Raw genomic sequence first — 57671 nt, 5'->3', positions numbered from 1 at the left:
TAGTATGTGAACTGTTTTACCCAACCATATTTAATAAAAATTTAGGTGGTGTTAAAATAACCAAGTTTACCTTAAAAGTGCCCGCCTAGTCATCTCAAGTTGGATATTATATGAACAAACAATCACGATTCCGGATTTTTGCTGCTGTTAGCGTTTTTTTTGCACTTATATTTGGCCGCTTAAACTGGACAAGTCCACCTTGGGTGTCCTCATTACGTTATCAAGCAACTTCCCGACCCAAAACTTTCTGGGGTGGAATGGTAGGCATTATAGTATTACTCGCAGCGGCTGGATATGGCTACTATTGGTATAAAAATTTACCAAAGCCTCAGTTAGTAACTGCATCAATTACTTCTCCCAAAATTACGCCGATCGAAGATGATAAACTCGTACCCGACAATCTGGTTATTGATTTTGGTATTGATACCTCATCGACTGATGCAGACTCTAATGCCAATGCAAATACAGATTCAAATAGAAACTCTGATGATTCAAACGAAAGTGAAGAAGAAAATAGCTTCACAGCTAAATCGGTAGCCCCTTTAAAACAAATTGGGAAAGACGTTACTGAAGGCATCGAGGTGCAACCTGCTGTAAAAGGGACATGGGTTTGGGAAAGTGATAGCCGATTAGTATTTACCCCCGATGAAGATTGGCCGGCTGGGCAAACCTACCGAATACATTTTGCTAAAGATTTTTTTGCCCCTGAAGCAAGTATGGAAGGTTATGACTATTCTTTTGCAACACAACCTTTCGAAGCTAAAATTTCAGAGTTTTCTTTTTATCAAGATCCTGTTAATCCCAAAATAAGACAAGCGATTGCAACAATTAATTTCAATTTTCCAGTCGATCCTACCAGTTTCGAAAATAAAACTTCCTTAATTCTTGAAGCGATGAAGAAAGGGAGTCTAGATCTTAATGCGCAACATTTTAAATTTAATGTTACCTATGATACGCACAAACGGGTAGCCTATTTGCGTTCTGAACCACTCTCACTACCTGAAATATCTCGCTATTTAGTATTGAACATCAATGAAGGGTTAAAATCATTAAAGGGTCCTGGTGAGACCACTGCAACTGTTGACAAAAATCTGTTGCTTCCTGATGTAAGTAATTATTTTAAAGTGAGTGAAACAGCAGCTTCTATTATTCGCAATGAGCAAGATAGACCTGAACAAATCTTAACGGTAGAAACTTCCTTGGGTGTTACGGAGGCTGAGCTTAAGAAATCTCTCCACGTCTATTTATTGCCAGAAAACTACCCGGCAACGGTTTCAGAAGAAGAAAAAAAGAATTATGCATGGCAAAACCCTGGTGAAGTTTCCGCAAGCATTTTAAAACTATCATCCCCCCTATCATTACAAGCAATTCCTGCCGATCGTAACTTTGCAACTTTACACAGTTACAAATTTACAGCACAAACACCTAGATATATTTATCTTAAAATCGATAAAGGGACGCGTGGATTTGGTGACTTTGTTTTAAACAATGATTATGCAACTATTATTAAAGTGCCTGAGTATCCAAAAGAAATTAGTTTCTTGCATAAAGGAGCATTGCTTGCGCTCAATAGTGAAAAAAAACTCTCGGTTTTAATTCGCGGCCTTCCGGCAGTTAAATTTAATTTTGCCCGAGTGTTGCCCTCGGATATCAATCAGTTGGTTACCCAAACTCAGGGCGACTTCAATAATCCCTATTTTATCAACCAAAATTTTAACCAGCAAAATATAAGCCAGATATTTTCAGAAATTCAGCAATTTGATGCATCAGATCTTACCAAACAACAATATACCGCTTTAGATTTTGCTAAATACTTGTCAACAACTACTAACATCAGTGGACCTCAAGGCTTGTTTTTGTTGCAGGCAACGGGTTGGGATACACAAAATAATTCACCTCTGGATGCTAAAGCAAGTCGTCTGGTTTTAATTACTGATTTAGGGCTAGTGGTTAAGGACAATCGTGATGGTAGTCATGATGTTTTCGTGCAGTCTATTACTGGAGGAGTGCCTCTAGCCAATGTTAACGTCAGCGTCTTAGGCAAAAATGGTCTTCCCCTATTAACTTATACAACAGATGCGCAAGGTAGAGCTACCTTCCCTACATTAACTGATTTTATTGACGATAGAGAGCCTGTTGTTTATCTTGCAAGTTTAGGGAATGATGTCTCTTTTATCCCATACAATAACTCTAATCGCCAGTTAAATTTTTCTCGTTTTGATATCGGTGGCATTTATACTAATTATCAAGATCAGCATAGCTTAAGCGCCTATCTATTTTCTGACCGAGGTATCTATCGTCCTGGTGATGTTGCTCATATTGGATTGATCGTCAGACAAGCTTATGCTCAGCCACAACCTGCAGGATTAATGGTTGAAGCAACAGTAACAGATCCAAGAGGTGCTACTATTCGCGATGAAAAGTTCACCCTTGATGCGAGTGGTTATGCAGCTTTCGATCTTGAAACTAATGCTGCTTCTCCTACTGGGCAGTATTCAATTAATCTTTATATTGTAAAAGATCAGCATCCCGATAGTTTATTGGGCTCTACTTCCATTCGAGTAGCAGAGTTTCAACCCGACAGGATGCGAATTAAATCTAATTTTTCCGCAAATCCAACGGAAGGCTGGATTTCTCCTGCAGGGTTGACGGCAGAAGTACAATTGTGGAATTTGTATGGCGCACCCGCTGTAGATCGTCGAGTCGGTGGCAAAATTTTATTGTCACCCAAAAGAGTAGAGTTTAAAAAATACCCTGATTATGTATTTTCAGATCCACTCGTTGATCCCAACAAGCTCACCAAAGTATTTACGGATACTCTTGCGGATGTCAAAACAGATGATAAAGGTGAGGCGCGATTTAATTTAAACCTTGAGCGGTTTGATAAAGCTACTTACCAACTTACTTTTTTTGGTGAGGGATTTGAAGCTGAAGGTGGGAGAAGCGTAACTACACAGTCAACTGCTCTAGTGAGCCCACTGCCCTATTTTATAGGTTATAAACCTGATGGTGATTTAGGGTATATCAAACAAAATAGTCAGCGTAGCGTGCATTTTATAGCTGTGAATCCACAATTAAATCAGCAAGCAATCTCTGATCTAAAATTACAACTGGTTTCTTTACATCCAGTCACCACGCTGGTTAAAAAGCCAAATGGAACATATCAATACCAATCTATTATTCAAACCACTGTGATTAGTACCAATCCTTTCACAATAAATGGTCAAGGCACTGATTTTCCTTTACCAACTCAGCAGATTGGTGATTTTGCTGTGAATATTCTTGATAAGAATAATGTGGAGTTAAGTCATCTTAAATTTAGCATTGTGGGCGCAAGCCAATTGCCACTTGCTAAAAATGCTGAGCTTAGTATTAAGCTCAACAAGGAGGAGTTTAAAGCGGGCGAAGATATTGAGCTGCAAATAACAGCCCCCTATACTGGAGCTGGGTTAATTACGATTGAACGTGACAAAGTTTATTCCACTCAATGGTTTAAAACGAGCACGACCAGTTCTGTACAAAAAATTTATATACCTGAGGATTTCCAAGGTAATGGCTATGTGAATGTAGCATTTGTTCGCGATTGGAACTCTCCTGATATTTTCATTAGCCCATTAAGCTATAGCGTAACACCATTCAGTGTCGATCATGATAGCCACAATGTTCATATCACGCTTAATACCCCCGAGCTTGGGCGCCCAGGAGAACCATTTACCATTAATTACAGTAGTGATAAACCCGGCAAAATAATTGTCTTTGCAGTTGATGAAGGAATTTTGCAAGTGGCTAATTATACCACGCCAGACCCTCTTTCCTTCTTTTTCCAAAAAAGAGCACTAGAAGTCTTAACTCAGCAAACTGTAGATCAAATTTTGCCGCAATATATCCAAGAACGAGAGCTTTCCGCTGTTGGTGGTGATGGTGGAGAAGAGTTATTGGCCAAACATCTTAACCCCTTCAAACGTAAAACTGATTTGCCAGTCGCTTATTGGTCAGGAATTATCGACACTGACAGTACACCACGTCAATTAACTTATAATGTTCCTGATTATTTCAATGGTACTTTGAAAGTGATGGCGGTTGCTGTTGCCACTGACTCTGTTGGGGCAACAGCAACCGAGTCGCAAATACGTGGCAACTTTGTCATTAATCCCAATGCCCCTACCTTTGTAGCTCCTGGCGACACTTTTGAAATTACAGCAAGTATAGCTAACAATGTTAAAGATTCAGGTCAAGATGCTAAAGTGAACATACAATTGAGCACTACTCCGTCCCTTGAGATTATTGGGCCTGCAAACAGTACTTTAACTATTGGCGAAGGGCGCGAGCAGACCGTTCGATTCAAAATAAAAGCAACACCCTCTCTAGGCTCAGCCAAAATTACACTAGTAGCAAGCGCCGGTGGCAAGTCAAGCTCTATGGATACTACCCTTAGTATACGTCCTGCTACAGCGTTTATGACATCAATAACTAGCGGTGGTAGTAAAGACAACAAAAAATCACTCACTATTGAGCGTCAGTTGTATTCTGAATATCGTAATGTTAATGCGGCTCTTTCCACCAGTCCAATGATCTTGGTTACTGGTTTACAGCAATATCTTGATAGCTATCCTTACGGCTGTACGGAGCAATTGACAAGTAAATCATTCCCCTTGTTGGCAATGGCTAATCAACCCTGGTTTACAAAAAATTTAGCAGACATCAATGATAAAGTGATGAACACCATTCAGCTATTAGGACTACGACAAATGTCTAATGGAAGCTTCAGTTATTGGCCTGGTGCTGGTGATAATTACAGCAATAATTTCTCATCCGTATATGCAATGCATTTTTTAACAGAAGCACGCGCACAAGGTTATAACGTTCCTAATGAAATGTTTAGCGCAGGACTTGGCTATTTAAGAGATTTAGCGGCGCAGAATGCTTCAAATCTGGATATGGCTCGTATCCAGGCTTATGCGACTTATATTTTGACACGAAATGAGATTGTCACGACTAATTATTTAACTAATTTGCAGCTTTATTTAGAAAAAGAACAAGCACAAAGCTGGCAGCAAGATATTACAGGTGCGTATATTGCCGCAACCTATCAATTATTGAAGAGTTTCTCTGAAGCGAATCAACTAATTGATAAGTATAAAATACAAACTCAATCTGCCGTAAGCACGGATTTTTATGATAGCAACATAGCGAATGCTCAGTATCTCTATTTAATCGCCCGCCATTTCCCCGAACGTTTGCCAAAGGTTAGTAATAAATTGGTTATGCAACTTGTCTCAGCGATTAACAGTGATGAGATTAATACCATTCTTTCAGGATATACAAGCCTGGCCTTAAGTGCATATGGCCAATCATCACCTGTCGAAGCCGGTACTTTTACTATCAGCGAAGCACTTGCCGATAAAACACAAAAAATACTCAACACGGCTGATAGTAATTATGCTCAAGCAAATATTGATGAGGACGCTAAGCAAGTTGATTTTAATAACCCCAATAAACAAATGTTTTTCTATCAACTTATCCAAGCAGGTTTTGACAAAAAATCCCCCGATAAAGCAACCGGAAAGGGATTGGAGGTTTATCGTGAGTACCGAGATAACAAAGGTAATGTCATTACGAGTGTCAGTTTAGGTAGTGAAATTGAAGTGCATATTCAAATACGTACTTTAGAAGACCGCTATTTATATAATGTTGCCATAGAAGATCTCTTGCCTGGTGGATTTGAAGTAATACGTGATTCAGTAAGTAATGGAAATATCAATTATGCAGATATAAGAGAAGATCGTGTTATTTTCTTTACAGGTGTAGATTCTACAGCAAAAGAAATTGTTTATCGCATAAAGGCGACAAATACCGGGAACTATCAAGTGCCTGCGGTTTTTGCAGAATCCATGTATGATCCAAGTATAAAAGCCAACAGTGCAGCAGGAACAATTGAAGTGACAAAATAGAATGTAGCCCGGGAATACAAAAGTATTCCCGGATATTCTAAATTAGCTAAAACTTAATCAACAATATCGCACTCACCCTTTCCAGTCGAACTCCAACTTGCGACAATCGTATGAACACTCATACACCCATTATCTTTACAAATCTTATTAGCAGGTATAATTTGACAAGCATTCGCCCAGCCGCCATTAAAAAAACTAATCATAATTCCTTCTGCACCTTTAGGTAACGAGGCAATACCACGACTTTGTGAAGTGCTAGCAGCAACAATCCAATTGGTTTGTGACCCATCAAGATTGTAACTGATAACTAATTTTTTAACCGGGCCTAAATTTCCACGGGTGTAGGCTACTCTGACAGTTTTAGGTAATGCACCACCTTCTGGTTCATTATCATGATCGAGGATGTCCACTTTTAGAGGGATAGGATAATCCTCACCCTCTAGTTTTCCAGTGTATTGAAATGGATTAAAGTTAAATTTATTGATCAATACCCAGGAGGTAGCTGTTGTACTGGGCAAGGTATTTGCATTCCAAATGAAAGGGAGGACAAAACGCCTACTAGCGTAAAGATAAGCTCGGCCTAATTCAATCGATAAAACAGTATAAAATTCTTTTGGGGTTGCACCAACGAAATTAGCGCTTAAATATTCATCGTTGCGTAGATGGAAAAAGTTATCCTGTATACTTTGCAAATCACGCTCTAGTTCTACTGTATTTATTCCCAATTGGGAATAGTAATCGATTAATGCCTGCAATGTATTAATAGCGCTGGCGGTATTTTCCGCTGACATAATGTCTTCAGGTTCAATATCTGTATGGTTATTTAGGGTAAAACCAACCCCCCACAGTTGTCCATTTCCGTAATAGCCGCCTTGATTACGAACGATTCGCCAGATATTCAAGGCAGTTCCCGGGCCAAACCATTTATCCACCGTTTCAATTCCTAATGCGGACATTCCCCATAGATTTACATCGACAGCCATGGCTGCCAGTACTTCAGAGGTGTCTGGAGTCCAATCATTTTGGGAGGAAGGAATATTGACCGAGCCGCGGGTAAAAAAGACTCCCTGTTTGGCATCGAAAGCTCCATTATATAGAAAACTTAACAACCCAAGTGTTTTATAGCCGTTTACTGTAGTACCACCATTGAGCATAATATCAATGGATTCCAAAGCACTTGTTACTTCTGCAGTTTTCTCCGTTTTTTCCAGTATCCTCTTTAAAATTTGTAATCCAGCTAACATCGAGAAATTATCTTCTATAGAGATTTCTCCAACCGGGAGAGTTCCTTGACCATCCCTTGTTCCCCCGGGGGCATAATAGAACGCGCCTATACCTGTTTGCATTGCAGAGAACGCATATAAGGTATTTATTGCGTTACTGAGCGTTTTAGAGCTCGCAGGAATTTTTCCTTCGGTAAATATATATTCAGCTTGTAGTGGCCCAATTAATTGAGCCCATGCATTTTCACCTGTGAGTGGCTTCCAATCGGACCAGGTGGTTACAAAAGTAAAAAAGTCTGGGGAGTGTTTTTCAGGATCATTTTTAGCCAAATCGAAGATATTATAATCCCAACTGAGAAAGTCTTGGTATCGCCCCCCAAAAAAAGGATCCTTGTTATAATAGTTAGTCGCAATTAAACGAAAAGTGAATGCCTTGAGAGGATCGAAAATTAAAAGTTGATAGCCATATAGAAAGAAAGTACCGAATGCGCGATTTGCTGAGTGGGTAATGGAGTCTAATTCATTCGCTACTAATTCTTTTGCTTTTGCCTCACTCAGGTAATCATTCTCAGCGGCTAGTGCCAAGGCAATTTGCCAGGTTGCGGCATGATAAATATCTGTTCCGTATTTTGTATTTGTTCGTTCAATTTGCGCTTGTGCTTGGAGCCACTGTTGTACTGTACTATCCTGTGGGGGCAACCCACGACCTAAAATAACATACGGGCTCGTCAAAAATGGATAAGGGTTGCTGTACAGCGTATCCACAACGGTACAAGTATCGTCAGCAGAGCAAATATAATCACCAAAATATCTGGCGACATCTTCAATACTGCCTACGTAAAAGCTTAAAGGAATTAATAGCGAAGTCTTACTAGGTACAAGAATTGCGTCAGAGGTAAGAAAATGCACCAGGTCTTTAATCTCTTTATCCCGAGTGTTTGCGGCAAAGGTAATATTGCTGCTTAACCATAATCCGATAAATGCTATTAAGATAAGGTATTTTCTCATTAAATTGTCCCTGGTGAAGCAATTAAGAGAATCATGCTTATTTTAAACGCTGTCCTCTATCCATCATGCATATGTCAAATAATAAAAACTCTGTATTCTTGATGGACTTAACCTCAATATTGTTTGTGATAATGGCAGCTCCATCACCTGTCGTAAGCATTTGACCATTTAAATTCAGCTCACCTTTAATTACTTGTAACCACCCTCCACGTTTTTGTTCAAATTCATGCTTGAGCAAATGCTCTGGAGTGAGAAATGCCCTGTACAATTTCACATCTTGGTTAATTTTAATAACTTCTCTTCCTTCTTTTGAAGCAATTAATGTTAATTTATTATTCAATTGGGGAATCGATTGTTGCTGGTATGTGGGAGTAAGGCCTTTTGTTTCAGGAATGATCCAAATTTGTAGGAAATGAACGATTTCTGTTGCGGATGGATTAAATTCACTGTGTTCGACGCCTGTCCCTGCTGACATACATTGAATTTCACCGGGTGTAATAATGGTACCAGTTCCCATGCTATCTTTATGTTGTAAACTACCCTCAATCACGTAGGAAATAATTTCCATATCTTTATGAGGATGGCGTCCAAATCCTTGTCCAGGTTGAACTGTATCTTCATTAATGACTCTCAGACTTCCAAATCCCATAAAATCAGGGTCAAAATAATCACCAAAAGAAAATGTGTGGAAACTATTGAGCCAATAGAACTCAGATTTTCCTCGAGAACTTCCCTGTCTGACTAAAATCATAACAATTATCCAATGAAGAGATATTAATAGAATAGTACAAGATTAAAAATTATAGAGGTTTCATTGAGGTTTCTGTGATTTCAATATGAAACTCCTGTAAAACTTCAGTTTTCCTTGCTCTCAATTCTTCGGTGAGTTGGGCTAACACGACAGCAGTTTTCTCCCTCATAACTTATACCAATTATCTTGAAACCATTGAAGGCATTGATTTCAATATTTCTTCCTGTTGTTCTTCTATTTTTTTGACCGCCGAGGTTCTTCCCCAGGCTCCTGTGAAAACTGAGTTATTGCGATGTTCCTTAAATAAAGGGAGTTGTTTAGCTGATTCTAAACGTTGAAATTTCTCATTTGGATCATCTATAGCCTCTACTTCTTCTAACAAAGTGCTAAGCGCTCTTGCTCTGAATTCCTGTAAGGTATTTCGCCAGGAAGTGGTGTTTTTGATACCGAAAAAACGGTCCAAGTTAGGATTTCGGTGTTCATTTAAAGGTTCTATATTCTTCACAGCATTATACAGCAGACTAAACTCTGCAACTGACAATTGATTCTTTTTAATCTCTCGGAGTAATATTTCTTGTTTTTTTAATTTTGTCTCGCCCTCATCAAGGGCTTGAATAATTGCTTTTATTTTGGAGTTTTTGAGATCACTATCCTCTATCTTAGGATCTTTCATCTCAGGATCTTTTAAATTACTATCCTCTATCTTGGGATCTTTCATCTCAGGATCTTCTAAATTACCATCCTCTATTAAAAGATCTTCGATGCCACTATTATGAATAACATCCTCCTCCAAGTTTTCAAGAAGAATCTTTTTAGACTCAAGATTCCCTTGAAATGCATTCACACTTAACTGATGATTTACTCGGTAGACAGCACTAATATTCCCTAGTGAAAATAAATCAGAATCTAGAGGCGACTCTTTGAAAATAAAACAATTTCTATTGGCATGATGATCATGTAATAGCTCTAGATTAATTTCGCGGCCATCACTAGTCGCGAAACGGGTTGTTTTTTGTAAAAGTTCAGGGCTTAGTAAACATTCAATAATAATATCATCTCTATCATCATCCCATTTTAGAGTATCCAGACCATGGGCTAGACCACTAGCTCTTAGAGCCTCTTCTTTCGATTCAAATACCCAAACAATCTCATTACTGTGCAACTCTTCGGCAATTTTTGAACGAAACTCTTCATTCTCAATATCAAAAAAATCTTTGCTGGAGTCAAAATTTATGCTCGGATCAAAACTACGAATATAAATATAATAAATTTTGCTTCCAGGAGAGTTTTTCACTTGCTTATCGCTGATATGAGGTTTTACTTCCTCGTCAAAAAGCTTCTGTGCTTCGTCTTGCGCTTTCCTGAGCCGCTCTCTTATATCATCAGGATCAACGAAAGAGGTGAAATTCTTCTCATCAAAAAACGTCTGTGCTTCTCGTTCTTCCTCAGCACTCTCTGCTTTTGGGTTGCCATTCTCATCTATTAGACCCTCATCATATAGAGGACGAAGTGTTGTATCTGACAAAATTGCGTAGGCATTGTTAAGGGCTTTGAAATTTTCTTCAGCCTGAGGATTGTCCCTGTTTTTATCGGGGTGATTTTTTAAAGCCTCTTTTTTATAAGCCTTTTTAACTTCTTCAGCAGTAGCAGTTTCATCAATCTTAAGTATCTCATATAGTCTTTTTGACATGATTTTCCCCTCAAAGCCATATGTTCAAATTTTACACGCTTTAGATTAAGAAACCATTATGCTAAGCTCAGCATAATGTCGTTTACATGTAATCTTTTGACTAGATCCAGTCAGACTGCATTTCTTGGAATTTTGATGAATTAATTTCTGCAAGACGTACTTTAACTTCCTCTTGTGAAAGTTGTTCACAATTATCAAGTACAAAGCGACTAATTAAGATTTTGGATTTAAGTGGTTGACTCACCAACCCGATATGCAACAGATAGTTGCCTTTTGAGTATGCCAAAATAATTTCAGCAAATCCCATCAGGTTTGGCTTATTAATGTATTTGCGATACCTTCGATATAAAGGGCTGAATGGATCAATTTCCCATAGAAAATGACACACTGTATAGTTCTTGTATCGATTTTTACCCTTAAAAATATCATTTATAAAATTTTTAAGTCCTTTTGTACCTAAATATCGAGTTCCTTGATCCCCATAATGCATAAAAAAAGTTTCAGAAAATCGTTCCAGCGGGTTCTTTTTAGCGAAAAAATAAGGCCAAAAAAAGATCTTGAAGACAAAATCACGAGTTAAATTGGGCTGTATCTTAAACATGTCAATGGATAAATTACGCTTGATTTTTTTGATACCCCATAAAGTAACTAAATTTTGCCAAAGAGAAATCAGTAAACCTACCCCATAGATAACTAAAAGTAACCCCATCTTGATTATCGTACCTTATTAAAAGTTGCATACTATCTCATGAGAGCATTCATTAAGATAGAAATTTTGTCGCTCTTTTAAGAAATGAAAAAATAAAAACTATTCTTAAAATTTCTTGATTTTAATTGACGAACCTTTATGTGGCATGACAGTATAAAATTCTGGTCTAAATTTATTCAAGGAAAGAATATGCCATTCGCTGAGGGATCTAAAGCGGTTTTTTTAAAAGATTTAACCGATAAGGGAATTTCGCATAAAGTAAAAACTTGGACTAATTATATGGAGAATGTAAGGAAAAACGCGGTTATAGTTCAAGTTGACAATGAGAAACAAGTTCAAGAAGTAGCGCGTGCGGTTAAAAAACAAAATGAGCAACATACTGATAATAAAATTACAGTTCGAGCAACAGCAGGTTGGGCAGATAAAAAAAATGATTGTTGCTTTTTCCCTTGGGCAAAAGATCAAGAGCAACGCTATAATGAATCATTTTCGTTTTCAGAAGGTTCTGCGGCAGACGTAATTATTCGTTTTAGCCCTAAATATCAAGCAGTCAAAAAGTTGCATGAAATAAAACGAGATGTTCCGGTTGATTCCAATAATCCTCTAGATCACCTTAAAATGTATGAGGTATTCGTTACATCTGGCGTGCAAATCGCAACTCTTGCACAAAAGCTTAGGGATCTAAAGCTATCACTAAGAACCGCAAGTATGCTTTCATGGGCAAGTGCTGTTGGCTTGGCAGGTACAGGAGGGCATGGAACTGGTCGTGATGAGCCGGCATTTAGCGGGCAGATTACTAGTTTAAGGGTTTGTGATAGGGATGGAAATATTCGCGAAATAACTTCTGATCATGAAGATTTTGCCACGTTGTGTTCTGCTCATTCAGGTGCATTAGGTATAGTTCTTAGCATGAATCTTAAAACAGTTGAGGCTTTTAATCTTAAAGAAACTGTTCATAATTTCCCCGATGTAAAGACAATGGCTCCGCATTTAAATGACCTATTAAATAACAATCAATATTTTAGCTTAATTGGAATTCCTAGCCATGGCTATCCTCACGAAGATCTGGTGCAGCTTAATAAATGGCAGATCCGTTTATGGAATTATACCAAGGAAGCACGTACCCAAATTCAGGATCCTCCTTACACTGCTGATGCTCGATCCTGGGCACAGGAATTAAGCGTTAGAGCAGGTGATTCAGTCCAAGAGTTTTTATTAGATAGTAAGCTTCTAAAGCTTTTGCCTTCTTATTTACTACTAGCAGCAGCTGCTATTACAGGGACACGAGGTACTCAATCAATTATTGATCATGAAAATAGCATTACTCATTATCAAGTCGCTTTCCCTAAAGCAATGCGCGATGTTAGTTATCTTCTCCCTGTTAAGGATAAGCAAGCTGGCGATTTATTGGCAGAGGTTCTACAAAAAATTGATGGGTTGCTGAAAGAGGCTTCTGAACATGACGAATATCCAGTTACCTATGCTGTTTATGCGCGCTACATCAAAGGTACAACTGGCGGGTTATCTACCACGGCAACCAGTTCTGAGGATGAGCATATTCTAGCGCTTGACATCGTAACTCATCCTGATGCGCCAGGTATTGCTAATTTTGAGAAAAAATTGTTGGAATATTTCTCCGAAATTAATATTCAACCTCGTTTTCATTTAGGGAAAAACTTCCCGTCAGGAATTCAAAGTTACACAGATTTTCTACAGCCAGAAGCTATTTCAGAGTATAAAAAAGCGTTAACTAAATGGTATGGTAGCAAAAAAGAATTCGATGCAAGCCCTTTTATTACTCCATATTTCAAACGCATGTTAGAACCCTCTTCAATGGAAAATCTATTGAATTTTGAGCAACCGCATCATGCTCCCAAGCACTCTGACGAAGAATGTATACACTTCTTAGAACAATTGATTACAACCGTGGAGATTCTGCCGTTAGCAAATAAAGAATCAAAACCATTTAAAGATACCTTTATTGGTCATTGTCGGGAAACGCTGAGTTTAATCAAAGAACAACAGAAAGAAAAAGTTAGTGTACTGTCTTAAAAATATCTCCGTTGAGACATAAGGTTCTTTAGCACCTCATGTCTCTCTATCAAGTGAAAAGATTGTTTGGATTAGACTTGTCTTCTTGCCTCCAAGACATTAGGTATTTGCTCTAATTTATTTAATAAACGTGACAAGCTGCTCAATCCATCGATTTCTACAGTTAACTTAATATGGGCTGTATTGTCTTGTTTATGACTTTGAGTCTGCAATGCATACACATGGGCTTTTTCGTTAGCAAGCAAGGATGTTACATCTCTTAACAAGCCAGCGCGGTCGAAAGCCTTGATCAATACATCTACTACATAGTGATCTCTTGTAGAGCTCCCCCAATTAACCTGTAAAAAGCGTTGTCGTTGTTTTTCGCTTGCATGAATAATATTAGGGCAATCTTGTTTATGAACAGATACTCCGCGCCCTACTGTAATATAGCCAACGACATCGTCCCCAGGTACAGGCTGACAACAGCGAGCCATATGTGTGAGTAAGTTACCAACTCCCTCAATGCGCAAATCACTACCTGTTACCTCTGGTTTGGCATGTGGTTTGACAATTTGTTGAATAGATGGAGATACAGCTTCGGCAGGTGATAATTTATTGAGAATTTGTCCTAGCTTAATATCGCCACGTCCGAGGGCTGCCAATAAATCATCAGAACGCTTAAAGTTAAATGAAGCAAGAACGTCATTTAGTCGATCTGTTTTAATACCAAGCGTTTTTAATTCTTTATCGAGAATTTCATGACCCTCATCCTTATTTTTGTCATAGTCTTGCATTTTAAACCAATGCAACACTTTCGCCTTGGCTCGCGATGTTTTTAAATAATTTAAATGTGGATTAATCCAGTCTCTCGAAGGACGCTCATCTTTTCCGGTGAGCACTTCAACTTTATCACCTGTTTTTAGTTCATAAGTTAAAGGAACAATCGTGCCATTAACCTTGGCGCCTCGGCATCGATGACCAATTTGACTATGAACATGATAGGCAAAATCAAGAGGAGTGACACCTTGAGGGAGATCAAGAACATCACCGTCTGGGGTAAAAACATATACTCGATCTTCAAGAAATTCAGCTTCAATTGACTCAGAGACGCCTTTTGTGGCAGCCATCTCTCTATGCCAAGCTAATACATCACGCAACCATTCAATCTTACGTTCATGACTTTCTTTTTGGCTGACACCACCCTCCTTGTATTTCCAGTGGGCAGCAACACCCATCTCGGCAAGATCATGCATTTGAAAAGTACGAATTTGTACTTCAAAAACTCGCCCTTCGGGGCCTTCAACAGCGGTATGTAAGGATTGGTAACCATTGGGTTTCGGATTCGCAATGTAATCATCAAACTCAATGGGAACTTGTTTCCATAAAGAGTGAACCATACTTAAAACTTCATAGCATTGTTCTTTTGTTTCTACTAACACTCTTACTGCTGTGGCGTCGTAAATTTCTTCTAATGAAACATTCTTACGTTTCATTTTGCGATAAATACTGTGAATATGTTTTGAGCGACCATAAACAGCAAAATGATGGGCGCCTGTGGTGCGAATTTGTCGATTTAATTCTTCGACAATGAAATCAACATAACGATCCCTATCTAGGCGTTTAGCTTTTAATCCTTTGGCAATCGCTTTGTAGTCCTCTGGATGCAAATAACGGAACGCAAGATCTTCCATTTCCCATTTGATAGCCCCAATTCCTAGACGATTAGCGAGAGGTGCATAGATCTCCATGGCTTCAGTTGCTATTTGTTGCCGCATCCCTTCAGGAAGTTGTGCTGAGGTGCGTAAAATGCAAAGACGCTCTGCTAATTTAATGAGTACAACACGAACATCATCAACCATTGCTAGTAGCATTTTGCGAATATTATCAATTTGATGCTTGTTTTGAGGGTATTTACTGAGCGCTTGCAAGTTATGCATCGCGCTCATTTTTTCAATCCCTTTCACAAGCTTGGCGATATGAGGACCTAGTTGTTCTTCCACATCCTCTAATGACAACTCAGCATAATGTACGTTTTCAAATATAATTGCCGCAGTTAAAGTCTCTTGATCTACTTCCAAATCAGCCAACACATCAGCCATTGACAGACCCAATTGCAAACATGATACGCCGGTTTCAGTGGCATGGTCTTGTCCAGCCAGTTGACTTAATGTACAGGCGTTACGAATCAAATCTAAGTCTTGAAAATACCCTTTACTGCCTAATTGTTGCAGCCACTGTTCAACATCAATATTGCCATCTACTGACCAAGGAGTATCTTCTTTAACTTTAACCATAACTATTTATCCTTCACAAATAAGGCTATTGACTCTACATGGGCTGTATGGGGAAACATATCCATAACGCCAGCGGCGTCTAACTGATAACCTTTATGATTAACCAAAATATTAGCGTCCCTTGCCAATGTTGCAGGATTACAAGAAACATACACGATGCGCTCAGGATTTAGACTATCGATCTGTTTTACAATTTCCAAAGCACCTAATCGAGGAGGGTCTAACAAAATTTTCGTGATTCGATGAGAACCTAATTTTGCAGCAACATCAATTTTTTCTAAGTCAGCACAGAAAAATGAGGTGTTTGTCAAATGATTGAGCTGGGCATTCATTTGGGCTCTGGTGACCATTGCATCGCTACCCTCAACACCTATTACTTTTGCACAATGTTTTGCCAAAGGAAGTGAAAAGTTACCTAATCCACAAAACAAATCTAAGACAGTGTCATCTGAAGTTAGCTCCATCAACTCAAGAGCCAATGAGACCATTAATTGATTTAATCCGGAATTCACTTGTGTAAAATCAGTGGGATGAAATTGAAATTTAATATTTTCCTGAGGTAAGGTATAGATTAAATAATCCGAACTATCTTCAGGATAAAAAAGCTTTACAGTATCACTTCCGCCAGGTTGTAAGAAAAGACGAAAATTAGTTCTTCGCCCAAACTCGCGAAGTTTTTCTTCATCGGCGGTGGTTAACGGATCTAGGTTGCGGAATATTAAAGCGATATCGTGATCCCCCGCCGCCACTTCAATTTGAGCAATAACGCGTGGATCTGTAAATGAATCGATCAATAAGCGTAAGTTAGTAATTTCTTTATCAATTCTAACATTCAATACGGAGCACTCATTGATTTCAGTAATAAATCGTGGATTATTTTTTTCCCTAAATCCGACAAGACTCCCCTGTTTTTTTTCTACATAACGAACACTAAGGCGAGCTTTATTGCGATAATGCCAACTTCCACTTGTCAGAGGGGATAAAATTCTCTGTGGTTCACAATGTCCTACACGTTGTAGTAAATCAAGCAATAAAGCTTGCTTTTCGTGAATTTGCGTCTTCTCATCTAAATGTTGCAATGAGCAACCACCACAAAGAGTATAGTGAGGGCAACGCGGTTCTACGCGTGAAGAAGAGGAAGAAAGAATAGAGACTACTTTGCCTTCATCAAAATCACTTTTAACTCGGGTATATTGAAAGGATACCCTTTCGCTAGGGAGAGCTCCTTGAATGAAAGTAGTTTTTCCATTTAAACGAGCAATGCCGCGACCATCGTGACTAAATTTTTCTACTTCTGCAATCTTTGTTTCAGTGGGTAACTTTTGTCGTCTTCTACTCATTAGTACTTCTCTTTGAAAACCTTCATTATTACTTCTGCCACCATAATTCCCCTAACATGATAATTCTAGGTGCTTGATGGCTTTTTTATAAGCAAATCCGGTAAAAAAATAAGATGAAAGAATAACACAGAGCTTTGATGTGTGTCATGAATGTTGGAAATACCGGGGCATTAAAATCAGTACTCTGAAATTTTGAATCATCTCGTGAGTCGTGAACTTTAGAACAGAAATAATATAATTTTCAAAATACGGTGATTAGATGTATTAGAAATCTTCCTGACAATTGTCGGGAAGATTTTAAGTTAGCGTAGTAATGAAAAGGAACCTTTCACGCCATTGGCTGCCAATTTATTTTTCAATGAATCAGACATTTGTTTAGTGGCAAATGGTCCAACTCTGACAATATAGCGTTGTTGATATTTCTCAATAATGACAGGAGATGGGGTTAATTTGGCCAATTTACTCTGTAGTATATTAGCTAGATTTTGCGAGCTGAATGCGCCTGCCTGTACATAATAATGAGCTACTCGTCTTCCAATGTTAAGTGCTTCAATCTCAACAGGAGCTGTGCCTTTTGGAAGCAAGCCAAGCTTGGTGGCAGCCGCGTAAGATAAATCAATCACTCGATCATTACGAAAAGGGCCTCTGTCATTTACTTTTACAATAGCAACTCGACCGTTGCTTAAATTTTTTACTCTTACATAGCTTGGTAAAGGCAGAGTTTTATGTGCAGCAGTCATAGCATACATGTCATAATCATCGCCACTGGATGTTCTTTGCTTATGAAATTTTGTGCCATACCATGAAGCTACACCGCGTGTCTTATAACCACTGGCATTTTTTAATACTTCATAGGTCCGCCCTTCTACCGCATAGGTATCAGGATTGCCATAGCGACTAAAAGGTTCTAGCTTAGGTTTAACCTCCTTAAAAGATGTAGGCGGAGGTCCTTTGGGAGCACCATCATTTTTTAAGGCATATCTTGATTTGATAGATGAGGTTGCTTGCGTTGAAGTTTTAGTCGTTTTGGAATAAGAATTTTTTTGATTTTGGATTGTTGATATAGGAGAGGTTGCGCAGCCACTTAATAGACAAATTGCAAATAAATAGATCAATTTCATGCTTTAAAACTCAAATCAATTATTTTTTTGTAATATATACAAAGAGAAATTACATTAAAATACCTTTAATGTAATTTGGTTGCTGAATTGAGGCTGTGATAAGATGGCGGCATTTTTTGTAACTATGAGTATAGAAACATGAAGTCATCACTCTCAACCTGCAAATTATTATTGGCAGCTACCCTCCTACTAAAAACAGGCGTTTTTTATGCAGCAGATGTTTTGCCAACGGCAAACTTATCAAGCGTGCCTCCATCGGCACCAATTAATAATAAACCGCTAATTACCCCTTCTGCCCCAACCCTTAATGCCAAGGCTTATATCCTTATTGATGTAAATAGCGGAAAAATCATCGCTGAAAAAAATAGTGAGCAAAAGCTACCACCAGCTAGCTTAACTAAAATGATGACTCTTTATGTTATCTCCAACGCTCTGAATAGCGAACAGATTCATTTAACAGATAATGTTCGCATTAGTCGTGAAGCTTGGAAAACCGGTGGTTCACGAATGTTTGTCAAAGAAGGACAACAAGTTGCCATCGAAGATTTGCTGAAAGGAATTATTGTTGACTCGGGGAATGATGCTTGCGTAGCGATGGCCGAACATCTAGGCGGTAGTGAGCAAGGTTTTGCTGAAATCATGAATCAACAAGCTCAAAATTTAGGGATGAAAGACAGCCATTTTACCGATAGCACTGGTTTGCCAGATGAAAATTTATACACAACTGCCAAAGATTTGGCGATTTTAGGCCGTGCTTTAATTGTCAATTTCCCGCAGTATTATCACTGGTACAAACAAAAATGGTTTACCTACAATGCTATACGTCAACCTAATCGTAATCGCTTACTTTGGAGAGATAGCCAAGTAGACGGTATAAAAACTGGCCACACTAACGACGCAGGTTTCTGTCTCGTTTCGTCAGCAAAGCACGATAATATGCGTCTTTTGGCTGTTGTTATGGGCTCTCCTACAGAAACTGCACGAGCTGATGACAGTGAGCGTTTGTTAAATTATGGCTTCCGCTTTTTCGAAACGCATGAACTTTATAAAGGTAATAAAACTATCACTGAAATTCCCGTGTTTAAAGGTGCTACAAATAAATTGACTATTGGATTACATGAAGATCAGTTTGTAACCATTCCTAATGGACAATACCAGCGATTAAGTGTTAATACCAAGGTTTCTCAAAATTTGGAGGCGCCAATTAAAAAAGGTGATAAAGTGGGTGAGTTGGTAGTACAATTTGATAATAATGTTATTAGTACACAAAACCTCTATGCGCTTCAGGATGTACCACAGGGAGGTATCTTTACACGCATGAAGGACTCTATTCGCTTAACGTTCAGGAGCTGGTTTGGTTAAGGATACGCAATAATGTCAGGCATTGTTTTTATCAACGGTGACTACCTCCCTGCTTCTGAAGCAAAAATCTCGGTATTTGACCGAGGTTTTTTGTTTGCTGATGCTGTTTATGAAGTTATCCCTGTTTATAAAGGTCGCTCTTTTTTTGTTGAAAGGCATTTAAAAAGACTAGAAACAAGCCTGATGCATGCCAGAATAGCTAACCCGAAGCTTAATTGGAGGACTATCTTCAATACGTTGATCGAACAAAATGGAGCTCGAGATCTGCAACTTTATGTCCATATCACACGGGGCAATCAAGGTGTTCGTAAACACGACATCCCAGGCGAATTAAAGCCTTCGGTCATTGTTTTTACTATCCATACGCCTTATGCTTCTTTTGAGACAAAAAAACTCGGTTTACGTGCGAATATTGTTGAAGATATTCGCTGGCTACGTTGTGATATCAAAACGACATCCCTGCTTGCCAATATTTTGCTTAATGATGAAGCCGTATCACAAGGTGCCAATACAGCTATTCTATCGCGCGATGGTATCCTTACTGAAGGAAGTGCAAGCAACGTATTTCTAGTGGACCCTGACGGTATTATCTATACCCCTCCCCTTGATAATATGTGTCTACCTGGTATAACACGTCAAATTACTATTGAACTTATAAAATCCTTATCATGGCCCCTTCGAGAGGAAAAAATTCCCACAAAAGCACTTTTGCAAGCACAAGAGGTATGGGTAACAAGTACTACCAAAGAAATTTATCCCATAACTACCATTGATAATTTACCAATAGGTAATGGCTATGGCGGTGTATTTTGGGAACAAATTAATGCGAAATATCAACAACTAATCCATAACCAATATGACCGATAAAAAATCGCTAATAGAGTTTCCCTGCAACTTTCCACTAAAAATTATTGGAACCAATACGGATAATTTTTTTGTAGAAGTTACTGAAATTACGCGCAAGCATTTTCCAGCAACACCTGACGACGCAATAATTTGTCAAGAAAGTCAGCAAGGTAATTATCTAGCTATCACTGTAACAATTTATGTTTGTGATCAAATTACTCTGGATGCTCTATATCTTGAATTGACACAACACCCTGATATTAAAATGGTACTATGATGTGGAATATTAGAAATTTAGGACTGCAACCTTATTTCTCTGTTTGGAATGATATGAAGGAATTTACCTCAGTAAGAGATGAAAATACTGTTGACGAATTGTGGTTACTTCAACACCCAGCGGTCTATACGCAGGGACAAGCAGGTAAAGCTGAGCATATCCTAAATCCCAATGCTATTCCCATTGTACAAAGTGATCGAGGCGGCCAAGTCACTTATCACGGTCCAGGCCAACTTGTAGCTTATGTCCTGATGGATATTCGACGGCAACATCTTGGAATAAGAACTCTGGTCTGCCAGTTGGAGCGAGTTTTGATAACCTTGCTGGCTCGATTTCATATCGATGCATCAACACAGCAAGGAGCGCCTGGAGTCTATGTGGATGATAAAAAAATAGCATCAATAGGATTACGTGTGAAAAATGGCTGCACCTATCATGGCATTGCTCTTAACGTTGCTATGGATTTAACACCGTTTGAAGGAATTAATCCCTGTGGATTTGCCAAACTTAAAATGACTCAAATTAGTGATTATATTCCCAATGTAAGTGTTGCTGGCGTCAGTAAACAATTTACTGAGGTATTTTTAACTCAATTTGAACATTAAGCCATGCATTTTTTTGCCGATTATATTCAACCGCTAACTATCTGGCTCCATGCTCATCCTCATTGGGCATTGCTAATTACTTTCCTAATTTCATTTACTGAATCACTAGCAATTATTGGCAGCATTATTCCTGGGTCTGTTACTATGACTGCCGTTGGTATTCTTGCAGGCTCTGGCGTTATGCGAATTGACTTAACCCTCTTGGCTGCTACTTTAGGGGCAATTGCTGGTGATAGTGCAAGTTATATGCTCGGCTATACATTCAGTGAAAAATTGGTCAACATTTGGCCGTTTAGCAGATATCCAAACTGGCTACTGTATGGCAAAGAATATTTTTCTCGACATGGAGGCAAGAGTGTTTTAGTTGGACGCTTTGTTGGTCCCTTGCGCTCAATCATTCCAGTTATTGCGGGAATGATGAGAATGAGCCAGTGGCGTTTTTTTATTGCTAACACACTCTCTGCAATAGGCTGGGCAATTTTATATGTATTTCCTGGTGTGCTACTTGGTGCAGCAAGCAGTGAATTATCTCGTGAAAGCGCTACGAGGCTTTTTATCGCAGTCTTGTTATTACTTGCTGGTATTTGGTTGTTAAGCGTAGGACTTAAGTGGTTATTTATCCGATTAAATCGTTTGCTCCGCTCTGGATTGCACAGTTTTTGGTCCTGGTCCCGTGATTACCCAAAATTAGCTAAAATATATAAACTTCTTACGCCAGCCGAAGAGCTAAATTATTATCCAACTGCAGCTCTGGTTATTTTATTTATACTGAGCACGTTACTATTTTGGATATTAGCAGGCTTAGTTTTTCAAGAAATATGGATTGATGATGTTAATCAGCCGGCTCATCTTTTTTTACAGAGCTTACGCACGCACTCATTCGATACTTTTTTTATTATTGCTTCGCAAATTATAAGTCCGTTTACTCTTTTTTCGGTAATAATAATCATAGCTCTTATAGCCCTTTACTATCGTGATTGGCGCTCTTTAGCCTATTGGCTTAGTCTTTGTTTATCCTGTACCCTGATTTTACTTTTTGTACATTGGGCTATCGACAGTCCAAGACCACAAGGATTATTAGAAAATAAAACTAATAACTCGTTTCCAATAATAGGATTAACCTATGCGACGGCTCTTTTCGGAGCCCTTATGTTTTTTATTAATGCTTACGAAGCAACTCTCATAAATCGCTTCGTAAAAATTATTTTTTCTTGTGCTTTGTTTCTTGCAGGGTTAGCCCCTCTATATCTTGGAGATAATTGGTTAACGGATAGTTTAGGAGCCTACTTATGCGGGTTTAGCCTATGTTCGTTTCATTGGCTTTTCTATCGTCGGTATAAAGCAAATATTGAATGTACTACTTATGGCCCTTTGGCTATCTTGGTGATAATCATCCTGATCTCAGGAATGGTAGGAAGTTTGACCTATCGCCAGGCACTGCGAAATCATCAACCCTATTTGGCTCAATATGTTTTTACCGAGGAACTTTGGTGGAATCAACAAAAGCCCCTTCTACCTGTATATAGAACCAACCGAATCGGAAGCTATATCAGTGCTTTTAATATTCAATATGTTGGTTCCATTTCCAGCTTGGAGAAGGCATTAACCGCTTTCGGTTGGAAAAAATTTAACGACTCCTTGTTTAACTCACTGTTAACAAGAATGAGTGGACAACCCTCGGCGCAAGATTTACCACTAATGTCTCAACTTTATTTAAATCGAAAACCAGTTTTGATGATGACTTATCAACCTAAAGATGGTAATCCTGTACAAATTCTACGAATTTGGCGTTCTAACTACCATCTTCAACATTATCGCCAGCCAATATGGCTTGGTAGTGTACACCCTCGCAAACTCCCAAGACCACATGAGTTACAGAATGCTGTTATCAACAATGCTAATCTACCAATCTCACTTTTTTATATAAGCTCGGCTTTATCTCAATTTCCACAACGACAAACTCCTTTGCTGATTAGTTTAAAGTTACCAATTCAAGTCGAGCCTGTTTTGCTTTTAGTGAGAGAGCCCAGTGTATATATTGAGCCATTAAATGCCCTTTAAATTGGGAAGACATCTTCATGAGTCTGAGTTAAACTAGAAAAATTCAATTTAATCATTATTGGTGTGCAAGAAATGCCCTAATAATTTAGAAGGATTAACTTAATGATTAATATTGCGGACGTAATTCACTCATTGCTTCCTATCTTGGGACTGTTAGTGTTAGTTTGGGGTATTAAGTCCAAGCGGAACAATTATATTCTGGTTGCACTATGGGTAAGTTTAATCACCTTATTATTACAGTATCGAGCTTCGGGTGGAGAAATTCTCGGTAGTTATTTTGATTATCTTCATGCCGCAACTTATTCTTTAAATTTAATAGTACTGATTATTTCTATATTATATCTGCTGTTTTCTTTTTTATACGCAACCAAAAATACTTTCTTACGCTATGGAGCTGGTTTTGTCTCAGCAACATTGGTCACGGGAGTAGTATTATTATTAATTAATGTATGGGTAAATGCATATTTTATTGAAAATCGGTTACCAGGCACTCCAATCCTTCAAGTAGCTACCTTTAATAAACAAACCTACTGCGACTATAGATATGTCTTCTATAAAATAAGTCCGGACAGTAAAGTGAAATTTATGTGCCCGAATCATTATGGTTTTTTGCCATCAGTTGGTGAGCTAACAACAGCGCCTAGCTTTGTTACTAAGCAATTACCCAAGCATTTGCAAAATAAATTTCAGCAACCAACTTAGAGGTATATCCTGCTACTGAGTAATAAAAGCAAGTAAATTTGAATTGACGATAGACCTTGCTTTTTTTACCATGTAAGAAAACGGTTTATGGGACTGTTGACACTTTGTTCTTTTTGTTAACATATCGGAAATTTTTATATAGTCAATACTATGCGAAGTCTGTTTTTATCCTTTTTAGTTTTATTTTCTTCAATGTCATTGAGCATGGCTCCTAAGTTAAATTGGGATAAAGCAATTGATAAAGCAGTATCGCGTTATGGATTGAGAACTGAACCTGAATTAAAACGATTTTTTGCGCACTCAAATGTGGCTTATCCACCAAAAGATGTTGCTCTTTTGGCCTTTAAAAAAGAAAGACAACTGGAATTGTGGGCTAAGAATGACAATGAGTCTTGGCATTATATACACACTTATCCATTAACAGCTTTTAGCGGTCGCCTTGGTCCTAAACTCAAAGAAAGAGACGGGCAAATTCCTGAGGGGATCTATCGATTAATTACCTTCAATCCTTTTAGCGCCATGCACTTATCAATGATGATTGATTACCCCAATCATTTTGACCGGTTACAGGCCATTAAAGATGGACGAAAAAATTTAGGAAACAATATTTTTCTTCATGGTAAATCCCTCTCGGTTGGTTGTTTAGCTGTAGGAGACTGGGCTATAGATCAACTCTTTTTACTGACTCGTCGAGTAGGACTGAGTCATGTGAAAGTAATCATTGCTCCGAATGATTTACGCATAGGAAAGGCCGCTACTTCTAACTTCGCACAGCCTCGATGGTTACCTGAGTTATATAAACAAATAGGTACAGCACTAAACCAATTTCCTGCTACCCATAAAAAGATGCTTATGGCTAAAAAATAATACAATTGCTATGCCTTGACTTCACCAAAGCTATTTTTTGTCACAGAAAAAGCATGCCACAATGAGGCAATGTGTGTTTTATGCAACAGAATATTATTTAACATGACGAGGAATAACATGATCTTTCTTGTATTCTTCATCATGGATAGTAATTTTTCCATTCTGTTGTTCTACTTGCATCAGTGTGTTAACAAGCTCGTGAACGGAGAAAGTATCATTTGAGTGTGTCTGGCTACGAAAGAAATGTCTTTCTTTTTTTAAGAAATGATCGGGACTATTTAAAATGTAGAGTGCTAATCCTTTTCTTTCCTCTGCTTCCAGATTATTAGCTAACTTTTTCAGACACTCAATATAGGACTTTTTGCACTCTTTAAGACTAAGATCCGGAGATAATTTGTTCTGCAGCCATTGATCCACTTCTTTACCACTTCTTGTACTGGAAGGGATATCTACAAGGCTAAACGGAACGTAGGTAGTATCTTTAATTGCCTGATTAGTAGTCGCCAAATTGCTGATGGTATTTTGCAATAAAGACTCCATATCATCAACAATCGATTTTAAGGAGAGCTTGTTGGCTTGATGTCGAGTTCGTGAAACGACCAACCGCGATGGCGAAGAGCTTTCTGGTTTTCCCCTTGAGCGCGAAGACATGTTGGGCATGGGCGGGTGACTTGAAACGAATAAGACATTTTTATTTTCTGCGTTTAGGTTGATGGGCATTCCCGGCTCGGTTATTGAGTCTTTTGTGTGAACGATGATCTATAGCTTCGCTCATCTGTTGAATGGGTTTCGTGTAGCCTCTCAGTTTGTCCGGCACAATAACCCGTGGTTTAGGATAGGCGTTCAGGAGTCGCGTCAGAAGGCGAATGGCTGCTTTTTTTGTTACGGCGCTTCTACAACAACACATCCAGCTCGAAAACATCGTCATCTACCGCCCGCCATAAATAATAAATCTCGCTTTTAATGCGCAGTTGCTGCTCATCCAAATGCCACTTATCCGATGGCCTTGGCTCTCGTTTCTTAATCACGTGCCCAAAATGAGGGCCAAATTTGATACACCCTTGGCGTACGGCTCATAGCTCACTTCAATCCCTCGGTACAGCAACAGCTCTGAAACATCTCGGTAACTGTCATTAAATCGGGGATAACGATATCTTTTTCAGCTTTTTATCCAACATCTTTCTGCCACCTAAATAGACCTTAGTTTAACGCAAAAGTTAACTTGAATATGCAATTTATTTGATCACTTAATAACTTACTAATACTACACCTCTGGCGGCTTATGCCGCCGAGCTCGTCGACCGGCATGATGTCAATTCGGTAAAATCTGAGACATTTGGTGATGATTATCTAGCGTCATCTGATCTTCAAGCTGTGATTTAAGATCGAGAAAATCGTTTGTTCTTACTTTACATAATGCCGTCATGGCATCCAAATCGTCTGCGCCGGCTGGGGGGAGGCGCGCCGCGCGCGAGGCCCGCAAGCCGAGCGGGGCCTTGTATATTGCAAAATCAACCGACAACTTAGAATCAACACTAAACCAATTTTCATGTTTTTCAGTTATGCAATTATAAAACTGCTTTGATGATTTAGGCTGCGAGGTAAAGTTCAGCACAGGATAAAAAGGTTGATCAGAGCAGTACTCATAAACAACATGCATAGGAAAAAGATTTTGGGCACTACCTACACCTTCTCTCCATTGTTTATCAATGGCATCCCAATTTTTAACCCCTGGTGCGTTTATTGAGTCCACTTGTGTTTGCAGCTCTTTGATGATGGTATTATTGAAATCAAAATGCTGTTCAGTGATTGTTTTCCCATTAAGCTTATAAGTGACTCCGTCTGTGTTCACTTTGTTGTATTGAGCAATCAATCTTGCGAATACCTTTCTGCCTTCTTCATTACTTGGAATGCACTCAATCATTGCTGCCCACATATGTTTATCCAGGGCCCACAGCGCATATTCAAAAGCGCTGATGCTCTCAAATTCTCGCCCAGAACAATCCGTAACGATGCCCCTTTTAAAAATTAAACTCATGTCCTTCTTTAACATCGCTTTAACCGCATCATGTTCCCCGCGTGTCACATGATGTAATAACTTACGAACAGCAATCAGAGGTTCAAACAAATTAAAATGATATTTTGATGTTATAGACAGATTTGCTAACTCACGGTTTGATAAGTTTGGAGCGGTTTCAATTTTAAGTTCTTTTGGTAAGTCATTAAAATTCTCGAATTTGGATTGCATATTTTCGCCTTTATTTCTATTCATTCACATTAATTTAGGAAAAATTATACGCGAATTAATTGGAAAATAAAATAGCAATATGATATTAAAATAAACAGTCAATCCCCTGTTCTAATACAATCTCATATTAATGCGAGGTCACACCCTAAAGATTCCCTACTTTTTTATAATTAGAAAAAATCTCATCATTGTAGGTCTCAAGATCCCGACGCTTTGTCATTTGCAAGCTCACAGTTGTTTTTTTAAAATTATAACGTTTGAATATGAACGAATTATTAAAATTAATTGTCAACTTAAATTATTTCTTTGTACGGGACAAAAATTTCTGAAAAGATAGACAGGAAGCAAAGATAAGAAATAACTCGCTGATTTTAAATGTATTTCATATAATCATTTCGTCTAAAAAAGGATATAATATGAAATATATCAGAGAGTTGCTTGAGATTTTAGGTCAACAACTGGATTGGCACAAGTCACAACTAGATTGTTTTGGTCAAATGTTGTTAGTGTTGTTTATAGTGCGCAGTGTAAATTTGAGTCAAATTACTGCTGCAATGCACAAAGAAGTATTAATTGAGTCACGCTGTAAACGTGTGAAACGATTTTTTTCTGGTTTTGAAGTTGACTTTACCCCTATTTCTCTATGGATTTATTCATTATTTTTTTCAAAAAACCAGAAAATTTATTTGGCCATTGACAGAACTAATTGGTATTGGGGAAAGTCAAAGGTCAACATCTTCATGCTATCAGTTTGTTATGAAGGTCTAGCTATCCCCTTATTTTGGACCTTATTAAATAAAGCAGGAAATACTATTGCCAAAGAACAAATTGCGCTCATATCAAGATTCACCAACACCTTTGGTAAGGAGCAAATTCAAGGGATTCTGGCTGATGAGAATTTCCTAACAAGTTACTCATATCATGGCTTGTAGAACAAAATATCCCCTTTTATTTACGCATTAAAGGCAATGTGGATGTCTTTATAGGAAGAAAAAAATTTAATACATCAGCTCAACTATTTTCACATTTAGCACCTTATCAACAGAGTCTATTTGGTATGCGCGTCCATATTTTTGGTCAACTTCTCTATTTGGCGGGAAGTAAAAATTCTCGTGACAAACTCATGATTGTTGTCACTAATAAAAATCCAAAAAATGCCATTGCCTGCTATTTGCGCCGCTGGGAAATTGAAACGCTATTTTGTGCCTTGAAAACTCGCGGATGGCGATTTGAAGAAACTCATATCGTTTGACCCAAAGCGAATTGAAAAACTTATCGCTCTTCTTGCCATTGGGTTTGCTTGGGCACATAAAATCGGGGAATGGAAAGCATCTATTAAACCTATTCCTCTTAAAAAATTGCGAAATCAAAAAAGGCCGCAAAATAGCTTCTTTAGGCTTGGCTTGGACTCTCTGCGCGACTTCTTAACCAACTTTAAAATCAATACCACATTGTTCCTAAAATATTTAAATTGTATCTCTATTAGAACCATGGAGAACGATTTTTAAAAAATTGTCCCGTACAAAGAAATTATTTTCAATTGGCTATAAGAGAAATAAAAATCAGTCCAGATTTTACTAATAGGTAAGATCATTTCGCGGTTTTATCGAAAATTTTAATATTAAAGCGATTATGAATCGCCAAGCCATAAATTTAAAGCCGGAGATTCACAAAAGAAAAATTGATCACTCGTGCTCTGGGGCGACAACAAAAATACCGGGAGCGTTGCGCAGATATTCATTATAATCCATCCCGTAGCCGAAAATATAATGATCATCGACTTGCAAACCTACAAAATCAGCTTGCTTTAAACCATTAGGGACCCGCTTGTGATGTTTATCGACTAAAACTGCGCTATAAACCTCACTAGCTCCCATTGTCTCAATTTCCCTGATAATTGCAGCTAAAGTCACACCACCATCCAGAATATCGTCAACCACTAAAACAGTCCTGTTAGCTAAATCAAGGCTTGGTTTTACCTTCCATTGCAACTCCCCTCCTTTTATGCCACCACAGTAACGGGTCGCATGAACGTAATCAACCTCCAGGGGAAAATCGAGACGGGGTAATAAATTTCCCATAGGCACTAAGCCGCCAATCATCACACAGAGGATAATTGGGTTTTTATCGTGCAAACGCTCATGAATATTAATTGCCATACGATCTAACGCTGCTTCAACTTCTTTAGTGGTAAAAAGACAACTTGCTTTTTCGGATACTTCTTTAATTTTACTTGGAATAGACATCAGGAATCCTAAGATTTTAAGGGGTTAATCTTTACGTTTGCTTGGTACTGGAAACATGCTTACTTTACTGTCTTCCGTTACTTTATCACGAACCTTGGCCACACCTTGTTTATTAACCTCGTCAATGCGAAAAACAGCATGCATAGGAATATAAGTGCGTTTAACACTATTAAACTCTATTTTTAAACGCTCTTCAGAGGGGTCAACAACAAGTGAAGTGTTTTCACCAAAAACAAATTCTTCAACCTCAAGAAAACCAAAAATTTCACTTTCACTTATTTTTCGCGCATAGATTTCATAGATTGCTTCTTGATTGGCAAAGGTTATACGGTATAACGATTTTTTTGACATGCAGGTTACCTAAAATTGAATCCAGTATTATTATAACGAATCTTATTAATCCTATCCAATCTTCCTATTTAAGTTACTAATTATCCTAAAACATAGATGCTCATTTATCACCAGAGCAGAGTGTCTGGAGCGGCATCCTTTCTCTATTTAATAGCTCCTCTTCAAGTTTTTCCGGAAGTAAATCTGTATGCCCAACTTCGCATTTTTGCACCACCAAACAATAAAAACCAGCAGGACAAGGCCACATCATTTTTCCAACTTCATTTAAAAACTCTAATCGATGAATTAGGCCTTCTTTATGAACAGGCGGAATAAAATAGAAGCTGGATAAATTGCATTGAACATAACCACGATGAAGCATAGCGCGTTTTATAAAAAAAACTGACATCGAATGAGTAGGTAAAGTACCAAAACAAGTGTGCCAACCAAAACGCATCAGTAGTCCCCAAAGGCTCATTGGATTTATACCAAAAAAAATGGCGTATCCCATAGGCTTTAAGATTCTATCAATTTCATCAATGGGATTTTTCTTATGAGTAAAAGCCTCCATGGTCAAAGGAGCAATAACACATTCGACACTATTTCTATCAAAGGGAATAGAATTAAATGCCGCAACTATCCCACTTGAGGGGTTGGAATAAGGAGTTACCAGCCATTTATGGCTGTAATGAAGAGCCTGCAACCAAGGATTAGTACCACAATCGCCCAGTTGCAATAACGTTTCTCCGTATAGAAATTCAGTCAGAGGTTCTAGTTCCGCCGTGAAAGCATCACCCACATGGCGACCCTGATCGGATAAAAACCATTTTTGAAGGGCTTGAAATCTATTTTTTTGTTCCTCAAAAGACAAAGTTTTGCCTCGTGGTTAAAGCAAATTATCTTTTTGTACCATACAGTTATACTCAGCAGCAAGAGCATTACACAAATGTTCTAAGACGTATGGCTGAATCGTTAATGGCGTTCTAAAAAACTTAGTAAATTATTAATCTCAGCTATTAATGTTACATCCGCAGTACTATTGCCCATATTTTCATCAATGGCCAATAATCTTAAATTAATATCATCACGCCAATTTTTCAGAGCAACTATCCGCTCATCTATAGTCAGCTCCTCGTCGACTAATATTGAGGAGGGATGACTATAATGACGCGGCGGATTAGCAATTCGTTCAATATTCTCCATCATCTCTCCTAGTCACCGCTTTATTAATTATAAGTTTAGCATATTGCCTTTTTATTTAGGTTTGACTGAGCTATATTAGCAAGGCAAACATAAACGCAAAGTCTACTCATGGAAAGAATAAAACAAGAACAGCAGTTGCAGACTGTTGCTCAATTGCTGATACAAAGTAATTTGATTAGTAAGATAGAAATAATTGAATATCAGCATGCAGCACAATCATCAAAGCAAACGCTACTGCGATATCTAATCTCCAAGAATCTCTTTTCGGCACAACAATTAGCTCTCCTGCTATCAGAGCATTTTGGTATTTCTTATTTTGATTTAGATTCAATTGATTTTGATTTAATTCCTTGGCAATTGATAGATGAAAAATTGATGCGTCGGCTTCATGTAGTACCCGTGTTTATCCGTGGAAATCACTTATTTTTAGCGCTTGATGATCCAAGCTCTCAAGCATCAATAAAAGAGGCTCAATTTCACACCGGACTGTATTCAATACCGATTGTTGTAGAAGCTCCAAAGCTTACTCATCTTATTGAACGAATTTGTCAGCGCAAGCTAAGCCAAGGCCCAACTAATTATCTGGAGACAACTAGAACAATAGAGCATATTGAAATAACAACAAGCTCTGATGAGATGGATACCAGTGTAAATTTTAAAGAAGATGCACCAATTGTTAAATTTGTTAACAAAATTCTTCTAGATGCAATTAAGAGAAAGGTTTCCGATATTCATTTTGAACCCTACGAAGACAGTTATCGTATTCGTTACCGTCTAGATGGTGTTTTAGTAGAGGCAGCAGTACCTGCGAATAATTTGGCAAACAGAATTACTGCTCGTATTAAAATTATATCTAACCTCGATATTGCTGAGCGCCGTATCCCACAAGATGGCCGATTTAAAATGAGACTATCAGATACCCTTTCCATAGATTTCAGGGTTAATGTTTGTCCTACCGTTAATGGGGAAAAAGTCGTCGTTCGTATTCTCAACCCAGACACTCCTAAAATTGATATCGAAGAGTTAGGATTTAATGCTTTTCAAAAAAAAACTTTCTTAGCGGCTATTGAGAAACCACAAGGCATGATTCTAGTAACTGGGCCAACAGGTAGCGGTAAAACCGTCTCGTTATATACTGCACTGGCTTTATTAAATACTGATGAAAAAAATATTTCTACTGCCGAGGATCCCGTTGAAATAAAAATAACCGGCATTAATCAAGTCAATATTAAACCCAAAGTAGGATTAACATTTGCAAATACGTTGCGCTCTTTTTTGCGGCAAGATCCAGATATTATTATGGTAGGTGAAATTCGTGACTTAGAGACAGCAGAAATTGCCATTAAAGCAGCACACACTGGGCATCTTGTTTTGTCTACTGTGCATACTAATAGTGCAGCTGAGACATTAACGCGTCTAAATAACATGGGAATTGCTCCCTTTCACATTGCAAGCTCAATAAGCCTTATCATTGCTCAACGTTTAGTAAGGCGTTTATGTGAGCAGTGTAAACTATTACGAGACGATCTCTCCACTAAAGAACTAACTCACCTTGGACTTAGTGTGAATACAAAACTCTATAAAGCTTGCGGTTGTAAACAATGTATTAGCGGATATAGCGGGCGTATTGGCTTATTTGAAATGATGCCAATTTCATCATCAATTGCCAACCTAATTATTGCCGGGAATAATTCGTTTGATATTTTTCAACAAGCTCAAGCTGAGGGTATGTTAACACTTTATGACTCGGGTATTGAGAAAGTTCGGCAAGGAATTACTACCATTGAAGAATTAAATCGAGTGATTGTAAATTAAAAAATGAAGCAACATAAAAACTTTAGCTATCATTGGCAAGGCATGGATAAGAGAGGACAAAAGGTCAATGGTACATTTCAAGCGCCAAACCTTGTGCATGCTAAATTTGAGATCGAGAAGCAAGGTATCTCTATAAAAAAAATCACAAGAGAACAAGCATTGATTGCTTTTTTCTCAAAGAAAATCAATATTAGCGACATTGCAGTTTTCAGTCGACAAATGGCTACTATGATGGAGGCAGGCATCCCATTAATTCAATCATTTGATATTCTGCAGAAAGGTCAATCCAAACTAGCTATGAAGCAATTAATAGCCGAGATCAAAAGAGACATTGAAATGGGAACCACCTTTGCTGAGGCCTTAAATAAACACCCTGCTTTATTTAATAATTTGTTTTGTAATCTTGTTGATGCGGGTGAAAAATCCGGCTCCCTTATAATCATGCTTGATAAAATAGCTGATCATCAAGAAAGGTTGGAAGGCATTCGCAGAAAAATTAAAAAAATTTTAACTTACCCTATTGTCGTTTTATTTATAGCACTACTTATCACAGCTGGACTTTTGATTTTTGTAATTCCTCAATTTACTGCCATATTTAACTCTTTTGGAGCAGAGCTACCATTTTTAACACGATGCATTATCGGTCTATCGAACTTTTTTCAAGAAAGTTGGTATTTCCTATTCAGTGTTTTTGTTTTGGTCATTTTTATCCTCCTGCATGCTAGGAAACATTCTTTATACCTTTCTAGATACATGGATCTCTTACTCTTAAAACTCCCCTTTTTCGGATCGATTATTCAGAAAACAATTATTGCACGCTTTGCACGAACTATAGCAATCACTCTTTCAGCTGGACTTCCCCTAATACAATCATTGCAATCCGCAACTGCGGTCATGGGTAATCATATTTATTGTCTGGCCAGCGATCATATTAAAGATGCTGTATCCTGTGGCCAGTCAATCCAAGTAGCTTTAGAGAATACTGCTTTATTTCCTCCAATAGTTGTACAGATGGTAGCCATTGGTGAAGAGTCAGGCATGCTTGATCAAATGCTAAGTAAGATTGCTGATTATTATGAAGAGGAGGTTGATGATACGATTGGAAATTTAAATATTTTGTTAGAACCGCTTATCATGTCAATATTAGGAGTTGTAGTTGGTGTTCTGCTATTAGCTTTGTACGTTCCTATTTTTAAACTTAGTTCAATCATGTGAGTATTATGTTTGGTCATTTTGAAATTATTCAATCACCCCTAAGTTATATCTTCTTAGCTCTTTTTTCACTAGCAATCGGCAGCCTTCTGAATGTTATTATTCACCGACTGCCAATTATGTTACGTGCTGAAATGGACAAGGAGTGCCGCGCCTATCTGGAGCTACCACCAGGTTCCGATGTGAAAATCAATTTATTTTTTCCCAGATCGTTTTGCCCTACTTGCAAAACAACAATATCGGCTTTTAATAATATTCCCATTTTAAGTTATTGCCTACAGCGTGGTCGTTGCAAACATTGCGGACACGCTATTTCCATCCGCTATCCTATTGTGGAATTATTATCTTGCTTGCTTGCTTTATTTTCGGCCTGGATATTTGGTTTTGGCCTACCGCTTTTTTTTGCCTTGTTATTTAATTGGCTCCTCATCTGTTTATTTTTTATTGATTTAAAACATCACTTGCTACCGGATGCTTTGACTTTAAGTTTACTTTGGCTTGGTCTAATTGCTAATACCCAATCACTATTTACTACCCTTCCTGATGCTGTTTTAAGTTGTGCTATCGCTTATCTCAGCTTGTGGCTTTTTATAAAATTGTTCTATTTATTAAGAGGCAAAATAGGCATGGGAAATGGAGATTTTAAATTGTTTGCAGCTTTTGGTGCTTGGTTTGGTTGGACTCAGTTGCCTTTAATCTTACTTTTGGCCTCTTTGCTAGGAGCAATTGTTGGCATTATTTATCTTAGACTGCAGAAAAAAGAGAAGGATACCCCTATTCCTTTTGGTCCTTTTCTTTGCTTAGCAGGATTTTTCTCTTTATTTTGGGGCAAAGCAATTATGAGTTGGTATTTGAAACTATATGCGTAGTACTAGAAACTTAAGCTGCATTAATGATTTAGTTATTTAATGCAGCTTAGACATCATTGTTTCAGTATTTGTAAAGATAAACTTTGACTCTAAATTATGTCGATTTTAAATTATTTTTTAGCTCCTGTTCTACTTGCTCCGTTTCCGCGACCATTGGTCCTTTGGCATATGTAAACAAGGTAAATCTACTACCGGTAGTATAATTGATTGCCTTAATCACTAAGTTAGCAATTGATTTTAGGAGATTAGTTAAATATGCGCCCCCAACCCAATTCTTTTTCCAGAATAGATTTACTCTCATGATGATAAAAACTGGCTTATGTTATGTTCTCTTCAATGCGTTTAATCATGTATGGAAAGAAAGGATTTGAAGCAATGCGAAGAATAGCATCCAAACTTACAATAAGTACATTACGTTCTCCTCGTGTAGCTGTTGCACCTAATTGAATACCATAGTCTTCAGTGGGATCAGGCTGTAAGCCGTATAAACCATCATTGATTGGAAAAGGGAGCGCTACATGCGATAGCGAGTAGACGTCACTTGGATAAGACAACGCTAGGGGGCGAAGATTTTCGTTAACTGCGTTAGCCTCAGTTACTCGTTCAGCAACCTCATTACTGTTGTCGCTAATGTTTGTAATAATAGTGGTACGAAATAACCTGGGAGGTTTATTCAGAAGTTGGGTTACAGCTGTATTTGCCGCTGGCCGTAGTAAAAGGCCGAATTTAGCTGCTCTATTAATATCAAATAATACCAGCTCGCTTCCATTAGCGGGAAGTTGAGCATAAAACGCAGAAATGATAGCTCGGGTACTCACGGTGAAGTCCACAACAGATTGAAAAGTAAGTACGGGAGGCAGCGAAGCTAAACGGTTTTCCGTAGCCAAGTATGTAATCTGTTGTTGGAGAGCCGTCGTTAAACGATATGATTGCCGTGCCCCATTGACTGGAAATGAGTTGTACTTAAAAGGATTAAATTCAGGCAATATACTAAGCCAAGCTGCCTTGGCAAATGGGGGTAGTATTGCAGGTAAACCAGCAAATCCTGCGAAACGAGCAAAGCGGGTAATACCCACCATTGGAGAAATTAAAACAATTTTGTCGACTCGGGTTAATTGATTATTTTCAATTGCATCAAGAGCATATTTTAGGGCAAGGGCACCACCATTGGAAAACCCTATAAGATGGAGTGGCCGTGACAAACCGATGCGTTTTCGTGCCTCTTTTATGGCTAATCTCGTTGCAGCCAGCCAATCCTCCCACTCAACATTCGTTAGAGCAGCTGGCACTGTGCCATGAGCCGGGAGGCGAATGGCTATTGCAACATAGCCATGGTCAACATATCGTCGGGCAATGTGGCGAAGACTATAAGGGGAATCAGTTAGCCCATGCAACAATACAACAGCCCCCAGAGGCTCACCACGTGGTTCTAATATGTATGAACGATTCCAATTATGAGAAAGTTTATCAGGATAGATAGAGCTTCCAGCGAAATATCGGTTAAATAGTACCTGCTCTTTCACATCTAACTTTTGCGTAACCTCAGTTCGTACGGCAGTAAAAATTGCATTTTCGGCCTTTATATATTGCTCCCAACTGAGTTGATCAATTTCTTTGGCATGCATTTCTTTGGGAACATAGGTATGCCATAACTCCAGAGAAGGTCCGCGTTGTGAATCGTATATTCGTATCCCAAGTAAAACGACAGCGCTTAGCGCAAGTAAAATGCTCGTAGATTTTAAGAATTTAAAAAATCTGGTTTTCATTACTTAGCCATGTAGAAGATTAACAACAATCCTTTGAGCGAATAAGAACTCGTCTATTTTAGAGTCGCGATAATATGACACCTCTAAAATTTTATTATTTATAATTAAGAGGTTTTACGATGCTTCATAATAGCGGCAAAGAATTCGGGTTTATTTAAGCCAATTTCAGCAAATATTTGTGGTACCTTCTCCCAACTATTTTCTTGTTCAATGCTAGCAACAACCAACTCGAAACCTTTATCCTTATCCGTACTCACACCCCAACCGTTAATATAGCAAAGACCGTGTAACCGCCTTGCTAAAACATGATTGAGCTTTTCTGCGGTTTGTAAATAGACAAGGGCTTCCTCATATAATTGTTTCATTTGCCGTTCATTACTAGGACTAGCAAAAAGTCCTTCAAGTTGCAGACGCTCCCTAAATTTTGCTTCATCTAATAATGACTTGGCTACCTCATATTGAGCATTGGCATCATCTAAAGCTCCTGCTCCACGTAGGCAGGCAATCACCATATCTGCAGCAAAAGGGTGTTTTTTGTGACCTAGCAGTGTCTTATAGATATTTGCTAATTCGTGATAATAACCAATTTCCTTTGCCAATACTTCATCCGACGGTTGATTATGAATACGATTTTGCTGCATGGATTTTAATTTTTTTGTTAATCTTTTAATTTTGAAGCGTTTTAAAAACATGCTATCTCCTATTCAGGCGAAGGGGTTGGTACAGCAAGCAACCATTGAATAATTGAAATGCCAACTAATATTAAAATGATCGCACCTAGAATTTTGAGAACAAATCCAAGCGTTTCCTGTATATCTTTTTTTAGTTCGCCTTGTCTTTCATTCTCAGCTCTCTTAGGTACGACGTTGTACAGACGATTATCAATATAATTTGATGCAAGATAAGAAATATAGCCAAAGATCAAGGCCGGTATAATAAATATTAATAAAATTAGCCAGGAAGCTCCTGTATCAGTAAAAGTATATTCTTCTTTTAACCATTCTCTCCAAATTGAAATGAATTCAGGAACATCATAAACCCAATCGAATAAAAGAAAAGGGAGAATATAAAAACTAAATGCAAATAAGCTTAAACTCAGCAGTAAGGTTATAATTCCGATAACGAAAAGAACGCTATTTTGCTGAAAACGATCATATTCCATAGTCTTACCTTGAGTTCTTAGTCATCACCAAATAAAAATCCATATTAATTTAAATTTCTGCAAAAATTGAGCCAACGCATTTAATAATAGCCTATTACAATAAGCTGTGAAGTTTTATTTTAATATTATGTGTTGCTTAAACTCTTTTGGCTATTTTCTTACTCACCTCTTCTGGAAGAAGACAAGCTTATCAATTAGAATCTTTGAAAGAAACTAATTTGCAGAGAAATTAATGAAACAACATGTATTTATGCTGTCGGATGGGACAGGTATTACCGCTGAAAACCTCGGCAATAGTTTAATCACACAGTTTGAGAATATTCAATTCGAAAAGCAAACTATCCCCTATATTGATTCTATTGCTAAAGCACAAACAGCCGTTCTTCGTATTAATAGTTGTTATGAGGAAACAGGAATAAAACCACTTGTTTTTATGACTCTCGTTAACCCTGACATTGTTAGTACTATCAAACAATCCAAGGCAAGCATTTTTGATTTATTTAATACTTTTATTGGACCCTTGGAACAAACACTCAATGCTAAATCCTCTTACACGGTTGGACGAACTCATGGCGTGGCAAATTACCAATTCTATGGGCAACGAATTGAAGCAGTCGATTATGCCTTAGCACATGATGATGGCATAAAGATACGAGATTATGATAAAGCAGATATTGTTTTAATCGGTGTTTCACGTTGCGGCAAAACCCCAAGCTGCCTCTATATGGCTTTACATTTTGGTATTCTTGCAGCGAATTATCCTTTCACAGAAGAGGATCTAACTTTATTTGCCTTGCCTGACTCGCTAAGACCTTATAAGCATAAGCTGTTCGGGCTCACAATAGATGCTGAGCGTTTGCAACATATCCGCACAGAACGACGTCCTAACAGCAAGTATGCTTCAGCAGAACAATGTCGCCTTGAGGTAAGTGAGGTTGAAGCAATGTATCAGCGTGAAAAAATCCCCTACCTTAACTCTACACGATACTCAATCGAAGAAATTGCAACAAAAGTTCTCGCAACGGCAGGAATTAAACGTAAATTTTAGGATTTAATAACATTTGACGCGATAAAGTTGGGCCGAAGCCCAACTTTGTTATGATTGCCAAAGAACCATAAAATCAGTAACAGACATTGCCGCCAAGGCATTCGTATCATTCATAGCCGCAGTAATTTTCTCTATATGCCCCGGGCTAAACCGTGTTGCCAAGTTATGCTTAAATTTAGTCAGTAACACAGCAATCCCATCTTCCCGGCGTCTCTTATGACCGATTGGATACTCAACAGTAACTAATTTTGATTCTGTCCCATCTTTAAATATCAATTTAATACTGTTAGCGATTGAGCGCTTCTCAGGATCATGATAATCAAGCGAAAATTGTTTATTTTCAGTAACATTCATTTTTGCACGCAGTTGATCAATACGAGGATCCGCAGCTGATATATCTTCGTAATGTTCTGCTCGTAAATCACCATGTAATAAACCAATAGCAACCATGTACTGTAAACAGTGATCTCTATCTGCAGGATTATGCAATGGACCCTGTTTGCTAATGATACGAATTGCAGATTCATGAGTAATTAGTTCTATCTTGGCGATATCATTAAAACGATCCTTGATTATGGGATGTAAAGCTACAGCACATTCTACAGCGGTTTGAGCATGAAATTCAGCAGGATAGGAAAGTTTAAATAAAACATTCTCCATTACATAGCTGCCATAAGGCCTTTGGAATTTGAAAGATTGACCATCAAACAAAACATCATAAAAACCCCATTTAGGTGCCGTTAAAGCACTGGGGTACCCCATTTCACCGGCTGCAGCAATTAAAGCCAAGCGCACTGCTCGAGCAGTAGCGTCTCCTGCTGCCCAAGATTTGCGAGAACCGGCATTTGGAGCATGTCTATAAGTTCGAAGACTTTGGCCATCAACAAACACCTGAGATAAAGTACGCAGTAACATATCCCTATCCGCACCCAATAATTGAGCAGCTACTGCAGCACTAGCAACTTTTACTAGAAAAACGTGATCTAAACCTACGCGGTTAAAACTATTTTCAAGAGCCAAACATCCTTGAATTTCGTGAGCTTTAATCATAGCCGTCAGCACTTCATGCATTTTAAATGCTGGTCGGCCATTCTTTAGATTTTGGCGACTCATGTAATCAGCTACAGCTAATATTGCGCCTAAATTATCAGAAGGATGTCCCCATTCTGCGGCTAGCCAGGTATCATTAAAATCAAGCCATCTTACCATCGTGCCAATATTAAATGCTGCTTGTACCGGATCTAATTCGTAATTAGTTCCAGGAACACGAGCACCATCTGACAACTGAGCACCAGGCACTACAGGTCCTAGCAGTTTCGTACATTCGGGAAAATTTAGAGCCAACATTCCGCAACCCAATGTGTCCATTAAACAAAGACGCGCAGTTTCGTAGGCATCTACACTTGTAATTGGAGTATTTAAAACATAATCAACAATATCTCTAATCACTTGGTCATAATCAGGCTTAACATTATCTTCAACATAAGAATGCATATTAACCTCTTGTATCAATAGCAGTAAATTTTCTAGGCTCAGGACCGATGTATTCAGAAGTAGGTCTTATCAAGCGGTTGTCAGCTCTTTGTTCAAACACATGAGCAGACCAACCGGTTATACGTGACATAACGAAAATGGGGGTAAACAAAGAGGTAGGAATGCCACAGAAATGATAAGCAGAGGCACTATAAAAATCGAGATTAGGGAACAACTTCTTTTCTCGTCTCATAACTGCCTCAATACGCTCGGATACATTATACAAAAGCATATCATTTTTAGCCTCGGCCAATTTATGCGACCAGGCTTTAATTACATCCGAGCGGGGATCAGATACTGTATAAACACGGTGACCAAAACCCATGATTTTTGCTTTTCTTTCTAGCATTGACATCAGTTCTTTTTCTGCGTCATCAGGACTTTTAAACTGCTCTATAAGCTCCATTGCTGCTTCATTTGCGCCACCATGTAATGGCCCTCGCAAAGTGCCGATTGCTGTCGTGATAGCTGAATAAAAATCAGATAAAGTTGCAGCAGTTACCCTTGCCGCGAAGGTTGATGCGTTAAACTCATGCTCTGCGTAAAGAATTAATGAGACATTCATCATATCACATTCAAGTTTGGTGGGCTTTCTGTCATGTAAAAGGGCTAGAAAATGACCACCAACAGTTTGTTCCTCACTTTCCCCAGAAATTTCTTTGCCTTGGAAATGAAAGGCATACCAATAACACATCATCCCCGGAAATAAGGCAAGTAATCTATCTGCAATATCATATTGCTGAGAGAAATCTTTCTCAGGTTCCAAGGTGCCTAACATAGAACAGCCAGTTCTTAGAACATCCATCGGGTGAGCATTTTTTGGAATTAATTTCAAGACAGCTTTTAGTGCCTCAGGAATTTTTCGTAACCCTACTAATTTTTTTGTATACTCATTGAGCTTCGGGCGCGTCGGTAACTGGCCATAATGGAGTAAATAAGCAACCTCTTCAAAAGTTGCATGTTCTGCTAAATCATAAATTGAGTAACCACGATAATTCAACCCTTTACCTTCTTGTCCTACCGTAGCTATAGCTGATTGTCCGGCTACTACCCCAGCCAATCCTGCTCCTGACTTATTGACCATCCTCACCCTCCATTAATTGGTCCAGTTTTTTTTCATAATCGTGGTAACCGATAACATTATATAAATCATTACGCGTTTGCATACTATCGAGCAAATCGCGTTGCGTTCCCTTTTGTTTTATAGCTTTGTAAACAGTTAAAGCTGCTTGAGACATCGCTCGAAATGCACTCAGTGGATATAGAATTAACTGAATTCCTGCTTCATTAAGCTCTTCTCGAGTAAATAAAGGTGTTTTGCCAAACTCAGTAATATTCGCCAAAACAGGGACAGTAAAGTGACTGCAAAACTCCTTGTATTCGGCTAGGGTAGTCATCGCCTCAGGGAAGAGCATGTCAGCGCCTAACTCGACACAAAGCTGGGCACGTTCAATTGCTGCAGTCATTCCTTCAACAGCATAGGCATCTGTACGCGCCATAATTACAAAATCATCATCTGTGCGTGCATCAACAGCGGTTTTTATTCTGTCTCCCATCTCTTCCATGGAAACTATTGCTTTGTTTGGACGATGCCCACAGCGTTTCGCAAGAACTTGATCTTCAATATGAATGGCAGCGACATCTGCTCGCTCCATAAGTTTAACAGTTCTTGCAATGTTAAATGCATGCCCCCATCCTGTATCCACGTCGACTAAGAGCGGTAAGGAGCAAGCTTGAGTAATGCGTCTTGCATCTTCCAGAACCTCTGCAAGACTTGTCATGCCTAGGTCAGGTAATCCATAAGAGGCATTGGCGACCCCCGCACCTGACAAATAAATTGCTTCACATCCGGATGATTCAGCTAACATGGCTGCATAGGCGTTGATAGTGCCCACAATTTGAAGTGGAGCATTATTTTGGACAAGAGATCGAAAACGCTTTCCCATAGAACCAGACATTAATATTCACTCCTTGACATTGTGAACCGCTTTTTTATCATGCTCCCACACTCATGGCAAGGTAACTCGATAAAAACATCTGCTTTGAAAAAATAATGAAATAGCCCGAGTTAAATCGGACTATTAGCGAACAATTACTTAGCAGGCATCTCTTTCCACCAATTTGTTTTTGTTTCAGTAGCCCAATGCCCATCCCTCATGCGAGCTACAAACTCATGAGTCTTTTCAGGAGAAGAAGACTTCATATCTAACTTAATGCACCAATCCCAATCACCAGTGGTAGACCACATTTTTTCTACGCCTTCCCACTTCGCCATAGCACTTAATTCTGACCATGATTTGTTAGTTTTCATGAAAATTACACTATTCCAAGCATTCATTTTTTACCATCCTTAGTTAAAAATCACGAATTAGCATATGCTTAACAGCTAAGCCCATCCAGCATAAAGCAAATATCTTTTTCTTTCTATGTATTTCTCAGAAATTTTTAGTGCTGATTTTCAAAGAGAAAACCCGAATAATTATCATCGACAATTAAGACAAGTTATTAGTAAATTATGTGCAACATAATTTAGTGTGTACACAATGAAATTATCCTATCTTTTTATTTTTCTTTTTATTTTCAACTGCTTAATGCCCAAGCAACTTTGGGCTATACAAACGGTGGAAAGAGTGTGGTCTACGCTTGGATTAAATACACAAATAGGAAAGTTCTCTTATCAATTAGAACCGCAATTACGTGTTATAGACCAACCTAATCTATTTGACCAATTTCTTACAAATTTTAGCGGTGGATATCAATTTTCCCCCCAATGGAACATCGCACTAGGAACGACTTCGGTCACAACAGCGCAAAATCCCGGTTTCAGTCCCAGTACTCAAGAAATGCGGTTATGGCAGCAAGTGACTTATACACAAAAACACTTTCCGGGATTTATGATACGCTCGCGCATTGAAGAAAGAAAACGTCTAGATGCTAGCGCAATTGGCTATCGTCTAAGAGAGCGCATTACCCTTAAGAAAAAATTGACAGACAGTCTCAGTTTAGTTGGCTTTGAAGAGTTTTTTATAAATATAAATCAACCCAACTGGCTCCCTACTCAAACAGTTGATCAAAATCGAATCTTAATTAGTCTTGATCAGGCGGCCTCGAAGACCCTCACGGTTGGAGCGGGATATCTATATCAATATATTTTTTCGAATCCAAGACAAGCAAGTCATGTAATCTCTTTGTATGCTCAGATTACCCTTCCTAACGAACCTAATTAAATCACTAAATGTCCTTTTAAGTACCATTTACAATGTCCAGAAAGATACACTCTCTCATCTAAAACTTCGCAATGAACCTCTCCCTTTCGGAAAGAGCCTTGAATTGCACGCAATGTATTTTTATTAAGCTTATCAGCCCAGAATGGAGCCAAAACACAATGCGCTGAACCTGTAACAGGATCTTCAGGAATATTGTGTTTGGGATAGAAGCAGCGGGAATAGAAATCAGCCTCACTACTATTAGCAGTTAGAATCAACCCCCTCTTGGGTAATTTCGCTAAGGTTCTAACATCAACTTGAGCTTGAAATACCTTATGCTCATCAGCAAGCAACACCATATAGTCAAGTTCGCTCTCATAAATCTCAACACAGGATTGATCGATCAATAAAGCAATTGTTTCCGGGGATTTACTAAGTTGGTAACTTAAACGGGGAAAATCTAATGTATAACGAGCGCCCTTTTTTCTTACAGCTAATGGACCACTTTTACTGGAAAAATCGACTGCATCACCTTCACATTTCTGCAATTCATGTAAAACAAAACCAGCCGCTAAAGTAGCATGGCCACACAAACTGATTTCCCCTCTTGGAGTAAACCAACGAATATGAAATCCTCTTTTATCCTCAATAATGAATGCGGTTTCAGAAAGATTATTTTCAACAGCAATAGCTTGCATGAGCTCGTCATTCAGCCACTCATTTAATAAACAAACTGCAGCTGGGTTACCGTGAAAAATTTTATCGGTAAAGGCATCTATTTGAAAAATCTCAATACTATGCACGGTATACCTAATTAAGTAGCTAATGATGCGCGAAGAGTAACGATCTCGAATAGGATAAGCAAGAGTCCTGATGAATTTTCCTGAATTTCTATTAACAATAGATGACATTTGATCTGCCATTAAGGAAGTAAGTCCTGCAGCATTTGAATCGAGTTGGCGTGTTAATGCATTAGGTTTATTTGCAATTAGTCAGGCGGTCATCCCTGAGATAAAAAGAAAAGGCCAAGGCAAAATTATTGTGATAGGTGCAACAGCTTCAAGACGCGGTGCAATTAAAACAACAGCTTTTGCTTCTGCGAAGGCAGCACAACGCAGCCTAACTGAGTCTATGGCAAATATTTGTGGCCCCTGGGCATTCATGTGGCCCTTGTGATTATTGATGGTGTGGTCGACTTACCAAAAACTCGTGAAGCTATACCTGATAAAGCAGATGAGTTTTTTGTCAAATCTAAGGGCATTGCAGATACTGTTTTTTGGCTAACAAATCAATCTCCTTCTGCATGGTCCTTTGAAGTTGAGACACGTCCTTTTGCGGAAACATGGTAGCGAGGGTAATATCAAAAATTAAAATATTGCGGGCGGATCTGGCCAGGAAATTAACGTCGCCTGAAGAACTAAAGCGTGATTATGTAAGGTATCCTTTGCAGCATAAAATAACGTGACAGGTTCATGCCTTGCTGTTTCTTTAATGGACTCAATTAATTCTTGGTGATTTTGTAACTCGTCTATATAGAGTCGAGCAAAATTAATCCACTTTTCAGGTTTATGATCAAACCATTTGCGTAGTGAGGGACTTGGGGCAATTTCCTTTAGCCACAGATCAAAAGCAATACTGCTTTTCTTAATACCTCGAGGCCAAAGCCTGTCGATAAGGATCCAGACTCCTTCCTTGTGTGGGGGTGGAGTATACACTCTACAAATAGATATATTTGCGTCCACTATTATTCACATACTCCCTCTTTAAGAAATCGTTATACTATTTTTTGCGCTAGAAGATGGCCAAATAATCCCTGCAATGGCCTTCCAGACTCATCTAGCTTATGAAGTAACCCTACAGTTTCTTTATATTCTAGTATCGACCAACCACAGTTCTGATATAAATGATAAAGCTCTTCTTTTTCCGGTAAAAAAGTAAATGAAGCAGGCAGAGAGTAAAGCTCAGATTTTATAGGGAATACCAAAAAGTGATAGCCTTGCTTCATCGTTGCATACTGCAACTCATTCAATAAAGAAGGTATACGCTGAGATTGTAGGAATTGTAAACTCACCGTTGAAAATACAAAATTAAAATGCTCTTTCTCTAAATTTAAAGGTTGGTTTAAATCATGAGCCAGTGCTTGAACTTGAGTTAAGCTTTCTTTTTGCGCAATCTCTACAATTTGCTCAATTGCCGATTTGTTAATATCGATGCCCTTTATTAAATGACCAGCTAAGGCCAGATATAAAAGATTTCTTCCAGAACCGCAACCAATATCTAGAATAGTCAATTGATCTTGATGAGGTAAATAAGCATGGTAAATATGGTGCAAATCGCCATGAACAGCTCCTAGGCCATATTTTTTGCTGAAATAACGATGTTTTTTGCAGTAGAACTTCAGCGAAGCTTTAAAATCCCCACTCGCTGGTATAATTTTATGCCATGATGCAGGAGGAATAAGTAAATGAGGATTTTCTTTATTAAGCCGGGTGCGAGCAAGCTCTTGTTCAGAACCACTCAAGAAAACAAAATCGATGTCTCCCTCTTCTAAACAAAGACGACCCCAAGTTCCTTCTTTAGTGCTATGTTTTTCCAGAAAAAAATTAAGCTTGCCATGACTTTCTATTAGGGTTTCTTTATAACAAATTAAATCGCTACTCACAGTTAACATATTGTGCTCAATCTTTCTGATCAATGAGGAGTTCGTGCTTCCTTAATATTAAGCTGCGTAGGAAAATGGTTTTTATCAATGGCTAATTTTTCAGCTAAAGAAGATATTGCTTGCTGAAAGGTGTTAAAACTTTGTTGCAATTCTTTATCAATACCATTCAAAACAAAAGCATTTTGTAAAAAATGTGTTGCTTTTAATGAAGCCAAAATTTCTCGTGTTAAAAATTGTGAATCCAGGTAATTAAGTTCTTTCATCACGATGGAGAAATATTTACTCATTATTTCAAAGGCATGATTTTCATCCTGTCGTAATCCAGTTGATGTAACTGCAGGTTTGGTTTTATGTAATAGATATGATTGATGGTGAGAGTTAACTTTTCTTATTGCTCGCATGAATGTCCCCTTTTATATTTTGATTATTCGCGAAATCCTTTTCTATGCAACAATTCAAGTATAGATCATTGCTCTCATTTTTTATTCAAGATAAAAGAATATTGCAGAAAATTACGATTTTCTTATTATTGTTTTACGTAAAAATCGCGCTGGTGATAACGCTTGTATTAACGTGCGCGGTAGAAAAAAAGGCTCGTTATTAATTAAAGAAGCCAACCATTCTGCAGCCAAAGGCACAGTAGTTAAACCTCTAGAGCCAAAGCCTGCACAAAGATAGAGTCCTGGATAATAAGCACCAGGAAATGGTAGCCAACGTTTTGCATTGCTCTTTAGGGTGGCAAATCGTTGGTAAAACTCTAGCTCCGTAGGGACTGGTCCAACTACCGGCAAGTAATCGGTTGTAGCTCCTCTTATTCCCGCCCAATTGCTTTTAAGCTCTTTAGACCAAGCTAACTGCGCTATTTTTTCGAGACGAACTAAATTTTTTTGATCATCTGTTACATCATGCGTCTTATCAGTCGAGCCCAAATGATAAGTTGCCCCAATTGCATGGGTTCTATTGTGCGCAGGCAAAACATGTCCATCACCGCATAAGGGAATTTTTAATTTGTCACTGGCTTCATTGCTTTCAATCTGCGTCATTTGACCGCGAATTGGTTTTATTGGTAAGTATTGAGTTTGCGGAAACTGAGCAGCCTGATAGCCGTTTGCAATAATCAAAACATCAGCAGTATGGGCATCAGCATGCCACAGTTCTTGTTCGAAATTTAACTCCTTTATGATGGTCTTAGGAACGAATTGAATGCCAGGATATTGCGAAAGCAATTGGCATAATGTTTGAGAGTTTAACCAACCTGAAAGAGGAATAAATAAACCATTAGTTTTTAGTGGTACACCCGCCAATTCAGACGCTTGTTCATTATTGACTAATCTCCCTAATTCCGGATACGCAGAGAGCCATGAGTCCAGGCTAGCTTGGGCCAAAGTCTCTTTCTCATTAAAAGCCAATTGTAATATTCCTGATAACTCTCCTAGCGGATATTCTGCTAGTAGCCTTTTATAATAACGAGTGGCAAATAAAAATGCCGCTAACATAAACTGCGTGAGTGGCGACTGATAAGAAGATAATTTGGGATATAAAACTGCTTGCTCATTGCCTGAAGCACCACAACCCACATTATCTTCGGCATCAATCAAAGTAACCTGCCAATGACGTTTAGCCAACGCATTAGCTGCATAGCAACCAGCAAGCCCAGCGCCTAAAATAATCGCTCGTTTATGAGTTGTTTTTGTCAAAGTAGTTGCATGCCAGGGTGTGATACGGAACTTTGCTCGAATAGACCCTTGTATCCCTTTAAAGTTTGCAACGATCATATCTCGCTTTCTGCCAAAACCTTTTACCTTGCTAACAAGAAAACCCATCATTTCTAAATTTTTTTTCACCAAGCTTGCAGCAGAAAAAGTAGCTAATGTAGTACCTGGCTTAGATAATAAACCGATCGTATGGAATAAATTTTCAGACCACATAGCCTCATTTTTAGCAGGAGCAAAACCATCTAGAAACCAAGCATCAACGTGATTGCTTCTTAATTTACTCTCAAGTGGAGCATCTCCACATATCAAAAGCTCATTAAAGCAAGATATAGCATCCCCTAGCATCAATGTTAAATTGACGCGTCCCTCAGCAAATGAGAGATGATGAAATCCAGGGGTTAAAATAGGATAATCAGCCAATAATGATTTGGCTTGCTCCTGAAGCTCAGGCCATAAATTTAAGCATCGAGCCAAGTCAGTTTTTGTTAAAGGGAATTTTTCACAACTAATAAAATATAAGCGAGTCGATGCAGGCGCGTATTTTAGCCATAAAGACCATGTTAGAAGGAAATTTAGACCACTACCGAAACCAGTTTCGGCAATTATGAAAGCATCACTTGATAGTGCCTGCCAACGTTCAATTAGCCTATTTCCCGTTACAAAAACATGCTCTGTTTCCTGCAAACCACCTTCGGTCGAAAAGTAAATATCATCAAATTTAGTAGAAAACGGCAAACCATCGCGCCATGATAGATTTGCCGTTTCAATAGGAACAAAAGGAGTACTCACACATCTCACTCATTAAGCCATTGCAGAAGCTGTCTCGCTGGACAGGTTGCTTTTTTTGTCATTAATCCACGTGCGTAGTCTTGGGACCAATAAAAAGAGCAAAAACGATGCAGCAATTGCATACAAACCAAGATTTAAAAAAACATCACTATAGCCAGCATTAGTTGCCAAAGGTAAATTGGTTTCTTGTCCAGCAGTCATCCAATTGGAACTATAACTTGATAAAGTAGCCCCAACCCCCATAGCCAACATCCACATCCCCATCATTACCCCTTGCAGGGAACTAGGAATTAATGCCCCCACCATTGCATAACCAATTGGTGAAATTAAAAGTTCGCCTGCACTTTGCAATATAAAACTCACAACGATCCAACCAGGATTAACCATTCCAGCGGCATCGGCCCTAGAAATTCCAAGTGGCAGCAAGGCAAAAGCCAGGCCAATTAATAGCAGTGCAAAGGCAAATTGTGTGGGTATATTAACCTGAATTCCTCGTGAACGCATGCGATTTAGAATAAAACTCAGCACTGGTCCACCAATGACAATACAGATTGTATTAATATTCTGGAACCATTGTGGTGGGATAATCATTACACCCCAGTGACGCTGTACATTATTTTCAATAAAGTGTGTTAATCCCATCGGGCCAATCTGATAAAGAACCCAAAATACTGTGCTCACCATCATTAACGCAACAAAAGCAAGCATTTTCTCACGTGCATCGCGGGACTGTTGTTGTAAAGCTAAAATTGTAGCTATGGCTAGCATCACAGCCCCCACGACCAAAATCAATTTATTTGCCCAATCGGCAAAATGAATGAATTGACTGAGTAAGAAAGGAAGCCCTAAGACAAGCGCAATACCACTTAAAACAGCACGCTTCTTTTGAAGCATTGGAAGACGGCTGTACACCGTCTTTTGATCGCCCAAATCATGCCAAAAATATAAACATATAAAAACAGCGACTAAATTTCCTAAACTACTCAATAAAAATAATCGATGATAATTTTGTGATAATTGAAAATATCCACTTAAAGTAAAGCCTATTAAAAAGCCAATATTCATGCCTGCATAGTTCCACAGAAAAGCACTTTCACGGCGATTATCTTGCGGGCTAAAGCGTTGCGTAAGCATACAATTGATACAAGTAACATTAAGACCACTGCCGGTCAAAAAGAAACCTAGACCGTAATAGAGATAGCTTTCATTTTCCAAAGCTAATAAAAAACAACCTACTATTTGGGCTAACATACCGAAACAAAAAAGAGCTCGATTTGATAAAAAGCGCCCACCACAATAGCCTCCAAGAAGGTGCAAAGCAAAGTTGGCTGCAACAAAAATCCCTGTAATGCTATTTGCAGACGGCGCTGACATTCCTAGTTTTTTTGTCATGTATAAGACTAAGGTTGAATAAAGCACACTAAAGCTTAAAGTCGAAAAAATCTGAATGAAGAATATTGCAACAGTACCCTGAGGCAAACCACTCCAAACTGCTTTTTTGCTATCAACTTTAGACATTAGATGCCATCCTTTGTTAGCTTAGTTTCTTCGAATATGACATGCAATTTTTTAACTGTCTACGGTCCTTTTGCAGAAATCTCTGTAATAGATAATCTTCTTACAAAAACCATCATTTTCTTTACACTACAGGCAGTTTCTTTACAATTTTATTTGCAATTTTATATTTACGCTTGATGTGCTGTTGACATTTGCTTTTACGAAGCGAAAATGTCATTGCTTTTAGATCAAATTTTAGCTTTGATGAGATTTTTTTTAGCGAATTCAGACTAAAATTTAAAACAACTCAGAGGACATTGTCCTGAAAAAAACTCTGTAACTCAGACAGAATAGAGGTTTGCATGCATAAAAAGATATATCTAACGGGGATTGAAAAGCGACCTGGAAAGTCTTTTGTTTCTTTAGGGTTTTTATCACTACTTAAGGAGCAGCAGGCATCACTACGATGCTTTAAACTGTTCTCTGAGTCTGATGAGTCTCAAATCCCCTTGCTTGAAGGAATCGCAAATGAATCTCTGAAACCGTTAATGAATATTAATGAAGCGATAGCCCTCATGCGTACACAACCCGCGGATCTTGCTTCTGCCGTTCTTGAGGCAACGCAAATTACCCAAGATTGTTCTTTAAGCTATTTTGAAGGAACCGACTTTGAAAGCGACAATGATGTTTTTGAATATCAATTTAACTTGATGATGGCTTATCAGCTTAACTGCGATGTGGTACTGGCGGTTTCCGCCAAAGATAGAACTTTAGAGCATACAATTTCACTGTTAAATAATGCCATTGAAATTGGTAAAAAAAACCATGTCCGAGTTGTCGGTGTGATTATAAATCGCATTTCCAGCATGCAGGAAACAGAGGCACTTGAACTTTTTCATAAACAATTGCCGAAGCTTCCTTTCATTGCCGTTATCCCTGAGTTTGAACAATTGGCCAATCCTTCCGTGCGTGATGTTGCTCTTAAGTTACGCGCTGAAATTATTTGTGGTGAGAAAGAGTTGCATCGTCCGGTACGCCAATTTACCATCGCAGCCAAAACAATAGGCAATTTTTTGGAATCACGCCTCGATCGAAATGGAATGTTAATTATCACTCCTGATGATAGGATTGATATTCTTCTAGGCTCACTCTTAGCAGACCAATCCGCCTATTATCCTAAAATCGCAGGTATCATTTTAACTGGTGGAGAAATGCCAGGGCCTGTTATTCGAGAAATTCTTGCCGGCTTAGAGCACCCTTTTCCTGTGTTATTAACTCGACTTAAAACTTATGAAACAGCAACTGCCTTATTTTCTGCAAAATTTAGCTTAACCAAGGCTGATCCGGTTAAGGTCAATAAAGCAATAGACTCCATGAGACCTTATCTTGCCAAATCAGTTCTTAAACTGCTTAGCGACAAACTACAACAGCCGCGATTAAGTCCTGCGGTCTTTTTGTATGAAATCAGTAATAAAGCCAAGCAATTTAAACAACATATCGTTCTTCCCGAGGGTGATGATTCACGTATACTGATTGCTGCAGACTATCTATTAAAACGAGGTATTGTCAAAATTACCTTACTAGGGAAACCTGAAAAAATTCATCTTTCAGCAAAGCGCCTTGATTTGGATTTACCGGGTGTCTCTATTATTGATATTGAAAAATCCAGCCAAAAAGAAAGCTATGCAAAAAAATACTTTGAACTCAGGCAACATAAAAATGTCAATTTGCCTATCGCTAGGGAGCGCATGACAGACTTAAATTATTTTGCCGCAATGATGGTTTTTTGCGGGGATGCTGATGGTATGGTTTCAGGTGCAGCACATACCACTGCAGACACAGTGCGTCCAGCATTAGAGATTATCAAAACAAAGCCAGGCATTAACAAAGTTTCTTCCATTTTTATTATGTGCCTACCTTCGCGTGTTCTGATTTATGGTGATTGTGCTATCAACCCAGAACCTGACAGTCAAACTTTAGCTGAAATTGCAACGCAGGCAGCACAAATTACTAAAAAGCTTGGTATTATCCCAAAAGTAGCCTTGTTATCTTATTCTTCAGGTGATTCGGGTAAGGGGGAAAGTGTCGAAAAAGTTGCTAAAGCAATGGAGTTAGTGAAACAATTACAACCTGATTTGATAGTTGAAGGACCAATTCAGTACGATGCTGCAGTCGACCCTGAAGTTGCAGCCAAAAAACTCCCTAATTCTAAATTGTCAGGCGATGCTAACGTCCTTATATTCCCCGATTTAAACACTGGCAATAATACTTACAAGGCAGTACAGCGGGAAAGTGGTGCCCTAGCAATTGGTCCTGTTTTGTTGGGTTTAAATAAACCTGTCAATGACTTGAGCAGAGGGTGTACACCTCAAGACATTATTAATACGATTCTTGTCACCGCTATACAGGCACAAGGGGAAAAATAATGAATGTTTTAACTCTAAATGCTGGCAGTTCATCGATCAAGTATAAAGCGTTTAAGGTTGATAACCAGCAAGTAGAACCTTTGGTATTTGGATTAATTGAAGGAATCGGTGAAATTGAAAGCCAGTGGCATCATACTAATAACAAAGGTATTAAAGAATCCTATAAATCTTCGTTTCACGATCATAAAGAAGCATTTGACGCATTGGCAACTAAACTAAAGCAAGATTTGAGTAAATATCCTATTCAAGGTGTAGGCCATAGGGTTGTTCATGGTGGTGAAGAATACTATTTGCCGACCATTATTACACCCGAAGTACTAGAAAAAATACGTAAACTGTCACAACTTGCTCCTATCCATAATCCAATTAATGCTTTGGGGATTCAGTTTGCCCAACAGCATTTCCCTCACGCCCTGCATATTGCGGTATTTGATAGTGGGTTTCATCACAGCATACCGCCACATATACATCAATATGCTATTAACATGGATGTTGCTGAACAGTATCAAATTAAGCGTTATGGTTTTCATGGCATTAATCATGAATATGTTGGTAGAGCTGCCGCTGCTTATCTTAATAAACCTTTTGATAAATGTAATTTTATTACTCTTCATTTAGGTAATGGAGCTAGTGGTTGTCTTATAAAGCAAGGACAATCTTTTGACACAACCATGGGTATGACTCCACTTGCTGGCCTTATTATGGGCACACGTTGTGGTGATATTGACCCCGCTATCCCCTTGTATTTGCAATATCAAGGCATGAGTCCAAAAGAAGTTGATAACTTGCTGAATAAGCAAAGCGGACTTAAAGGTATTGCTCAAGAAAATGATATGCGTAGACTCATCGAACGTGCATTAGCAAACGATACCATGGCAAAGCTCGCTCTGGATATGTATGTTTATTCTTTACAGAAAACAATAGGCGCCTACAACTCACAAATTGCTCAATTAGATGCTCTTATTTTCACTGGTGGCGTGGGAGAAAATGCGGCTTTGATTCGTGAAAAAACACTTGCCCCCCTTAAGCATCTGAACTTTGAAATAGATATGGCAAGAAATGAGAAACGCAGTGATGAACATTGCCGAGATATCTCTGCTAATAGCAAACCTATCTTGGTTATCAAGGGGGATGAAGAGGCATTAATCGCACAAAAAGTAGAAAATATTGTCATTAAATTGCTTTAAGTTTAGTAAAGTAATCTTTTACTAAACTATCTTTACCGTCCCGCGGATTGTCCGCGGGAAGAACTCCTAACTGAAGCGCAATAACTCTTAAGCTTAGGTAGCAATAGAACTTGGAGGAACAAGTCTGTAATTTTTGGCAATAAATTCATTTTTTATTACTATTACCTGCTCTCGTTTTAGACGAGCACCGTACTGCCCCACCACTGCGGTAGCCGCTTTATTGGCTAACATTGTTGCCAACTGGGGCGCATAACCGTGAGTTATCGCATACAGATAAGCGCCAGCAAACATATCGCCCGCCCCAACACTATCAACCGCTTTAATCGGTGAAGTAGGAATTGAAAGAATTTCTCCATCAATAGCCAGAATGGCACCAAGACTGCCACAAGTCACAATTAGATGTTTTGCTAAAGGTTGTAGTAATGCGATAGCGGCTTCTAAATTATGTGTGTCCGTAAATAACAAGGCTTCTTCTTGATTACAAAATAAAAGATCAACATGATCATCTATTATGTTTAATAATTCATTTTTAAAGTAACGAACTATATTAGGATCTGACAATGTTAGAGCGACTTTGGTGCCCGTCTTTTTTGCATGACGTTTCGCTATTAACAATGCATCACGCGCAGAAGGAGATGTAACAAGATAGCCTTCCAGATATAAATACTCTGCAGCAGTTATTGCTTCTAAGTTTAATACTGTAGGGCATAAAGTCTCAGATATTCCCAAATGAGTATTCATCGTACGCTGAGCATCATCTGTTACTAAAACGAGGCATTGTCCTGTCACTCCTGGTGATAGAGTTTGTGCGTCTAAGTTGCAATCAATCCCTAAAACAGATAACTCGCTCATGAATAGCTGGCCTGCATCATCATTTGCTACCTTACAACTGTAGAAACCAAGACCACCAAATTGACTAAGTGCAATCATACTATTGGCAGCAGAACCACCGCAGCCACTATGACAAAATGTCCCTTGTAAGGCTATTAGTAAACGTTGATGAGTCGCTTCATCGGTTAGGGTCATAACACCTTTTTCAATATTTAAGGTTTGTAAAAGTGCATCATCAACTTTTGCATCACTATCTACTAACGCATTACCTATGCCATAAACATGATATTTTTTCATTAGACGCCAACCCTCTTAATGGTTGCCAAAACTGACTCAGCTGCCTCAAGCGTTAAGCGAATTTCTTCTTTCTGATGAGCACTTGACACAAAACCAGCTTCATACATTGAAGGAGCAAAATAAACCCCCTTATCAAGCATACCATGGAAAAATTGCTTAAATAGTGCTTCATCTGAAGATGCAACATCATTGTAATCCTGGACTTGCTTTTTAGCGTTAAAGCAAAAACCAAACATTCCCCCCAACGAAGCGTGACAAAAGGGAATATTAAAAGACTTAACAACATCCGCTAGACCGCTAATCATAGCTATTGTATTTTTGCCAAGATTTTCGTAAAAACCAGGTTTTTCTATTTCCGTAAGTGTTGCCAAACCAGCTGCCATTGCCAAAGGATTTCCTGACAATGTTCCCGCCTGGTAAACAGCACCCTCAGGGGCTAAATGACTCATAATTGCAGCTTTTCCACCTACAGCGCCAACCGGCATTCCTCCACCAATTACTTTTCCAAGGGTTGTCAGATCCGGGATAATATTAAACAAAGCTTGAGCCCCGCCTAAAGCAACTCGGAATCCTGTCATTACCTCATCAAAAATTAAAAGTGCATTGTTGCTATCACAAAGATCACGTAGTCCCTGAAGAAATCCTGGATTAGGAAGCACAAAACCCATATTTCCAGCTACAGGCTCGAGAATAATCGCTGCAATGTCCCCAGAGTATTGTTCAAACAATGCAGCTGTTTGTTCTAAATTATTAAAATCTGCCGTAAGCGTATGCTCAGTAATACTTGCAGGAATCCCAGGCGTTGAAGGAATGCCTAATGTTAGTAGGCCAGAGCCGGCTTTAACTAACAAGCTGTCATTATGACCATGATAACAACCATTGAATTTTATAATCTTATTTTTTCCAGTGTAACCACGTGCCAAGCGTATGGCTGTCATCGTAGCTTCAGTTCCTGAGTTAACCATGCGTATTTTTTCGATAGCAGGCATAATCTTAGTTATTTTTTGAGCAAGTCTTACTTCGAGTTCGGTTGGCGCTCCAAAACTCATACCACTATGCAATACTTCACTGACCGCATTAATCACATTTGGCTCGCAATGGCCAAGAATTAATGGCCCCCAGGAACCAACATAATCAATGTAATGTTTGTTATCTGCATCAATTAAATAAGCACCTTTTCCTTGTTTAAAAAAAACTGGACTGCCTCCCACTCCTTTGAAAGCGCGGACAGGTGAATTAACGCCGCCAGGAATTACAGCTTGTGCCTGGGCAAACAATTGTTGAGAAATCGTCATGACTACTCCATCGCCTAAAATCTAATATTCTATCTCTTTTTGCCGATAGTGACAAAAATTGTAGCAGAGCCATACTTTACATTGTTGAAAGCAATCGCTAAATTAGGCCCTTTAAATTTAGAGTAAACAGAAATGCAAGAGTACAAGCGATATATTTGCGTCATTTGTGGCTTCATTTACGATGAAGCAGAAGGATGGCCTGAGGATGGGATAGAGCCTGGAACCCGTTGGGAGGATGTGCCTGAAAACTGGTTTTGTCCCGACTGTGGTGCAGGCAAAGAAGATTTTGAAATGATTGAAATGGAATAATTTAAGATCATACCCTCTCTTCCCTTTTAAAGAGGAAGAGAGAAGTATCAAAATGGCTTAACAACTACCAATAATACAATACCCATCAAAAATAGTGTGGGTAGTTCATTGAAAAATCTATAAAACTTCGAGGTCCTGATATTTTTCTCTTCAGAAAACTGCTTTCTAAAATACCCACAGCACAAATGATATATCCACAATAAAAAAACCAAACCAAGCTTTGCATGCATCCATCCAGCTTTTAAGTAATACGAGGGATCGTAAGTGAGGAGTATTAATCCCAGTGCGGTAGTAATAATTGCAGAGGGCCAGGTAATGCCATAATAAAGCCTTCGTTCCATTATTTTGAATCGTTCAAGGCTGATGTTATCAGTAGTTTGTGCATGATAAACAAAAAGGCGTGGAAGATAGAAAAGGCCAGAAAACCAAGCAACCATTGCAATGATGTGAAAAGCTTTAATTGTTAACATGACTAAAACCTACTGTTTCCGTTTATGTTGCTTAGAGCGCCTAAGAAGATTAAGCATCTCGACTCCCAGAGAAAAACCCATCGCAAAATAAACATAGCCACGTGGAACGTGAAAATGAAAACTATCTGCAACCAAGACCATACCAATTAGAATTAGAAAACTTAACGCAAGCATTTTAACAGTGGGATGTTTATCAATAAATCGACTTACTGGTTCACTTGCATAGAGCATCACCAAAATCGCACAGGTGATTGCAGTAGCCATGACCCAAAAATGATTAGTCAACCCAACAGCAGTTAATACGCTATCTAAAGAAAAAATAATATCCATTAAAGCAACCTGGATTACCACCCCTTTGAACGTCACTGCTTTCGTTGCAGACGATGTCAAATCTTTAATATCGTCGTCTTCCCCTACTTCGTAATGAATTTCTTGCGTTGCCTTTGCTATTAAAAAAGCACCTCCTGCCAAAAGAAATAAATCACGCCCAGAAAAAGAGAAGTCACCAAAACTAAGGAGCGGTTTTGTTAGCCTAACTAACCAAACTGCTGAAGCTAACAAGAGCAGACGGGTTATCCAAGCAAAAGTTAACCCCCATCGCCGAGCATATTTTCGTTGCTCTTTGGGTAATTTCTCTGTCAGGATGGATAAAAATACCAAATTATCTATCCCCAATACTATTTCTAGGGTAGTGAGTGCCAAAAGACTTAAGAT

52 protein-coding genes (1 of these 52 only partly in view) are annotated in these 57671 nt (G+C 38.5%); 21 read left to right on the top strand and 31 right to left on the bottom strand.

Annotated features, from left to right (window positions below; genetic code table 11):
* The first annotated feature begins 110 nt into the window (after positions 1-110).
* A complete protein-coding gene (locus tag Lbru_RS03615) occupies positions 111-5951 on the top strand; it encodes an alpha-2-macroglobulin (protein ID WP_058440806.1) in 5841 nt (1946 codons plus the stop codon).
* A gap of 53 nt (positions 5952-6004) precedes the next feature.
* On the opposite strand, the gene Lbru_RS03610 is transcribed toward Lbru_RS03615, so the two are convergent.
* The 4 genes from Lbru_RS03610 to Lbru_RS03595 all read right to left on the bottom strand — a co-directional run bounded on the left by Lbru_RS03610 (position 6005) and on the right by Lbru_RS03595 (position 11332).
* On the bottom strand, positions 6005-8182 hold the full coding sequence (locus Lbru_RS03610) for a hypothetical protein (RefSeq protein ID WP_058440805.1): 2178 nt from the start codon (positions 8180-8182) through the stop codon (positions 6005-6007).
* 37 nt (positions 8183-8219) lie between these two features.
* A complete protein-coding gene (locus Lbru_RS03605; protein ID WP_058440804.1) occupies positions 8220-8933 on the bottom strand; it encodes a pirin family protein in 714 nt (237 codons plus the stop codon).
* Between the two features lie 181 nt (positions 8934-9114).
* Positions 9115-10623: a J domain-containing protein gene (locus Lbru_RS17910; RefSeq protein WP_058440803.1), complete on the bottom strand. Its 1509-nt coding sequence runs from the start codon at positions 10621-10623 to the stop codon at positions 9115-9117.
* 100 nt (positions 10624-10723) lie between these two features.
* A complete protein-coding gene (locus Lbru_RS03595; protein ID WP_058440802.1) occupies positions 10724-11332 on the bottom strand; it encodes a hypothetical protein in 609 nt (202 codons plus the stop codon).
* Positions 11333-11521: 189 nt separating this feature from the next.
* On the opposite strand from Lbru_RS03595, the gene Lbru_RS03590 reads away from it, so the two are divergent.
* Complete coding sequence (locus Lbru_RS03590) at positions 11522-13384, top strand: FAD-binding oxidoreductase (RefSeq protein ID WP_058440801.1); 1863 nt, start codon at positions 11522-11524, stop codon at positions 13382-13384.
* A gap of 71 nt (positions 13385-13455) precedes the next feature.
* Here the strand turns inward: Lbru_RS03590 and relA are convergent, their stop codons facing one another.
* The 3 genes from relA to Lbru_RS03575 form a co-directional block, all read right to left on the bottom strand.
* Positions 13456-15660, bottom strand: a complete 2205-nt coding sequence (gene relA / locus Lbru_RS03585; protein WP_058440800.1) for a GTP diphosphokinase — start codon at positions 15658-15660, stop codon at positions 13456-13458.
* A gap of 2 nt (positions 15661-15662) precedes the next feature.
* Complete coding sequence (rlmD, locus tag Lbru_RS03580; protein WP_058440799.1) at positions 15663-17000, bottom strand: 23S rRNA (uracil(1939)-C(5))-methyltransferase RlmD; 1338 nt, start codon at positions 16998-17000, stop codon at positions 15663-15665.
* A 302-nt stretch (positions 17001-17302) separates the two neighbouring features.
* Positions 17303-18121 (bottom strand): septal ring lytic transglycosylase RlpA family protein, encoded by an 819-nt coding sequence (locus tag Lbru_RS03575; RefSeq protein WP_058440798.1) that lies wholly within the window; start codon positions 18119-18121, stop codon positions 17303-17305.
* 138 nt (positions 18122-18259) lie between these two features.
* Here Lbru_RS03575 and Lbru_RS03570 point away from each other — a divergent pair, with 138 nt between their 5' ends.
* From Lbru_RS03570 to Lbru_RS03540, 7 genes are all read left to right on the top strand, one after another.
* Complete coding sequence (locus tag Lbru_RS03570) at positions 18260-19483, top strand: D-alanyl-D-alanine carboxypeptidase family protein (RefSeq protein ID WP_058440797.1); 1224 nt, start codon at positions 18260-18262, stop codon at positions 19481-19483.
* 12 nt (positions 19484-19495) lie between these two features.
* Positions 19496-20350, top strand: coding sequence for an aminotransferase class IV (locus Lbru_RS03565; RefSeq protein WP_058440796.1), 855 nt, complete (start codon positions 19496-19498; stop codon positions 20348-20350).
* A complete protein-coding gene (locus Lbru_RS03560) occupies positions 20340-20606 on the top strand; it encodes an HP0495 family protein (protein ID WP_058440795.1) in 267 nt (88 codons plus the stop codon). The genes Lbru_RS03565 and Lbru_RS03560 overlap by 11 nt, the downstream gene beginning before the upstream one ends.
* Positions 20606-21211 (top strand): lipoyl(octanoyl) transferase LipB, encoded by a 606-nt coding sequence (gene lipB / locus Lbru_RS03555; RefSeq protein WP_058440794.1) that lies wholly within the window; start codon positions 20606-20608, stop codon positions 21209-21211. The genes Lbru_RS03560 and lipB overlap by 1 nt, the downstream gene beginning before the upstream one ends.
* A gap of 3 nt (positions 21212-21214) precedes the next feature.
* Entirely contained in the window at positions 21215-23272 is a 2058-nt protein-coding gene (locus Lbru_RS03550) for a VTT domain-containing protein (protein WP_065235414.1), read from the top strand.
* A gap of 102 nt (positions 23273-23374) precedes the next feature.
* Positions 23375-23974 carry a hypothetical protein gene (locus Lbru_RS03545; RefSeq protein WP_058440793.1) on the top strand — a complete coding sequence of 200 codons (600 nt, stop codon included), beginning with the start codon at positions 23375-23377 and terminating at the stop codon, positions 23972-23974.
* Between the two features lie 150 nt (positions 23975-24124).
* On the top strand, positions 24125-24841 hold the full coding sequence (locus Lbru_RS03540; RefSeq protein ID WP_131793503.1) for a L,D-transpeptidase family protein: 717 nt from the start codon (positions 24125-24127) through the stop codon (positions 24839-24841).
* 93 nt (positions 24842-24934) lie between these two features.
* Here Lbru_RS03540 and Lbru_RS03535 read toward each other — a convergent pair whose 3' ends face one another.
* The 3 genes from Lbru_RS03535 to Lbru_RS03530 form a co-directional block, all read right to left on the bottom strand.
* A complete protein-coding gene (locus Lbru_RS03535) occupies positions 24935-25561 on the bottom strand; it encodes a hypothetical protein (protein ID WP_131793504.1) in 627 nt (208 codons plus the stop codon).
* A complete protein-coding gene (locus tag Lbru_RS17995) occupies positions 25533-25748 on the bottom strand; it encodes a DDE-type integrase/transposase/recombinase (protein ID WP_162262382.1) in 216 nt (71 codons plus the stop codon). The genes Lbru_RS03535 and Lbru_RS17995 overlap by 29 nt, the downstream gene beginning before the upstream one ends.
* 405 nt (positions 25749-26153) lie before the next feature.
* Positions 26154-27089 (bottom strand): hypothetical protein, encoded by a 936-nt coding sequence (locus Lbru_RS03530; protein WP_058440791.1) that lies wholly within the window; start codon positions 27087-27089, stop codon positions 26154-26156.
* A 416-nt stretch (positions 27090-27505) separates the two neighbouring features.
* On the opposite strand from Lbru_RS03530, the gene Lbru_RS17715 reads away from it, so the two are divergent.
* Positions 27506-28021, top strand: coding sequence for a hypothetical protein (locus Lbru_RS17715; RefSeq protein WP_058440790.1), 516 nt, complete (start codon positions 27506-27508; stop codon positions 28019-28021).
* A 38-nt stretch (positions 28022-28059) separates the two neighbouring features.
* Complete coding sequence (locus Lbru_RS17710; RefSeq protein WP_058440789.1) at positions 28060-28341, top strand: hypothetical protein; 282 nt, start codon at positions 28060-28062, stop codon at positions 28339-28341.
* A gap of 433 nt (positions 28342-28774) precedes the next feature.
* On the opposite strand, the gene Lbru_RS03510 is transcribed toward Lbru_RS17710, so the two are convergent.
* From Lbru_RS03510 to Lbru_RS03495, 4 genes are all read right to left on the bottom strand, one after another.
* On the bottom strand, positions 28775-29335 hold the full coding sequence (locus tag Lbru_RS03510) for a hypoxanthine-guanine phosphoribosyltransferase (RefSeq protein ID WP_058440787.1): 561 nt from the start codon (positions 29333-29335) through the stop codon (positions 28775-28777).
* A 24-nt stretch (positions 29336-29359) separates the two neighbouring features.
* Positions 29360-29686, bottom strand: a complete 327-nt coding sequence (locus Lbru_RS03505) for a DUF1820 family protein (RefSeq protein WP_058440786.1) — start codon at positions 29684-29686, stop codon at positions 29360-29362.
* A gap of 100 nt (positions 29687-29786) precedes the next feature.
* Positions 29787-30536 (bottom strand): methyltransferase domain-containing protein, encoded by a 750-nt coding sequence (locus Lbru_RS03500; RefSeq protein ID WP_058440785.1) that lies wholly within the window; start codon positions 30534-30536, stop codon positions 29787-29789.
* 101 nt (positions 30537-30637) lie between these two features.
* Positions 30638-30871, bottom strand: a complete 234-nt coding sequence (locus tag Lbru_RS03495) for a hypothetical protein (protein WP_131793508.1) — start codon at positions 30869-30871, stop codon at positions 30638-30640.
* A gap of 105 nt (positions 30872-30976) precedes the next feature.
* Here Lbru_RS03495 and pilB point away from each other — a divergent pair, with 105 nt between their 5' ends.
* The 3 genes from pilB to Lbru_RS03480 are packed head-to-tail and all read left to right on the top strand — an operon-like array spanning position 30977 to position 34764.
* Entirely contained in the window at positions 30977-32683 is a 1707-nt protein-coding gene (pilB, locus tag Lbru_RS03490) for a type IV-A pilus assembly ATPase PilB (protein WP_058440783.1), read from the top strand.
* Positions 32684-32686: 3 nt separating this feature from the next.
* Positions 32687-33898 (top strand): type II secretion system F family protein, encoded by a 1212-nt coding sequence (locus tag Lbru_RS03485; RefSeq protein ID WP_058440782.1) that lies wholly within the window; start codon positions 32687-32689, stop codon positions 33896-33898.
* Positions 33899-33903: 5 nt separating this feature from the next.
* Entirely contained in the window at positions 33904-34764 is an 861-nt protein-coding gene (locus tag Lbru_RS03480; protein WP_058440781.1) for a prepilin peptidase, read from the top strand.
* 317 nt (positions 34765-35081) lie between these two features.
* Here Lbru_RS03480 and Lbru_RS03470 read toward each other — a convergent pair whose 3' ends face one another.
* From Lbru_RS03470 to Lbru_RS03460, 3 genes are all read right to left on the bottom strand, one after another.
* On the bottom strand, positions 35082-36530 hold the full coding sequence (locus Lbru_RS03470; protein ID WP_058440779.1) for an alpha/beta hydrolase: 1449 nt from the start codon (positions 36528-36530) through the stop codon (positions 35082-35084).
* Positions 36531-36634: 104 nt separating this feature from the next.
* On the bottom strand, positions 36635-37222 hold the full coding sequence (locus tag Lbru_RS03465; protein ID WP_058440778.1) for an SEL1-like repeat protein: 588 nt from the start codon (positions 37220-37222) through the stop codon (positions 36635-36637).
* Positions 37223-37230: 8 nt separating this feature from the next.
* Positions 37231-37692 (bottom strand): hypothetical protein, encoded by a 462-nt coding sequence (locus Lbru_RS03460; RefSeq protein ID WP_058440777.1) that lies wholly within the window; start codon positions 37690-37692, stop codon positions 37231-37233.
* Between the two features lie 232 nt (positions 37693-37924).
* Between Lbru_RS03460 and ppsR the strand changes: the two genes are divergently transcribed.
* Positions 37925-38740, top strand: a complete 816-nt coding sequence (gene ppsR / locus Lbru_RS03455) for a posphoenolpyruvate synthetase regulatory kinase/phosphorylase PpsR (protein WP_058440776.1) — start codon at positions 37925-37927, stop codon at positions 38738-38740.
* A gap of 48 nt (positions 38741-38788) precedes the next feature.
* Here ppsR and Lbru_RS03450 read toward each other — a convergent pair whose 3' ends face one another.
* The 4 genes from Lbru_RS03450 to Lbru_RS03435 form a co-directional block, all read right to left on the bottom strand.
* A complete protein-coding gene (locus tag Lbru_RS03450) occupies positions 38789-40234 on the bottom strand; it encodes a bifunctional 2-methylcitrate dehydratase/aconitate hydratase (protein WP_058440775.1) in 1446 nt (481 codons plus the stop codon).
* 1 nt (position 40235) lies between these two features.
* Positions 40236-41357, bottom strand: a complete 1122-nt coding sequence (gene prpC, locus Lbru_RS03445; RefSeq protein WP_058440774.1) for a bifunctional 2-methylcitrate synthase/citrate synthase — start codon at positions 41355-41357, stop codon at positions 40236-40238.
* Positions 41347-42231 carry a methylisocitrate lyase gene (prpB, locus tag Lbru_RS03440; protein WP_058440773.1) on the bottom strand — a complete coding sequence of 295 codons (885 nt, stop codon included), beginning with the start codon at positions 42229-42231 and terminating at the stop codon, positions 41347-41349. Before prpB ends, prpC begins: the two co-directional genes overlap by 11 nt.
* A 134-nt stretch (positions 42232-42365) precedes the next feature.
* On the bottom strand, positions 42366-42611 hold the full coding sequence (locus Lbru_RS03435) for a hypothetical protein (RefSeq protein ID WP_058440772.1): 246 nt from the start codon (positions 42609-42611) through the stop codon (positions 42366-42368).
* 205 nt (positions 42612-42816) lie between these two features.
* On the opposite strand from Lbru_RS03435, the gene Lbru_RS03430 reads away from it, so the two are divergent.
* Entirely contained in the window at positions 42817-43500 is a 684-nt protein-coding gene (locus tag Lbru_RS03430; RefSeq protein WP_058440771.1) for a DUF2490 domain-containing protein, read from the top strand.
* On the opposite strand, the gene Lbru_RS03425 is transcribed toward Lbru_RS03430, so the two are convergent.
* A complete protein-coding gene (locus Lbru_RS03425; protein WP_238583813.1) occupies positions 43497-44390 on the bottom strand; it encodes a PhzF family phenazine biosynthesis protein in 894 nt (297 codons plus the stop codon). The genes Lbru_RS03430 and Lbru_RS03425 overlap by 4 nt on opposite strands.
* 10 nt (positions 44391-44400) lie before the next feature.
* Here Lbru_RS03425 and Lbru_RS17990 point away from each other — a divergent pair, with 10 nt between their 5' ends.
* Together Lbru_RS17990 and Lbru_RS17605 are read left to right on the top strand one after the other, a co-directional pair.
* Positions 44401-44655 (top strand): SDR family NAD(P)-dependent oxidoreductase, encoded by a 255-nt coding sequence (locus Lbru_RS17990; RefSeq protein WP_202967532.1) that lies wholly within the window; start codon positions 44401-44403, stop codon positions 44653-44655.
* Positions 44643-44828: a Rossmann-fold NAD(P)-binding domain-containing protein gene (locus tag Lbru_RS17605; RefSeq protein WP_058440770.1), complete on the top strand. Its 186-nt coding sequence runs from the start codon at positions 44643-44645 to the stop codon at positions 44826-44828. The genes Lbru_RS17990 and Lbru_RS17605 overlap by 13 nt, the downstream gene beginning before the upstream one ends.
* A gap of 18 nt (positions 44829-44846) precedes the next feature.
* Here Lbru_RS17605 and Lbru_RS03415 read toward each other — a convergent pair whose 3' ends face one another.
* The 5 genes from Lbru_RS03415 to Lbru_RS03395 form a co-directional block, all read right to left on the bottom strand.
* Positions 44847-45221 carry a DUF488 domain-containing protein gene (locus Lbru_RS03415; protein ID WP_420795297.1) on the bottom strand — a complete coding sequence of 125 codons (375 nt, stop codon included), beginning with the start codon at positions 45219-45221 and terminating at the stop codon, positions 44847-44849.
* Positions 45222-45253: 32 nt separating this feature from the next.
* Complete coding sequence (gene tehB, locus Lbru_RS03410; protein WP_058440768.1) at positions 45254-46150, bottom strand: SAM-dependent methyltransferase TehB; 897 nt, start codon at positions 46148-46150, stop codon at positions 45254-45256.
* Between the two features lie 20 nt (positions 46151-46170).
* Positions 46171-46542, bottom strand: a complete 372-nt coding sequence (locus Lbru_RS03405; protein WP_058440767.1) for a hypothetical protein — start codon at positions 46540-46542, stop codon at positions 46171-46173.
* 111 nt (positions 46543-46653) lie between these two features.
* Complete coding sequence (gene mnmC / locus Lbru_RS03400; protein WP_058440766.1) at positions 46654-48645, bottom strand: bifunctional tRNA (5-methylaminomethyl-2-thiouridine)(34)-methyltransferase MnmC2/FAD-dependent 5-carboxymethylaminomethyl-2-thiouridine(34) oxidoreductase MnmC1; 1992 nt, start codon at positions 48643-48645, stop codon at positions 46654-46656.
* A gap of 12 nt (positions 48646-48657) precedes the next feature.
* Positions 48658-50163 carry a peptide MFS transporter gene (locus tag Lbru_RS03395; protein WP_058440765.1) on the bottom strand — a complete coding sequence of 502 codons (1506 nt, stop codon included), beginning with the start codon at positions 50161-50163 and terminating at the stop codon, positions 48658-48660.
* 341 nt (positions 50164-50504) lie between these two features.
* Between Lbru_RS03395 and pta the strand changes: the two genes are divergently transcribed.
* Positions 50505-52568, top strand: coding sequence for a phosphate acetyltransferase (pta, locus tag Lbru_RS03390; RefSeq protein WP_058440764.1), 2064 nt, complete (start codon positions 50505-50507; stop codon positions 52566-52568).
* The gene (locus Lbru_RS03385) at positions 52568-53755 is read left to right on the top strand and encodes an acetate/propionate family kinase (protein WP_058440763.1); all 1188 of its coding nucleotides are present in this window, start codon (positions 52568-52570) and stop codon (positions 53753-53755) included. The genes pta and Lbru_RS03385 overlap by 1 nt, the downstream gene beginning before the upstream one ends.
* Before the next feature lie 93 nt (positions 53756-53848).
* Here the strand turns inward: Lbru_RS03385 and Lbru_RS03380 are convergent, their stop codons facing one another.
* Together Lbru_RS03380 and hemL are read right to left on the bottom strand one after the other, a co-directional pair.
* Positions 53849-54883 (bottom strand): adenosine kinase, encoded by a 1035-nt coding sequence (locus Lbru_RS03380; protein ID WP_058440762.1) that lies wholly within the window; start codon positions 54881-54883, stop codon positions 53849-53851.
* Entirely contained in the window at positions 54883-56178 is a 1296-nt protein-coding gene (gene hemL, locus Lbru_RS03375; protein WP_058440761.1) for a glutamate-1-semialdehyde 2,1-aminomutase, read from the bottom strand. The genes Lbru_RS03380 and hemL overlap by 1 nt, the downstream gene beginning before the upstream one ends.
* Positions 56179-56310: 132 nt before the next feature.
* Here hemL and Lbru_RS03370 point away from each other — a divergent pair, with 132 nt between their 5' ends.
* Positions 56311-56487, top strand: coding sequence for a rubredoxin (locus Lbru_RS03370; RefSeq protein ID WP_058440760.1), 177 nt, complete (start codon positions 56311-56313; stop codon positions 56485-56487).
* Positions 56488-56534: 47 nt separating this feature from the next.
* Here Lbru_RS03370 and hemJ read toward each other — a convergent pair whose 3' ends face one another.
* Both hemJ and Lbru_RS03360 read right to left on the bottom strand, forming a co-directional pair.
* A complete protein-coding gene (gene hemJ, locus Lbru_RS03365; protein ID WP_058440759.1) occupies positions 56535-56957 on the bottom strand; it encodes a protoporphyrinogen oxidase HemJ in 423 nt (140 codons plus the stop codon).
* A gap of 9 nt (positions 56958-56966) precedes the next feature.
* Positions 56967-57671 carry the 3' portion of a TerC family protein gene (locus tag Lbru_RS03360; protein WP_058440758.1) on the bottom strand. The gene runs 18 nt beyond the window's last position, so only the last 705 of its 723 coding nucleotides appear in the window; its start codon lies off the right edge, out of view; it ends in the stop codon at positions 56967-56969.

The sequence above is a fragment of the Legionella brunensis genome (assembly GCF_001467025.1).
Taxonomy (GTDB): domain Bacteria; phylum Pseudomonadota; class Gammaproteobacteria; order Legionellales; family Legionellaceae; genus Tatlockia; species Tatlockia brunensis.
Note: the sequence above shows the minus strand (reverse complement) of the source record. Positions and strands in the feature narration are given on the sequence as shown.

Excerpts from the sequence above, each read along its gene's own strand:
- Lbru_RS03465 (WP_058440778.1), bottom strand. The coding sequence starts at position 37,222 with ATGTTTTTAAAACGCTTCAAAATTAAAAGATTAACAAAAAAATTAAAA.
- Lbru_RS03405 (WP_058440767.1), bottom strand. The coding sequence starts at position 46,542 with ATGCGAGCAATAAGAAAAGTTAACTCTCACCATCAATCATATCTATTA.
- Lbru_RS03460 (WP_058440777.1), bottom strand. The coding sequence starts at position 37,692 with ATGGAATATGATCGTTTTCAGCAAAATAGCGTTCTTTTCGTTATCGGA.
- Lbru_RS03430 (WP_058440771.1), top strand. The coding sequence starts at position 42,817 with ATGAAATTATCCTATCTTTTTATTTTTCTTTTTATTTTCAACTGCTTA.
- Lbru_RS03450 (WP_058440775.1), bottom strand. The coding sequence starts at position 40,234 with ATGCATTCTTATGTTGAAGATAATGTTAAGCCTGATTATGACCAAGTG.
- Lbru_RS03425 (WP_238583813.1), bottom strand. The coding sequence starts at position 44,390 with ATGTCATCTATTGTTAATAGAAATTCAGGAAAATTCATCAGGACTCTT.
- pilB (WP_058440783.1), top strand. The coding sequence starts at position 30,977 with ATGGAAAGAATAAAACAAGAACAGCAGTTGCAGACTGTTGCTCAATTG.
- Lbru_RS03485 (WP_058440782.1), top strand. The coding sequence starts at position 32,687 with ATGAAGCAACATAAAAACTTTAGCTATCATTGGCAAGGCATGGATAAG.
- Lbru_RS03505 (WP_058440786.1), bottom strand. The coding sequence starts at position 29,686 with ATGTCAAAAAAATCGTTATACCGTATAACCTTTGCCAATCAAGAAGCA.
- lipB (WP_058440794.1), top strand. The coding sequence starts at position 20,606 with ATGTGGAATATTAGAAATTTAGGACTGCAACCTTATTTCTCTGTTTGG.
- Lbru_RS03495 (WP_131793508.1), bottom strand. The coding sequence starts at position 30,871 with ATGATGGAGAATATTGAACGAATTGCTAATCCGCCGCGTCATTATAGT.
- Lbru_RS03470 (WP_058440779.1), bottom strand. The coding sequence starts at position 36,530 with ATGAAAACCAGATTTTTTAAATTCTTAAAATCTACGAGCATTTTACTT.
- ppsR (WP_058440776.1), top strand. The coding sequence starts at position 37,925 with ATGAAACAACATGTATTTATGCTGTCGGATGGGACAGGTATTACCGCT.
- prpC (WP_058440774.1), bottom strand. The coding sequence starts at position 41,357 with ATGGTCAATAAGTCAGGAGCAGGATTGGCTGGGGTAGTAGCCGGACAA.
- Lbru_RS03435 (WP_058440772.1), bottom strand. The coding sequence starts at position 42,611 with ATGAATGCTTGGAATAGTGTAATTTTCATGAAAACTAACAAATCATGG.
- hemJ (WP_058440759.1), bottom strand. The coding sequence starts at position 56,957 with ATGTTAACAATTAAAGCTTTTCACATCATTGCAATGGTTGCTTGGTTT.
- Lbru_RS03565 (WP_058440796.1), top strand. The coding sequence starts at position 19,496 with ATGTCAGGCATTGTTTTTATCAACGGTGACTACCTCCCTGCTTCTGAA.
- Lbru_RS03540 (WP_131793503.1), top strand. The coding sequence starts at position 24,125 with ATGCGAAGTCTGTTTTTATCCTTTTTAGTTTTATTTTCTTCAATGTCA.
- Lbru_RS03535 (WP_131793504.1), bottom strand. The coding sequence starts at position 25,561 with ATGCCCATCAACCTAAACGCAGAAAATAAAAATGTCTTATTCGTTTCA.
- Lbru_RS03560 (WP_058440795.1), top strand. The coding sequence starts at position 20,340 with ATGACCGATAAAAAATCGCTAATAGAGTTTCCCTGCAACTTTCCACTA.
- Lbru_RS03575 (WP_058440798.1), bottom strand. The coding sequence starts at position 18,121 with ATGAAATTGATCTATTTATTTGCAATTTGTCTATTAAGTGGCTGCGCA.
- Lbru_RS03510 (WP_058440787.1), bottom strand. The coding sequence starts at position 29,335 with ATGTCTATTCCAAGTAAAATTAAAGAAGTATCCGAAAAAGCAAGTTGT.
- Lbru_RS03595 (WP_058440802.1), bottom strand. The coding sequence starts at position 11,332 with ATGGGGTTACTTTTAGTTATCTATGGGGTAGGTTTACTGATTTCTCTT.
- relA (WP_058440800.1), bottom strand. The coding sequence starts at position 15,660 with ATGGTTAAAGTTAAAGAAGATACTCCTTGGTCAGTAGATGGCAATATT.
- rlmD (WP_058440799.1), bottom strand. The coding sequence starts at position 17,000 with ATGAGTAGAAGACGACAAAAGTTACCCACTGAAACAAAGATTGCAGAA.
- Lbru_RS03605 (WP_058440804.1), bottom strand. The coding sequence starts at position 8,933 with ATGATTTTAGTCAGACAGGGAAGTTCTCGAGGAAAATCTGAGTTCTAT.
- Lbru_RS03530 (WP_058440791.1), bottom strand. The coding sequence starts at position 27,089 with ATGCAATCCAAATTCGAGAATTTTAATGACTTACCAAAAGAACTTAAA.
- prpB (WP_058440773.1), bottom strand. The coding sequence starts at position 42,231 with ATGTCTGGTTCTATGGGAAAGCGTTTTCGATCTCTTGTCCAAAATAAT.
- Lbru_RS03480 (WP_058440781.1), top strand. The coding sequence starts at position 33,904 with ATGTTTGGTCATTTTGAAATTATTCAATCACCCCTAAGTTATATCTTC.
- Lbru_RS03590 (WP_058440801.1), top strand. The coding sequence starts at position 11,522 with ATGCCATTCGCTGAGGGATCTAAAGCGGTTTTTTTAAAAGATTTAACC.
- Lbru_RS03610 (WP_058440805.1), bottom strand. The coding sequence starts at position 8,182 with ATGAGAAAATACCTTATCTTAATAGCATTTATCGGATTATGGTTAAGC.
- Lbru_RS17910 (WP_058440803.1), bottom strand. The coding sequence starts at position 10,623 with ATGTCAAAAAGACTATATGAGATACTTAAGATTGATGAAACTGCTACT.
- tehB (WP_058440768.1), bottom strand. The coding sequence starts at position 46,150 with ATGTTAACTGTGAGTAGCGATTTAATTTGTTATAAAGAAACCCTAATA.
- Lbru_RS17995 (WP_162262382.1), bottom strand. The coding sequence starts at position 25,748 with ATGTGTTGTTGTAGAAGCGCCGTAACAAAAAAAGCAGCCATTCGCCTT.
- Lbru_RS03380 (WP_058440762.1), bottom strand. The coding sequence starts at position 54,883 with ATGAAAAAATATCATGTTTATGGCATAGGTAATGCGTTAGTAGATAGT.
- hemL (WP_058440761.1), bottom strand. The coding sequence starts at position 56,178 with ATGACGATTTCTCAACAATTGTTTGCCCAGGCACAAGCTGTAATTCCT.
- Lbru_RS03385 (WP_058440763.1), top strand. The coding sequence starts at position 52,568 with ATGAATGTTTTAACTCTAAATGCTGGCAGTTCATCGATCAAGTATAAA.
- Lbru_RS03570 (WP_058440797.1), top strand. The coding sequence starts at position 18,260 with ATGAAGTCATCACTCTCAACCTGCAAATTATTATTGGCAGCTACCCTC.
- pta (WP_058440764.1), top strand. The coding sequence starts at position 50,505 with ATGCATAAAAAGATATATCTAACGGGGATTGAAAAGCGACCTGGAAAG.
- Lbru_RS17715 (WP_058440790.1), top strand. The coding sequence starts at position 27,506 with ATGAAATATATCAGAGAGTTGCTTGAGATTTTAGGTCAACAACTGGAT.
- Lbru_RS03370 (WP_058440760.1), top strand. The coding sequence starts at position 56,311 with ATGCAAGAGTACAAGCGATATATTTGCGTCATTTGTGGCTTCATTTAC.
- Lbru_RS03545 (WP_058440793.1), top strand. The coding sequence starts at position 23,375 with ATGATTAATATTGCGGACGTAATTCACTCATTGCTTCCTATCTTGGGA.
- Lbru_RS03615 (WP_058440806.1), top strand. The coding sequence starts at position 111 with ATGAACAAACAATCACGATTCCGGATTTTTGCTGCTGTTAGCGTTTTT.
- Lbru_RS03550 (WP_065235414.1), top strand. The coding sequence starts at position 21,215 with ATGCATTTTTTTGCCGATTATATTCAACCGCTAACTATCTGGCTCCAT.
- Lbru_RS03395 (WP_058440765.1), bottom strand. The coding sequence starts at position 50,163 with ATGTCTAAAGTTGATAGCAAAAAAGCAGTTTGGAGTGGTTTGCCTCAG.